Genomic DNA, 57,671 nt, shown 5'->3' with positions numbered 1-57,671 from the left:
CTTGCACTCGCTCTTTACATTTTGCGATGCAATTAAACGCCACTTTTACATGCGTAATGCCCGACCCTTCAAGGGCATAAATTTGGTTTGAACGGTACGCAACCACTAAACCTTGTTCAGTCATTTTGCCCGCTTTTACCAGCGGAACATGCACGTTTATATGCTCGGCAACAGAACGTGGCCAATTATGAGGCTCACCCTGATCGGAACTACTGATCGGGTATTCGAATGATAAATCGACTAGCTCTCCTTGCATGTCATAAAAGGTTACAATCACCCTATCTCCAACAAACAGTTGGGTATGATGATTTAAGCAACCAATCGGCAACCACTTCCCGGAGGCCATTGACGTATGCATAAACAAAATATCACCCTAAGAACAACTAATAGGCATTATCTAACAACCGAACAAAATAAATACTTTTAGTTTGAGGCAAGTGAACCAAAGCACTAGATTATGTGCTTATCAGCGGTCCCGCTATCATAGTTTAAAACCTTAGACCGGAAACTTTGCGTCCTAACCTTTCAGTTAGTTTGCCAAAAACAAGACTGAGTATAATCGTGACCGAATCACAAATCAAACAAAAGAATGTAACCAAACGTCTTATATAGCAAATAGTTACTAGCAAATGCGTTAGGTACAAAAAAGCCAACCTCTTGGTTGGCTTTTCGCGAATGGGTTATTAATCCCTTGCTAGCTTTCTTCTGGTCGCGACTCGGTGCCCTGCACGGAATACATTCAAGAAGCCATTACCCACATCACTCATTACAATATACAAACAAGGTACTAGTACTAAAGTGATTAGAGTTGCAAACATAACCGCAAAACCAAGTGCTACTGCCATTGGAATTACAAACTTAGCTTGCAAGCTGGTTTCGAACATAATCGGTAGTACACCGGCAAAGGTTGTAATTGATGTCAGGGTGATTGCTCTAAAGCGCGCACAACCTGCTTCAATAACCGCTTGGCGAGTTGAAATACCTTCGCGGCGTGCTTGGTTTACAAAGTCGGTCATAACTAACGAGTCATTAATTACAACACCCGCTGCAGCAATCAAGCCAAAGCCCGACATCAAGCTAATATCTAACCCAAACCAGAAGTGACCCCAAATTGCACCGGTTAAGCTAAATGGAATAACCGACATAACAATAAGAGGCTGCGAATAGCTCTTAAGCGGCACTGCAAGCAAGATATAAACTAAGATCATACCGCCGATAAAGAACATGATTTGCTCGTTAGCTTGCGCTTGTTGTTCTTCAATAGAACCACCTAGCTCAGTTTTAACTGAAGGGTATTCCTCTTTTAACTGCGGTAATAAGTTCTCGTCCACTTGCTTAACCACTTCACCCGGTTCAATCGCTTCTTCATCGATACTGCCGTAGATATAAACAGTACGATAGCCACCTTCACGGCGAATATAGCTAATACCTGGTTTTTCGTTCAGTTCAACAACATCACCCAGCATCACCTCTTGGCCTGCAGGCGTTGTGATAACAGCGTGCTTTAATGATGCAAACGCTTCACGTGTTAGTTTCGGGTAACGAACCATAACACGTACTTCTTCACCGCGACGAATAACACGCTGAGCTTCACCACCGTAGAAGCTTGCACCTACTTGGTTAGCAATGTTGGCAAGGTCTAAACCTAGATCATATGCCACAGGTTTTAAGCTTAATTGCACCTCTTTGCTCGCCGGATCGATAGTCGAACTAATATCAAATAAGCCTTTTTGCTGTTGTAATAGTTGGATAAAACGACGACCTGCCTCATTTAAGGTATCGATATCTGGGCCGTAAAGTAAGTAACCAAACTCACCATCCATACCACCGCCATTTACATCATCGTAAATTTGCAGTGATTTCACACCTGGGATGCTTGGCATTTGTTCACGCCAACGACGAGATAGTTCGAATGCGTTATACGGGCGAAGCTCTTCATCTACCAGCGGAGCAAGTAATTGTGCTTCAGTACGACCTTGGTTGAACACTAAGATATCGCGAATTAGCTTTTGACCAAATTCACGTTCGGTCTCTTGGTCTACCTTGTTAACCATGGCTTCGATTTCACGAATAGCATTAATTGTTTGCATATCCGAGGCATTTTCATTCATTTCTAAACGAATTTGCGGGAAGTCATGAGGTACTTTTGGTGTTGGTACCACACGCACTTGGTTTGATGAAATTAAGCCAAACGTCAAAATCAATAAACCGATAAACGCAAATAGCACAAACCAACGCCACTCCACACACAGCTCAATAAAACGCTTATATGGGCCATTTACAAAGTTAAAGAAACGTTTGTTAAAACGCGCTCGCCAGCTATTTGGGTTAATTGGCGGGAACTTAGTGTGGGCAATGTGTGCCGGTAAAATAAGTTTCGATTCAATCAAACTGAATATCAGACACAGAATAACCACCACGGCGATACCGAAGAAGAATGCGCTTTCTGGACCACTTGATAGTGTAAATGGTGCAAATACAGCAATTGTTGTTAAAACACCAAATGTTGCTGGGGTAGCAACGCGTTTTGCGCCATTTACCACGTTTACAACACCACCGCCTTTTTTCTCAATTTCGGTGTAGGCACTTTCCCCTATGACGATGGCATCATCGACCACGATCCCCAGCACCATAATAAAGGCAAATAACGACACGATATTAATACTGATACCAAATAATGGCATCATCATCATTGCACCTAAGAAACACACAGGTAAACCAATCATTACCCAAAGTGCCAACTTAAAGCGCAAGAAGATAGACAACATAATGGCAACCAAGATAGCCCCTTGGAATAAATTGCTTTTCATCATGTCTAAACGGGCATTTAGGTAGTAAGTCATGTCCATTAATGGCTCAAGACGCAAGCCCGCCGGTAGCTCTTTATTCTTTTGCTCAATAAACGCTTTAACTGAATCAGCAACCGGGATCATGTTTTGTTCTTTGGTTGCTTTTACTGATAAATAAACGGCATTTTCACCATTAAATTTAAAGTAGCGTTCACCTTCTGTGAATTGGTCTTTAATCACAGCGATGTCGTTTAGCAGCACTTTCGCGCCATTAGCACCAATTTTTACTGGGATCTGGCGGAACTCATCACCGCTGTAGTATTGATTTTCAACACGTACCGAGATAATACCTGCGTCAGTACGTAGTTGACCTGCCGAGATATTCGCAGAGTAACGACGTACTGCACTGGCCACCTCACTTAAAGTAAGGTTGTATTGACGTAGTGAATCAGGGTCAATTTCAATTGCAATTTCATCAAGTGGTACATCGTTTTGCACCAGTGACACATTAGATAACTGCAGCAATTCATCTTCAATTTTATTTGCAACTGGCTTTAACTCAGTAAGTGGAATATCACCTACTAGCGTCATACCAATCACATCTTGGCGAAACTCAACCTGACTAATCGTCACCGGCTCCATTCCCGCAGGGAAAGTCGCAATACTGTCTACCCGTAGCTTCACTTTATCGAGTACATCAGTGAGCTCTGCATCTGTGTTGATCTCTAAACTTGCACGGCCACTATTTCGAAATGAGCGATATACACCACGTTTAATCTCGGTTACATCTTTTAGTGACTCTTCAATCTTGATCAGAATACTTTCTTCAATTTCCTGTGGTGAGGCCCCCGGATAATTGGCTTGTACTTCAATATAGTTAATTTCAACATTTGGGAACATCTGGCGCTGAATAGTGAAATAACTAATGATCCCCATGATGATGATAAACACCATCATTAAGTTAGCAGCGACCGAGTTATTGGCAAAATAAGCAATAAGGCCAGACTGTTTTTCTGTGTTTGTATCAGTCATAGTGCTACCTTAAAGCTTTTCAACCGCTGCAGTTTCTGCATCGCTTGTCATTTCTTTCATTCCAGCAACCTTCACTTCCATACCCTCTTGCGGGTACTCAGGCAGCGTCAGAACCAACTGGTCATTCACTTCAAGGCCATCGCTAATGTAGAAATACTCACCCTCTTCACGCACTACAGTTACTTTACGTGGTTCAAGTTTATTCTCGTCGTTCACAATCCACACCGTCTGGTTATTCACTAAAGACTGCGGTAAACGGTAGATATTTTGTAATGTTGCACCGGCAAAGCTCACTTGTACGTAAGCACCAAATTTAATTGGTTGTACGTCATGCTTTAAGCCGTATGGGTCATCAACACGAACAACTAAGTTGCTCATACGCGTCGCGTTATCAACTACGCCTAGGTCACGGTCAATTTCGGCTTCACGAGTAAAGCTATTTAAGCCTTTATTGATGATGGTCGCTTTAACGCCTTTTAAGCGTTTTGGCAAAAATACACTATCGAAACCAGCAATTGGTACAATGATTTCTGCACTTTCAATATTGTTAATTTCAGCAACTTGGCTACCCACATTGATGTATTGGCCGACACCAATTTCACGGCTGATCACCAGCGCATCGTAAGGTGCTTTCACCTCACAACGAGCAAGGTCACGTTCGGCACGTTTTAATGCAGCTTGCGCTGATTTAACAGCGGCTTGCGCGCTTAAAACTTGAGGTTTACGTAGGAATAAGTCTGTGCGCTCACGTTCTGGGTAACGTCTTGCTTCATCCTCTGCCACTTTAGCTTGTGCTTGCTCTTCGATCAGTGCCGCTTGAGCACTAGCAAGTGACGCTTCAGCTTGTAGTACAGCTGCTTCGTAGTTATCTTTTTCGATGGTAAATAACACTTCACCACGCGCTACGATGCCACCAGCAACAAAATTTGGATGCCAGCTTGTAACTTCACCAGCCACTTGCGAGGCAAGTAAGGTACTTTCAAGCGGTTTCACTTCGCCGTAACTATTAATAATCACTTGATGATCATCACTTGCTACTGGCTCAACCTGTACTAAAGGACGCACATCAACTACATCCTTGTCTTTAGGCTCTTGAGCAATCGCGTTGATTGCTTTAAAACCAGCAACACCAACGATTAATGCAACAAACGGTAATATCCATTTTAATAAACTTGTGCGCATAACTTACACCTATAATATTTTCACTGGCCCTATCATACCAAAGCTGACAGAAACATTAATGTGACATTTGTAAGGAACTGTTACAAAAACAGATAAATTGGCAACACAAAAACCTAAACTTATCTAAGAACAATTTGTTACAAACAAAAGCCACATAATATCAACAGCTTACAAAACCACCTTCACACTTGTTAACAAACAGCCTTTTATCAAGAGGTTAATTCATTAAACTTGATTGAGAAATAATGAAAGGAACGAGTTAACAATGAAAATAACAAACATTGCGCTGGCACTAAGCTTAGCGTTTGCCATGAATGGCCACGCCGCCGAAACAAAAAAAGAAGAAAAGAAGCCAAAAACACTGGCTGAAATGATCAAAGATAAAAGCGAGTTTGCTGGTGTTTTCAGCATTTACCAAGATGCAAAAACCGGCGATAACTTAATGGTGATCGACCAATCTCAACTTGATACACCATTTGTGTACTTTGCTCACACCGTTGATGGTGTTACTGACGCAGGCCACTTCAGAGGGGCATACCGCGAGACAAAACTAATTGAGTTTCGTAAATATTTTGACCGCATTGATATTATTAGCAAAACACCACGCTATAAATTTGATGAAAACTCAGCCTTAGCACGCTCTGCCGATGCCAACATCAGCGAAGCTGTGCTTGCGAGTATTAAAATCGAAAAAGAAGAAGACGGTAAAATTGCTTTTAAAGTTGATAAGCTCTTTTTAAGTGAAGCACTGCATAAAGTGTCACCTTGGGCAAACCCAAAAGATAAAAATGCCAGCAAACGCTTTAAACTTGGTAAGTTAAACGACAAAAAGTCGCGTATTGTTAAACAGCGCCCTTACCCAAATAACCTAGATGTTGTGGTGGATTATGTATTTTCTAATGCTAACCCAACAGTACGAGGTTCAAAAGCCGTAAGCGATCCTCGTAACGTTTCAATTAAAGTACAGCATTCATTTGTCGCGCTACCGAAAAATGATTATCAAGCTCGCCAAGATGACGCGCGTATTGGTTATTTCACTAACGAATTCGACAATATGACATCAGCGGATTGGGCACCTTATGAAGATGTCATCAAGCGCTGGGACTTACAAAAGAAAGACCCGTCAGCGGCACTGTCTGAGCCAGTTAAACCGATTACTTGGTGGATTGAAAATACTACCCCGGTTGAGTGGCGAGACACTATTCGTGATGCCGTACTAGCATGGAATAGCTCATTTGAAAAAGCAGGCTTTAAAAATGCCATCGAAGTAAAAGTACAACCTGATGACGCCGATTGGGATGCAGGCGATATTAACTACAATGTATTGCGTTGGACTGCATCACCGCGCCCTCCATTTGGCGGTTATGGTCCTGCCCTTGCGAACCCATTAACCGGTGAAATCTTAGGCTCTGACATCATGTTAGAGTATGTTTTCATGAAAAACCGTTGGATGTACGACACCTTATACACTCAAGGTGCAGCCACGCTTGAAACTAGTCAAAGCAGCACAGATTTACATTGCTCACTGGGCCACAGCATTCAAGAAAACATGCTACTTGCTAAAGGCTTAGGCACAGGTGCGAGCATTGAAGACAAAGAGATTTTACGCCAAGGCTTAACTCAGCTAGTTTTACACGAAGTGGGGCATACCCTAGGTCTTAACCACAATATGAAATCATCTATTTTGTGGGATGAAAAAGAAGTTCACGATAAGAGTAAAACGCAAGGTATCGTAACGGGTTCAGTTATGGACTATGCACCAGCAAACATTGCCCCTATTGGCATGCAACAAGGTGATATTTTCCAAACAAAACCTGGCCCTTACGATGATTGGGCAATTGAATACGGCTACAGCCAAGCATTAGCTGATAAAGCCGCTGAGCAACAACGCCTTGAAAAAATTCTCGCTCGCTCATCTGAGCATGCTTTAGCGTTTGGTAATGATGCTGATGACATGCGTGCCCCAGGCCGCCATATCGACCCACGTGTAATGATTGGTGATATGTCATCTAACCCTGCCGCATATGCTGATGACCGTATGGAACTTATCAATAAGCTGTTTACTGAACTTAAAGACAATGCCACGGTTAATGGTGAGTCATACCAGCAGCTGGTTACCTCAGCGAACATTTTATTTAGAAGCTACAGAACACAAGCAGGCGTGGTATCTCGTCAAATTGGTGGTGTTTATGTAGAACGTAATGTGGTGGGCGATGACAAAAATGGTGCACCATTTACGCCAGTGCCACTTGAGCGCCAGCAACATGCAATGCAAGTGTTAGCCGACAAAGTATTCTCGCCAAATGTGCTTGCTAGTATGCAGCCACTGTATAACTACCTGCTACAGCAACGTCGTGGCTTTAATCATTATGGTAAGAACGAAGACCCTAAACCACATGGCATGATTTTAGGCATGCAAAAGCTGGTACTTGCTCAGTTGTTACACCCAGCGGTCATGCTGCGTATTTCAGACAGTGCAATGTATGGCAACGAGTATTCACTTAACCAATTTATGAATGACTTAACAGCAAGCATTTTTGTAGACAGCAAAAAAGCAAATACCCTAAGTCACAATCTACAAGTTGAATATGTGAATCAGCTAATCGCGATTGCTGGTTTAGGCAAAGCGAGCAAGCACGATAACTTAGCCAAAGCTGCCGCGCTTTATCAGTTAAATCAAATTGCTGATTTGAGCGTGCCATGGGGTGCAGACACCGCAGCTAAAGCACATAAGCAATATATCGATCGCTTAATTAGTAAAGCACTTGAAGCATAAGTAAAACTACACAAAAAAGGCTGCCACTTGGCAGCCTTTTGTTTTTAAGCCATTGCAGGGCGCGATTTATAATACTGAATACACCCTAGTTGTGCGGCATTAGTCAGTAGAATCATTACAAAGGTCAGTATGTGAGACACACTCGGTGTCGTCATAGCAAGCTCGGCAGCAAGGCCGCAGCTTCCAGCAACAAACTGTAGGCTAAAGTAGCGCGCACTTAAATTACTAATATCACCACTTTTAATGGTTTTATAAGTCTGCGGCATAACACGAATAGAGCTCATGACTAAACCTACATAGGTTAGCCAGTTAAGCACTGTTGCTGTTTCATAATGAGGGTTAAGCAACAAACCAAAAGGCACGACCGACATGGCTAATAACCCAGCTAGCTGCATGCGTTGCTTTCGCGCAGCGTTGTAACGAACAAAGTAGTAAAGAATCACACCACTTAGCATGCCGGTAACAACAAACGGCAAAACCATGTAAAAACGCTGAAAAAATAGGTTAAAGGTGATGAAATATAAACTTTGCGCAACACCAAAGCTCATCATTAACAGCGAAACGCCCGACACACTGCGATTTTTACGGATCTTATTTAAAAGCGGATAAAAGCTAAACGCTAAAATAAAGCATGAAATAATCGGCAAAAAGTGCGCCAAAACAGACCTCTCTCGTTACAATTTAGTTAATAAGTTAGCAGTTTATAAATCGCCCATGAAATTACAGTAAACAACTGTTTTTAAAGCAATTTAAAAGAGCGCGGCATTGTAATGAGGGCGTTTTAGAATGCAATAAAGAATAAAAAATAAACAACTGTCTATTGGCAAGATATCCGTACAAGCTGTTTACAGCTGATGACACTAACGACTAACTTGAATAATTAATGTGATCTGGGTACATTGATTAAATAGTGCTCAGGAGGGTTAAGCCATGAAGTCAATTTTATATGCGCTTGTTTTAAGTACTTTTTTAGTTGGATGCAAGAGTACAAAACAACAACCAACGCCACCACCAAGTGTGGCCAGCTTACTCAATGCAGCACACTTTAAACACGTTGAACTTAGCGACCCAGAGCTCTTTAAGCTCCCTGCAGATGAGAAGAAACGTTTTCTTGATTATTTTACCAAGCGTCAGGGTAGTGATTTAAGAGATGACCAAATCCTATATCGCTATTTAGAGAATAAGCTCACCAATTTTAATTACTTTAGCGCCACACTTAATGCCCAGCAGACTCTTCAAGGTCATCAAGGTAACTGTATTAGCTTAGCAATTTTAACCCATGCTTATGCTCAACTAGCAGGACTTCAAACAAGCTTTCAAGCGGTCTCCAGTGAGCCTGTTTATAGCAAACAAAATAACATAGTGTATGTATCGGGCCATTTTCGCACCAAAGTCTACGCCCCTTTAAATGAGGACGATAATTACTTGGTGCCGCCAGGCACAGTAATCGATTACTTTCCTGCTCGTGGTAGTTTTTACTCTGGCCGCGCTGAATTAAAAGACTTAATTAGCCGTTATTACAGTAATTTAGCTGCAAAAGCACTGGCCTTGAAACAATTCGACTTAAGCTATAGTTATATATTAAAAGCCAATGAATACACCCCAAATGCAGCAGCACTTTATAATCTAGCTGCCGTTTTACATCGCCAAGCGGGTGATTTAGCTGGAGCAAAACATATTTATCAAACAGCAATGCAGCATGGCTTTAGCGATACAAATTTACTACATAATTACGCAGTGCTGGCCGAGCAACTGAATGATCAAGTTTTGGCAGAGCAGCTCAATTCACAGTTAGCGATGCTAGAGCAGGATCCATTCGAGTTACTAGCAACGGCAATTAACGCCCGTAACAATGGCAAGCTTTACAAGGCAAAGCAACAACTTGAAGATGCTATTGCATTAGCCCCTTATTTATCTGAACCCTATATAGAATTAGCGATTATTAGTTTTCAGCAAGGTAATGAGCAAAGCAGTAAGGAATGGCTAGAAAAAGCCATTGAGATAGAAAATAAAGACGAAAAACTGGCGCTATATCACGCCAAGCTTTTCGCCTTAAAAGACCAACACTAGGCTATAACGAGTAATAAAAGCTTAGCCAAGCCCGTAAATCATTTTCAAAGTCGTCGCCTTCTACCCGGGCGACGCCAAAATCAAGGTTTACATCGTTCAAACCTGCGGGCCCCATACCAAAGCTAAAGTCTCCCCGCCATTTTAGCCCGTAACTTTGTGCATAAACTCGGTTATCGACCTGATGCTGTTGGTAATAAAGCCAAGGTAATGAATCTTTGTAACTAATGCCCCCGCCATAACCTTTATAGCGGTTACCTGATTGACTAATAAACGGCAACTCAGGGGCAACAACAAAGCCGCTTTGCGTGTCATTATTAATTAAGTTTGACTCATAACCGCCAAGTGCAAGAATACTGTCATCGCGATATTGCTGTGCAAAATTAACATAAACAGGAATATCAAAAGCATAACCGCTCAATACGGTGGCAAAGTTATAGCCCTGCCAATTATTCGAGTTAGCATCACCGGATAACCACTGAGCACTCACAGACTGAGCAAAACCGTATCGCTGTCTATCATGTTGCCATTTTTGTTTAAGTCCAAGGGTTAACCATTGATCATCCCCCTTACTAAAATCACTGTAGTTATAGCTCAAACTCGGTGTAATACTAAGCTGCTGAAACTGCAACGGGTAGCTCATGGCTAAATGCGCCCCAGTGTTACTTATCTTAACCGGTATTTGTGAATGGTACTGTTTTGCTGATTCAAGGTCGTAATCAAATAACAGCGCTTTAAATTTTAAATCAAACGCTGAGTACCTAGCGGCCGCGAACACCCCTTCCAATGCTTTGTCATGTAAATCAACACTGTAGCCTGCTTGTAAATCGAGCTGCTTTAAAAAGTCGTTACTTTTGACCCCAAGGGTAAGCAGCGAAGATGATGCCGAGTAATACTGAGATGCCAATGAAAAGGTGGGTTTTTGCTGCCAAATATCATAATCGGCTGGCTCAGTTGGGCTTTGCGGGTAGATTTTAGCCTCAGGTAATACTTCGCTCGTTACTTGCCCTCGTGGTGGCGCTGCACTTTTAGCAAATTCAACAACCTCTAACCCTTGTGGTTGCTCAGCAAAATGCTTGATATTCGGCCCTTCAGCAGTGATCGATAAATACAAAAGTTCACCATTATTCATTGCCATTGGGTGTGCAATAGCTTCTTGGCCTTGCGTTAATTGTCGTAGTGAATTGCTTTGTAGATCATAATGATATAAATCGAGAGCTTTATTTTTACCAGCGACAAAATAAAGCCCTGTGCCATCGGCTTGCCAATTAGGTTGTGACACATACTGATAACCATCAGGCATAGGCACTGCTATTGATTGCTGAGAGTTTACATCTTGTATATACAACTGCCAATTAGCATTCAATGTCGCTTTTAAATAGGCAAGTTGTGTTTTATTAGGGCTTAGTAATGGATAGTCATAAACCGTTTCTAGGCTTTTCTCAAATAAAGGCGTAGCGACACCCGTATTGAGGTCAAGGCGCACTAGCTCCGAGAAACCATGCTTCGTTTGCTCAGCATAAACCGTTTGCCCGTTATCACTGATACTAAAGCGGCGCAGCCCTGCATGATGGCTTAATGCAGTTACTTTACCTGTATCAATATCATAGCGGTATAGATCAGAAATACCTTGAATTGAGCCTTTACCTACGGTTGTTGTAGCAGTGAAAAATAGTGTACTTTCATCTAACCACTGCGGATTTTTTATACCCTGCCTATTAATTTGGTGAAGCACATGTTTTTGCTTACGCTTAAAAACACTGGGGGCTTTATCTGCAATATCAGCAGGGTCATCATCGAGTAACGCTTGTTGCTGCTTCGCAAAATCATCAGCAGCCTGTTGATTGTCATCAGTGCTATAAATGACTAAGCGGGTTTCGTCATCTTTGTTGCGCTCAACAATGGCAAGCTTACTGTTATCTAAACTTAAAACAGGGTTCGAGGCGTATAGATCAAGCTCCAACCAAAGCTTACCTGTAAGTGTTTGCTCACTTACCTCTTTAGCCATTGCTTTATAAGTATATTCTGCAATAAAACGGCGGTAGAGGCGTTCAGGTGAATCGCCAAATACGCCGCTAAAGGCCTCATTAAAATCACGCGCTTTAACCGCTTGCATGCGCGTCCAAACTGCATCAAGGGTTTGCGCTGAATAGTTCTCTTCGAGCCAAGCAAGAAAGCGAGATCCCATTAAATACGCCATTGAGCCAGCTAAATAGCCCCCTTCGGTACTACTTAATTGGCTATATTGTGGCAATGCACCTTGCTGGGCAAATTCAACCAGTATTGCCTCTGAAAGGTTATCGTATAAACGACCCCGCCCTGTCATTTTCGACTCCAGCAGCGTTGCATACCCTTCAGCAGCCCAGCGCGGCATTTCGCCTTCAACTAAGTCGTAAATATCCCAACTATTACGAATAGCTTGGCGCACGTCACTTCGAGTAGGCTGAGCAAGGTGCACCAAATGAATATATTCGTGCAAAATTAATAACTGCTGCCAACCATCGGTGTTAGAAATCACCGTGTCGGATTGTGGAGGCGTAGTAAACAAAGCCATTAAAGGCTTGTTAGTCACCGGTAAAGCAAAGCCATTGGAGGCGTTAAATGGGTCAAAAACCAGAACATCGACCACTTCATCAAGAGCACGATTTTGCTGTTTTAGTACCTTATCGCGAACAATTTCAAGCTCTGTTGCCGCTGAACGGGCCCATTGCTGATTCTCAGTACTAAAATGCACATTAAAGTGCTCGGTATGAATAGTTTGCCAAGTCTCTTGGCTTGAAGCGTGGCTAGCAGCAAGTAGTGCCACAGTTAACAGAGCTTTTTTCATCACAATCCTTGATTAGCAAGTTGCTTAATTTAAGGGCTAGTATGCGATGCTTTTTTAAAAGGCTGAAGTTAAAAAGTGTAAGAAATTACTCGATTTTAAGTGGGCGAACCAAGCCTAGTAATTGATAAATAATAAAAATAGTCACGGCAAACATCAGGCTACTTCTTAATGCACCGAGCCCCGCAATGACCAAAGCTGCGGTTACGAGTAAAGCAATTGCTGTAACGGCAACACTCACACATAAGCCCTTACACTCCTGCTGCGAACGTGCATAACAAAGTAAGGCAACAACACCTGAAATAGCTAAAATAGGTAGTAAATAAATCATTGCGCACCCGTGATTATTGACGTTGCGCTAGTATACCTCGATATTAAAATGAGTCAATGATATTGAGAACCATTTTCATTTAAAACCAATTCCGCTCAACGCCTTCTATTTCATATAGGGCGAAATCAGCAAACTGCTCAGCCAGCTCTGCTTTTAAGTAAGGCATTAATACAGAACCAGAAGCCAGTTGTATATACAAGCTTTTAAGCTGTGATCGGCGCATTAAATAAGTGCTTATTGTAGTGACGCTTTGCGCTTTATAGATTTCAAAAACACGATACTGCACACCCAGCATACCGGTTTTAAATACGGCAAAAAAACGACCGTCATGTTGATACATAGCCAAACCCGTTTTTTGATAATTTAAAAACACACCGATCATCAAAACTAAGCCTACGACACTGTTCCACAGCATCGTAACAGCATCAAATAAGGCATTGAAAATTAAAGCAGAAAATACAGTTGGCAGGATCACATAGAAAAACGTATTTTTATAAAGTAAAGCTCGCTCAGGCTTAATAAAGTTAAGCTCTGTTAAATCAACAAACCATGGAAATAACCAGCCACACACGGCTTGCACTTGCTCTTTAGTGATTACTGGCATCACTAACGTTTGTTTATTTTTATGTGCCGCAACCCCAGCTGCCATACCACCACTACTCACTTGTGGGCAAATTAAGGTATAGCGATTAAGGAGCCTAGCAATAATATTTTGTTTGATTTGCACACTTTGAATTTTCGACACGCTGATCGAGAGTTGCTGGCGCTCAAATAAACCTGCCACACGCTTAAACTTATCGTCCTGAAAATACAGCTGAAAGTTAAAAAAGCGCACTAAGGCCATGACAACAGAAAGTAATATGGCACATAAAACAATAACAACAACCATAATTAACACAGCGATTGCAGCAGCACTACCAACAAAAGCAGCTTGCTCATTCAGTATGGCCTCTAGGCGGTTTATGATGGTTTTTTCGAGGTACTCAAAAATCACATTCATAAATGGAGCAAGTGCGGCCAATGCTAAAATTGCCATGTTCGACATCAAACCAAACTTAGCAATTTCAGCATTGCTGATCGTTAAGGTTTTCGGTTTATCTGTTGCTTCGTTATGCTCAACAGGTAGCTGCTCTTGCTGTTGTAACTGAGCCTTAAATTCCATAACTTGTTCACGAACTTGCTCGGCATAACTAAGCTTAACTCCCGGGATCACAGCTTCTTGAGCACTACTACCGGCGGCATCGAAAATACAATTAACTAAATTAACTGGCTGAAAATAAAAAGGCTCGGCAATGTTTACGTTCTGTACTCGAGCAAATTTTAGGGTTAGCCGCTCTTTTTTAAATACCCCTTTATTGAGCAGTATTTCGTGACCATCTGTTATGCGGTATTTAAAATTACGATAATAAGCAAAGGCATACAGCACTAAAACTAAAGAGGCTACGGCAACAGCTATTTGCCCCCAAAACAGCTTTTGCTCAACTTGCGTAACAAATAACACCAAAATTGGCAGTAAATTAAGTAGCCCATCTTTTATGAAGCGCAGTGCAAAGTGAACAATAAAATACAGTAGCGCCCATGGCGACACGCGTTGCCATTGTTGATCACTCATCGGCAAGCTCATTTTCTTGAGTTGCTGCATTATCACCATAACTTTGCACGAACTGGCGAACATCATTGCATTGCTCGTCCGTTAACCCACTGATATGTAAATCAGCACTCATGCCACCCGCACTGTAAAGCCTGAGTGTTGCGAGTCCTAACTTTCGCTCAATTGGGCCGCGATGAATTTCGGTGTGTTGCACGCGAGATATAGGCAATAAAGTGATTTGTTGCCAAATTAAACCTCGCTTAAAGGCAATATCATGCTCTCTTACTGCCACCCCTTTAGCGCGAACGCTGTAAAGGTTGTAAACCATCGACAGTATTACCAACAATGGCAAAACCAAAAGCCAAGGTGTAGCAATAGCTTCGCTAACGGCAGGATTAAAGTGCCGTACTGCAATGATCACGGCCATCAGAGGCACATAAAACAACAACCAATTTAGTTGTACATGCCATATCGCATTATCTGCAAGTGGTTGGAATTGAATCGTTTGATGCTTTGGAAGGGTTTCTATTTGTTGATTACTAAACACGGTAATTCCTTGTAAAGGCCAGCTGTGCCGGCCTTACGTGCTAACACTGAGTCGTTATAAATTATACCCAGCGTAGTTTTGTTGCAAGTGTATGGCTTGCTCCTGGCGCAAGTTCAACACTATCATCAAGGACATTAGCCGCTTCTAAACACAGCATGACGTGGTATTCGTCATCAGCAAAATTAGAAAGACGTTTTGATTTATCTATCCATGGGTTCCAAAGTACACAGGATGTTGAATTTTCGCGGCCTACTTCAATAATGCCATCAGGTGTAATGATACGCTGAGTGTCTTTTGCTTCGGTGTAAACCATATCTGTTTCACGCGCGAACGACACTAATTCATTTTGCTCAAATGGACCTTCAGCAAATTCAATGTATTTCGCGCCTTGCAGACCATCTACTTTTGTTTCTTCAATTGCTGGTGTTGGGAAGTACGTGTGCAGTGCTTGAGTAAACTGTACTGTTTGGTTATCTAAGTTCGTGGTTGTTAAACGCATCTCTAAGCTAGAGGTTAAAATAAACTCAGCCAATAACTTAGTTTTATAAGGCCAATACTTTTCATCAACTTGCGTCATCGGCAATGACAAACTGATATAAATAGAATCGTCTTGTTCTTTTACTTCTTCTGCGCGCCATAAACTTGTGCGAGCAACACCATGAGCTGGCCAGCCTTCATGTTGGCTTACTCCGAACCATGGCCAACAAATCGGAATACCGCCTCGCACACCTTTGCCCTCTTGGTAATCTTCTAATTCTGAGACCCATAATAGTGGCTTTTTATCGGTTGGCGTGAACTCAGTGATCTGCGCACCTTGCAGAAAAATAGTTGCGCTACAAAACTCACTAGCAACTTTAATAAATTCAAGCCCGGTTTCACTTTGCTCAATCGTAACTGATGGCGATAACTTCATAATTCGTCCCATTTAATGAAAGAAAAATCCACCTTACCCAATGCAGTGGCTTTTAGTAAATAATATTTAGTTATTTGTATAAATTGTTTTACTACAAAGTGATGGTGTCACCTCGTAGTTGCATTTTAAGTGTTAACAACAATTACTCCATCTAAATTTTAACTTTTGCTTTTTAATTTCTGCTCTAATTATTTTAAAAGCACAAAAACAACCTTTATGGCCATAAATTATAAGCAATATAGTCATTATTTATTTGAACTCAATTTATTAGATGTGTAAAATTTTTTGATTGCGGTTGCTCCACGCCGCCTTATTTAAGAGACAGAAACATGCAAAAGTATGACGAGCTACTAGTGTCGCTGCGTAAAGTGATCAGAGCCATCGACCTTCATTCAAAACAGCTCAATAAAACCTCTGGCTTAACAGGCCCACAATTACTGATTATGAACGAGGTTGCACAAACCGATGGCATAACCGCTAGTCGCATTGCACAAAATGTAAATCTAAGCCCAGCGACGGTTACTAATATCTTAGACCGTATAGAAAACCGTAACCTGATCACCCGTGTACGTAGCCAATTAGATAAACGCCGAGTTAGTTTGCATCTCACAGAAGCGGGTAAACAGCTACTAGATCAAGCACCTCAGCCTCTGCAAGAACACTTCATTGAAAAGTTCTCAGCACTCGATGAGTGGGAGCAAAGCTTACTACTTTCATCAATGCAACGTATTGCCGCAATGATGGATGCAGATCAGCTTGATGCCTCACCTCTGCTTGAAGTTGGCGCAATCACCAAGACATTAGAACCACAGTAAAAATTAAAACTGATTGATTAATATTAATTTTCTGTGTCTAGTCTTGGGTTCAGCATGATTATCAACTATGCTTGGTAGTACCCATTCCAACACTAGCGAAAATTCATGCTTAAACTATCAAAGTTAGCCCTCGCAATAGCCTTGGGCACAACTTCAAGTCTTAGTCAGGCATCTGAAATTGATGACCTTCAAAAGCAGCTGCAATTGCTGAAACAGCAAATGCAACAACTGCAAAGCAAACTTGATGCTGCCGAAGAAAAGTCGCAGCAGCAAGCCGAAAAACAAGCGCAGATTGATGCACAAGTAGCAAAACAGCAAAAGCAACTTGAGCAACAAACAGCAGCTGTTGAAGCTCCTAAAAAAGAATCTGGCATTAAGGTCGGGGGTGCAGTACGTACCAACTTCAGCCATACATCTTATAACGATGGTAATAAAAACCGCGGTGGTGACTTCGATTTTGACATCTTCAGGCTAAATTTTGCAGGCGATGTCGGTGATGTGCAGCTTAACGCTGAGATCCGTTTTTTCGATTACATGACTGCAGTCAAGTATGCCTATGCAGCCTATGACTTTGCCGAAGACTGGCAGGTACAGGCAGGTATTACCAAAGTGCCCTTTGGTAACTGGCCTTATAACTCACACAACTACTTCTTTGGCACCACTTACTATATTGGTCTTGAAGATGACCACGATCTGGGTGTGCTATTCAAGCGCAAAATTGCTGACAACTGGCAAATTGATCTGGGCTTTTTCAAAAATGATGAGCTAGGTGGTGTTGATGGTTACGTAAGCGACAGAAGCGACCGCTACTCATATGATGTTGTTGGTTTCCGCTCAGCTGATGAAGGTGTATATGCCGAACCAACCAATGCGATTGGTGAGTACAACACCTTCTCTGGTCGTTATGGCTATCATTTTGAGCATGACGGCGGCACCACCGAGCTAGGTGTTTCTGCGTTATCGGGTGGCTTGCATGACGGTGAAGATAAAGCCGGCGATTACTACGCTTGGGCTGTGCACTTAAACAGTACTATTGGTCCATGGAATTTCCAGCTCCAGCATGGTGAGTATAACTACGATATCGACAACGTCGACCGTATGGCCGTGGGTGCTTATGCGTTTTACGATAGTATTGCCGCAGAAGCGACCATGACTAATGCTAATATCGCTTACAGCCTGCCTGTAGAGTGGGGGCCGGTAACAAACCTGCAGTTTTATAATGACTACGGCATCATTTATGACAAGTCAGATAACAGCGAAGATACATGGATGAATGTAACCGGTGTATCTGTTGCCGCAGGTGGCTTATTCACTTACTTTGATTTTGTACAAGCGAAAAACCAACCATTTGTTGGTGGTTCAATTGCTGGCGACAGCGACGAGACTGAAACCCGCTTCAATATCAATATAGGTTATTACTTTTAGTAACCCTATTGCTCCATACACCTATTTAGCCCAGCCTTGCGCTGGGCTATTTGTCACACCTCAAACCAGTTATAAATGCAAACGAAAACTATTGCCATTTAGTTGACTGACAGCTAGTATCCTTTTCCTTTTTAAATTACCTAAAAAGGTGACTTTTGGAACGCTATTACGCTGAAGTTTTAAATTACATTTCACGCTCCGTTGGCTGTAAAGAAAAGGCGCAAAACATTGTACAAGAAGCCTACTTAAGGATACTGAATCATAAGAAAAACAATCCAAATCATGATTCAACCCAGCAGCGTGCTCTATTTTTTACTACAGCAAAAAACATTCTTATTGATCAGTATCGTAAAAAGCGAAAAGTAACCGAAGAGGTTGAACTAGATCTTATTGCTCCCGCTGACTTTGAGCCAGAATCAAAACTCGCGGCACAGCAACAACTCAAGCAACTTTACCAATGCATTGAACAGCTGCCGCAAAAAACAAAACAAGCCTTTGTACTTTATAAGTTTAAAAATCTTAGCCAACATCAAATTGCATCGCAAATGAACATTTCTGTTAGTATGGTTGAAAAGCACCTAGCAACAGCCATGATGTTATGCCGTGAAACACTGAATAGAAAATAGGAAAGTATACAATGGACCGTCAGCAAACATTATTGCAAGAGCAAGCAAATAAGTGGCTAGAACAGCAAAAGTGTGGCTTTACTACAGAACAAGAAGAGCAATTTCAGTACTGGCTTTCACTAAACCCTGATCACAAGGCTATTTTCGAAGAAAGTAAACAAATAGACGGCTTGTTAGCACAGTTTTCAGAACAAGAAATCGAGAACCTATCTACATCAAAAGTCTTTCGTTTTTCACAAGCAAATGTATGGATGGCAACAGCAGCATGCTTAGCGATATTCATGATAAGCCTGATCAGTTTCACATTATTGCCCCAAACTGAAAGCAGCGATTACAGTGCTCAATATAGCTCAGCAATCGGTGAGCAGCTTAAAGTAAACCTACCAGAAGGCTCTAAGCTATATTTAGATGCACAAACAATCCTAAACGTTAATTTTAATGAGCACATTCGCTCTAATACCTTAGTAAAAGGGCGAGCCTTATTTGATGTCACGACAAACCCCAAGCGACCATTTATCGTCAATACAGATACCACTAAAATAACCGTGTTAGGTACTAAGTTTACAGTCGATAAAAAACCATTAAACACACGCATTCGCGTCTCGCATGGTAGAGTCAAGGTTCAAAGTAATCAGCATACTGTTGAACTAATACAAGGTCAGCAAGCCTATGTTAATGAGCAAGGTATCTCTGTTGAAAATATCAACCCAACTCTTATTGATGCATGGCAACATGGGCGACTAATTTTTGACAATACACCTCTCAATGAAGTTTTTGTAGAGTTCAACCGATACCATGACAGAGAATTTAAATTTGCCAGCAATGAATTGAGCCAACTACCTTTGTCTGGAACATTTAATGCCTCAGAATTGGATAATTTTTTAAAATTATTACCCCATGTAGTTCCTGTTGAAATAAAAACAGAAAAAGATCAGATAATTATAAACAAACTATAATTTATAAAGTTTTTATTGAGGGATTCTCATTCTCATTCGTTTTCATTTTAGTTAGTTAATTACTTGGATGTAAATGAATGAAAACCCCTTACTCTTTAACCACTAAATTATCACCTTTGGCATTTGCACTTGGGTTAGCCCTAAGCGCTCCCCTTGCCGCTCAAGATAGAGCGGTATTTACTTTTAACATTGCTGAGCAATCATTAAGTAACTCACTTAACCAGCTAGCACAGCAAGCGAACATGAACCTTATTGCTGATGCAAAAATATTAGAAGGTATTGTAGCTCCTTCAATACATGGCCAAAAATCAGTATATGATGCTTTAGAAGTCGCTCTTAAGAATACAGCTATTCGAGCAGAAGTAATCGATAATAGTATTGTTATAAAGTCGACCAATTCAAAAAACTCAACCTCTTCTACTACCGATAAAGACAGCGCTGTCTCTAATGATTTAACAGAAAAACAAAAAGATATAGAAGTTATCGTAGTAAAAGGTACGCAATTAAAAATAACTCGAGAAGAGATGGACCGCACAAGCGGCCTTTCAAACTCTGATATTTTTTCAACTTTTTCAGGAATTGAGGCGAATAATATTCGTAACGAAGCAGGTGCATTAGACGTGGGCATCCGAGGCGTACAGGGTGAAGGCCGAGTTCCCATTTTTATTGATGGTAGCTTACAGTCTACTCACACTAACCGCGGTTATATGGGCACCTCTGATCGCACTTACATTGACTCAGACCTGATCAGTACAGTGAATGTCGAAAAAGGCCCTACGGCAAAAGCCTCACCATTTAGCGCAGGCGCTATCGGTGGCACAGTCAGTATGAGCACTTTAAATCCTGCTGATATTTTAAAGGAAGGTCAAAATTTAGGCGCATTAGTAAAACTAAAAACATACAACAACAACTCCATGCCAAAAGTAAGTGATGACCCTGTAGAGCAAGAGTATTACCAAGTAGCGCCAAGCCATAACAGTACAGACTTTGAAAACGGGTCAATGGTTCTAGCTACAGCTTATAAAAATGATGACTTCAGCGCAGTATTTGCTTTTAGTGACAAAAAGGTCGGCAACTACTTTGCTGGTAGTAATGGTTATGAAGATTTTGTTGAAGTTGTTGAGGGTTGGCTGAGTACTTTTGAAATTCACCCTCCGGTATCACCTGGCGCAGAAGTCGTTAATACGAGCTTTGAAAGTGAATCTTACTTAGCTAAATTTAGTTATGAGTTTACCGATGAACACACTCTCGAAGTCAATACCCGCCATCATCAACAAGCCGCAGGGGAAATGCTCGCTTCTTATTGGCACAAATATGAAGAAGGTGATTACCGCCGCCTACCTGACGGCACATGGGAAGAAATTCCTGCAGGTGAAGAGGCAATGCCACAATGGCAACTTGGTACAGCACATGTAAATAGTATCAGTGCTATTTACCACTACTTACCAACGAACAACTCACTTATCGATTTGAAAGTGAACCTTTGGAACACGCATGCAAAATTAGATCAATACAATGCATTGGCAAGCAACCTAGGTTCAAACGCATTACAATATACCCACCAGTATGCAAATACTCGTTCAGGCTTTAGTGCTTATAATGTATCAAGCTTTAAAATTGCCAGCCAGATCCCTACAACCTTGACCACTGGCTACGCATGGCAGTCTGAAGAATTAAAACCAAAAGAAGGTTATGAAGATACCTTCTATACAAAATACCCTACATCACGTGATGGTAAGCGAACCTCAAATAGCTTTTTTGCTAATGCGCAATTAGATTTTAATGACTTAGAACTACTACTAAACATGAACCTTCATGATGTCAAAATTGAAGACCGCCAAGCTGAATTAGAGCATGACTTTGATGCTAAACTAGATTTAACCTTGCAAGCTTCATATCTTCTGATTGGCAACACATTTGTATCTGCTAAGTATAGTAAGGCATATCGAATGCCGAGTTTATACGAGGGAACCGTTTCTAATGAGGTGTTTTCTTTCTCACCCGGCTACCCAATTACTCCTGAGCGAACAAATTCATACGAATTGAATATTGAAAGTACATTTAGTGATATCATCGCAACCAATGATAACTTTACTTTCAATTTCAGCCTATTCCACACTGAAATAAAAGATATGCTTGCTACGGCGAACCTACCCAACAAGGATCCTGAAGCGTATTCTTGGCAACGCACCTATGCATTTACAAACTATGACTCATTCACCCTTCCCGGTATCGAGTTAAAACTAGATTATAAAAGTCAGTACCTCTATGCATCTGCATCAATGATCAATTACCAAGACGTAGAGATGTGTTCAAATGAATTGGCAGATATTGGCGGTGCTGAACGTTGTAATAGTGAAGGCTTTTTAGGCAGTTTAACCCCGTTGCGAATTCCTCCAGAAAAGAGTTACATCGTCAATATCGGTGCAACCTTGTTTGATGATTCATTAGATACAGGTTTTATTTATAAAAAGCATACCGATAAGCGCCACCCTGGCGGCTTCTTATCATCAACAGGTGTTGATGCACTTGAGTATATCCCATCTGGTTATCAATTAGATTTTTACCTTGATTACATGTTCAACGAAAGCCTGAGTGGCTATGCATCTGTAACTAATCTAACTGACCAATATAAAGTTTCAACGGGTTCTATTGTCGCCATGCCCGAGCCTGGAAAGACCATTACTCTTGGCCTAGAAATCAAACTTTAAGTTCTTATTTTACCTTATACATTGCAGCGATCATTTTTCACTGCAATGTGCTTTATCTATGGAGTAAACATGTCTCTTACCATTACTGAACATTCGCGATCTCAAGCACTAAAAACAGCAACGACTGATGTGCACAATAATGTCGATAAAAGCATCATGGCCCAAAACCCATTTGCCGATACAAGCAGCTATCTATTATTTTTAAGTTTACAGTACAACTTCTTGAAAGATGTCAGTGCATTATACGAACACCCAGAACTTGCTAAGCATATAAATGATCTAATCGCACGTCGTCGCTTGTCTTTATTAGAACAGGACTTTCAAGACCTGAAATACGCATTACCAGAAACCCCTTTAGAACCTTCTATCACCCATGAGACAGATTTTGCTACCGCTTTAGGTTGGCTCTATGTTGTTGAGGGCTCAAAAGTTGGAGCTGCTATGCTTGGTAAGCAAGTAGAGGCACAGCTAAACTTCGATGCTAACCATGGCGCTCGATATTTGAAAGGACCTGGAGCAGGTCGAGGAAGTGCATGGCGAGAACTCACACAACTAATAGACACGTTAGAGCTAACACAAGCCCAAGAAGCTGCTCTAATTGAAGGTGCTCGCCAAGCCTTTGCACGTTTTCAACAATTTCAAAGCCAAGTGTATTCATGAAATTTAACCTTCGACTAATAAGGTACAAACAAACCACACTAAAACTAAGTGGGTTTACTTTAGTAGCTCTAGGAGTTGTAGGTATGGCTTTGCCTATTATGCCAACAACGATTTTTTTTATACTTGCCCTAGTGTGCTTTAGTCATGCTTCACCAACACATGCAAAGCAGTTACTTAACCACCCTCGCTTTGGATTAACATTGCGTTTATGGCAAGAAAACAAGGTAATACCTGTCAAAGCAAAGCTCATGGCAGTAACGTGTATATGTTTTAGTTTCTCATTATTAGCCTTAGTAGAACCCGCTCTATGGCTGGTTTTCATGATTGGTTTTATAAAGATTCTTATTGTGACATATATCCTTACACGACCATCAAGCATCGCTTAGTACATACTATAAAGCATGTTGGAAATAAACTTCACAGTCAAACACCTCCATGCTTTTTTACTTTTTAACAATGTAGCTTTGGAATATTGATAAAACGTTACAAACACAAAACAAAGAATATTCAGGTCCGCTCTGTACCTTTAGTAAAAACATTTTCTGGATATACAAATGAAAATCATTATTATATAACATCATTCTAAGCCCGATTTATTGTTAAAAGCTGTATAGCAGCTTTGTCTGATTATCACTTAGAAATTATGGGTATAACCCTATGACAACATCAACTACTCCGTGCATTTACTCTATAGACGTTGCAGAGGAACATATTCATGCCAATACTCGAGCTACTTTCTCGAGCTGAAAAGCTAAAACAAGCGATAAGCATCATAACCGATGATATTGATCATCATTTATTAGCGTTAGCGCCTAGTGCTGATTTAGATAACTATAAAAAGTTTTTAACCTTACAGTATGTCTACCAGTTAGAATTAAAAGGCCTCTACGAGCATGCTGATTTACATCAATATATAGATAACTTACATGATCGTACGCGATTATCTTTAATCAAGCAGGACTTAGACGATTTAAAGCACCCATTACCAAATCATCAACAGTACCCCTGCCGCTTTCAAAATGCCGACTTTGCCTATGTACTTGGTTGGCTGTATGTAATTGAAGGAGCGCAATTTTCTGCAGCTACATTAGGCAAACAGGTAGAAGCTGAGCTAAAGTTAAATAATCAACGTGGTGCACGCTACCTTGCTAAAGCAAGTGAATACTCTAAAGACTGTCAACTAAATCATCTTATTGATAACCTTGAGCTCTGTGAACAGCAACAAGCCACCTTGATAGAGGGTGCCGAGCAAGCACTGCAACGATTTAAGTTTTATCAGGCCCAGCTTTATTGATGAATGTGAGAGCGGCGTTTACCGCCTATAAAAATGGCTGCTATCAATTACTCGGGTTATTGATGGTGGGTTTAGGTATCATAGGTATTGCATTACCTGTGATGCCGACGACTATCTTTTTTATACTAGCATTGGCGTGCTTTACCCGCTCATCACCCAAGCTTTCTGCCTGGCTGCTAAACCACCCCAGATACGGCCAACCGTTAAGGTTTTGGCAAGAGCATAAGGTTGTCCCTACCCGTGCTAAGTTATTAGCAGGTTTTGGTATGGCTATCGGATATGCTTTTTTACTACTAAGTGCCGCGCCAATTTGGGTGATGTATTTAGTAGCAGTGATTGAATTGAGCGTATTAGCCTATTTAATTAACCGCCCATCTGAGCCAAATAAACCAACCCTAATTCAAGTTAATATAACCACACAGATGCGCTTGATGTTGCTTGCTTGTTTTCTCAGTTCGCAACTAGCTGTTATGGCTTACCTCGCTATTCATTTCTAGCACAAAGAAATGTAAAGAACGTAAACCTGCTTGTTATCAGTAATACAAATCATTATCATATTTGTATCTTTAACGAATAAACCGCATTATGTTCTCATTTAACAAACGCAGCTTTTATAGCGTTAGCCGCGCCTTACACATATACCTTTCAACGGCCTTATTCTTTTTGCTTATTTTATTTTGTGTCAGTGGCATCATTCTTAACCACGTTAGTTGGCTCGAAAATGATAAACATAATGGTCAGAACCAACTACTTGTTTCTGCAGAGCTATTCGAAAAAGCACAAGCAAACCTCGACACATTACCAAGCCTTTACCCTGAAATAGAGCAATACATGCAACAGCAGTTTTCACTCAGCAATGTAAAAAGTATTGAGTGGGAAAAAGAAGATGCCTTGGTAATGCTCGACTACCCGCTTCCGGCTGGCTTTGCCTATGCCGAAATCGATTTTCAAACCGGTGAACTTAATATTGATTATCAAACTGGTGGCTTTATGAGTCTGATTGGTGACTTACACAAGGGCCGCCATACAGGCGAAGCATGGAGCTGGGTGATTGATATCTCAGCTGTTTTGATGATTCTGTTTGCTATTACCGGATTATTTATTCTCTTTCAAAACCGTAAAAAACGTGCCGCAGGCCTTTGGTTAACGCTGCTTGGTGTTGCCACGCCTTTGGTTATTTATCTAGTTTGGGTGCCTCAACTTAAAGGAGTATCTTAATGAAAAAAGCCCACTTACTCGTTGCTCTACTAATTGGCTGTTTGTTCAGCCCTCTGAGCTTTGCAAAAGATCCCAACCTAACCGTTGAATTTACCTTACCTGAGCTAGATGTTTCCCCATATCATCGCCCTTACGTGGCGTTATGGCTAGAAACACCTGAACGTAAACACGTTACCACTATTGCACTTTGGGTCGAAAAAGCTGAATGGTTTAAAGACTTACGTCAGTGGTGGCGAAAAGCAGGTCGTAGCAACGACAGCTTTGATGGTGTAACAGGTGCAACAAAACGCCCAGGCACTTACACCATTGAGTGGCAAGGTAAAGATTTAAAAGGTAATCCAGTTAAACCTGGTAGCTACCTACTAAATGTTGAAGTTGTACGTGAAGAAGGTGGCCGAGATTACACCCGCGTTGAAATCGACTTAACGAAAGACGGCAAAGTCACAATTAAAGGCGAAAAAGAGTTCGCGACTAGCTTTGTTACCATTACCAGTAATTAAGGACAAACAATGAAATTAAAATTATTAAAAACGGCGCTGATCGGCGCCGTGACCTTCACAGCAATTGCATCTGGCTATGCACAAGCACATGCCCGTTGGTTAATGCCATCTCACACTTCTTTATCTGGTGAGAAAACTCACTATGTGATGATCGATGCCAGTATTTCTAATGAGTTGTTTAGCCCAGATAAAGCATACCGCCCAAAACAAAAAGGCGCAGAGTATGACGACAACTTATTAATTGCCCTTGCTCCAAACGGTAAACCGGTTGAAGAAACGATTCGCGCATACTATTTAAAACGCAAAAACTCAGCGGCAGTGAGCTTAACGCAAGACGGTACTTACCATATTGCTATGCAGCAAAAGCCAATGCTAATGACTTTCTATAAAGATAAAGACGGCAATCGCGGCCGTGTTTTCGCAGGTAAAAAAGAAGCAGACCTACCAGCAGGCGCAACCGACGTGCGCACTGTAAAATCAATCGCAACTGTTGATACTTTTGTTAGCCGTAATGGTACTTCTAAGCCAACATTGCTTGGTCAGGGCTTAGAAATTTCAGGCCCTACTCACCCGAACGACCTGTTTGCTGGTGAAGAAGCTAAGTTCCAATTGCTAATGGATGGCAAACCAGCTGCTGACGTTGAGCTTGCTATTGTTCGTGGTAGTGCTCGCTACCGTAATGAGCGTGACGAAGTTAAAGTAACAACCGATAAAGAAGGTTTCTTTACTGTGACATTCGCTCACGCCGATATGTATTTGATTGAAGCATCTGTTGATCAAAAACCAGCAGAAGCAGATATCGATAACGTTCGTTACTCATTATTCACAACGCTTGAAGTAGCGCCTGAATAATATGCTGATTAGGCCTTAGCAAAGGCCTAATTCGACTTTCGAGGAAGGCTGTAGTCAACCGTGTGATCGCAGCTACCGTCTTTCTCGCAATCATTTACCCCATCACCATCGACATCCCAGCTTGGATGCATGCCTTTTAATGTACTTTTTACGACGCTAATATCTGCTGTAAATTCACTTTGTTCATCACGTCGCGCAGCATTGCGCATCAAAAACACCCGAATCACATAATCGCCATTATCAGGAATTTTAACCTCGGCATGATCACCTTTTGCCGGGCCAACAAACAAAGCAGTTGGGTTGCCTTTTGGTAAAATATTAAAGTAGTTGCTTAAATTTGATGGAGAAAAATCAACCTTTAAAGTAGTGCCTTTATTAAGGTTAATTTGATATTCCAGCATCTCATAACCTTTAATTGTGTCTTTAACTTGCCAGCTTTGCTGCACCGCAATATCAGAAGCTAGCAACTCATAATGACGACTATTTGGTAAATTTTGTTCGGCAAACACTAAGCTACTTGTAGTCACCGAAAAACAAAACCCTATTAATAACAACAACTTCATATTCAACCTCCTTTTAAATTCTTTTTTAAAGAATGATAAACACTAATTTTACAATTTTTAATTCTTTTAAAGTGAACTTATAGTTACTCCATCGCAGACACACTGCTTAACTAAACAGGATACCTACTATGAAACTTTTTACTTTAATCTCAGCTCAACCACACTTACAAAATATTAGCACTTTATTGGCACGTATTGGTTTATCGGCCATCTTTTTACTAACCGGCTTTAGCAAAATAGAATTCTTTGATGCAACTGCACAGTACATGGCATCAGTAGGCTTACCAGAGTTCTTACTGCCGTTTGTAATTGCCTTTGAAATTGTTGGCGGATTATTTATTTTACTGGGCTTTTTAACACAACTAACCGCTGTCGCTTTTGCTGGTTTCAGCCTAGTTAGTGCTTTGTTATTCCACTTTCAGCTTGATGATCAAATGCAATTTTTAATGTTCTACAAAAACATTGCAATGGCAGGCGGCTTTTTAGCATTAGCCAGTGTTGGTGCAGGCAAAATCAGCCTAGATCAACTAGTGTTAAAACGTAGTCAGGCATAACATTTATCCCAGCCAATAACCTAGGTTATTGGCTGAATTTGTTTTTAAGAGGGCGCGAATATGGCAACGTTATTAACAGCAACCAGCCATGATATTGGTGGGCTCGATGTAAAACGCATCTTGCCTCATTTTGACAAAAAAATGGTTGGCCCATTTATCTTTTTTGACCACATGGGGCCAAATCACTTTCCTCGCGGTGAAGGCATAAATGTGAAGCCTCACCCTCATATTGGCCTATCAACGCTCACTTATTTATTTACTGGCAATATTTACCATCGCGATTCGCTAGGTAATAGCCTGCAAATAGAACCCGGCGATGTTAACTGGATGACCGCAGGTCGCGGTATAGTGCACTCAGAAAGAGAAAGCCTTGAAGTGCGGGCGAGCGAGCACGACATTAATGGTCTGCAATGCTGGGTTGCTTTACCTGAGAGTATGACCGAAATAGCACCGCGTTTTGAACATATCAAAAAACAGCAATTGCCTGAGAAAATCGAAAAAGGCGTGCTGATGCGACTCATTGTCGGTGATGCCTATGGCTTAAGCTCCCCTGTGAAAAGCTACTCACCGATGTTTTATGTCGATACGGTAGCAGAGCAAGGTAGCCATATAACTAAGCCGTATCCTCACCATGAAACCGCTGTATATGTTATTTATGGTGAAATTAGTGTGGGTGATACTCGCTATACCCAAGGCGACTTTGTGCTACTTGATGACAGCGAACACGAAATAACGACACTGGTGCACAGCCGCTTTATTTTACTCGGTGGCAGTAAATTCAATAAAGTCCCGTATTTACACTGGAATTTTGTTGCTTACAGCAAAGAGCGCATCGAGCAAGCAAAACAAGATTGGCAAGCACAGCGTTTTGCTAAAATTCCCGGTGATGAGCTTGAGTATATTGAGTTGCCCTCACCTAAAAAGTAAACTTTTTCAGCATTTACAGGTACTATTAGGTAGTTAAGTAAGCAAAGGAACATCATGCTAAGAATTACGCTAGAACAGTGGCGCATGTTTCGTGCTGTTGTTGAATTTGGAGGCTTTAACCAAGCCTCACAAGGTATTCATAAAAGCCAGTCGAGTATTCATAATGCAGTTGGCAAAATTGAATCTGCACTCGATGTAAAGTTATTCAGCATTCAAGGCCGTAAAACCGTGCTCACTGAAGCCGGCGAAATGATGCTGCGCCGTGCTAATTACTTACTTGATGAGGCAGCTAAAGTTGAGGCCATTGGGCAAACCTTGGGTGAAGGTATCGAAAGTAAGTTACGCATTGCTGTTGATGCTATTTTCCCACAACAACTGCTTTATAAAGTACTTAACGACACGTCATCGCAATACCCGCAACTGCGTATTGAGCTGCATGAATCTGTGCTAATGGGGGGCAATGAGCTGCTCGAAAACGATCAGGTTGATATTGCCATTACCGGCTTTCCAATTGCAGCAAACTTTCACGAAGAGTTATGTGATATCGAGTTTATTGCTGTAGCACATCCAGATCACCCCTTGCATGAGATAGAGCGTGAAATCACACTCGAAGATTTAAAATCACACCGCCAAATTGTAGTTCGCGATTCAGCGAATAAACACAAACAAGATGGTGGCTGGTTAGGTGCCGATCAACGCTGGACTGTTACTCATTTACGCACTTCAATTGATATGATCAGTAATGGACTGGGCTTTGCGTGGTTACCAAAAGTCGCGATAGAAAAACAACTTGCGGCAGGGCAAATGAAAGCACTTAATTTAACCCATAACAGCAGTCGCAGCGCTAAGTTACATTTACTCTTTAAAGACGGTGACAAACTGGGTCCTGCAGCACGCTCGTTTATTGGCGAGTTGCGTTATCAAGTAATGGAAAACCTATAGCTTCAAGGGCGTTTCAGCAATACCTTTAACGCCCGGCTCGAGAATAAACACGCCACCACTGTGAGGGTAATCAGCGAGCACTGAGTCTTCTAGCCCTACTGCCGCAGTTGTCACTGCCAGATGCGTGAGCTCTTCACCTACAAATGCGACACTCGTAACACGCGGTGCGGGTAAGCGAATAAACTGTACTTGCTCACCGTTTGGGGCAAAACGATACACGCCATAACCATTCCATGCAGCAACCCACAGATGATCTTCGCTATCAACGGTCATGCCATCAGGAAAACCCATATTGTCAGTAAAGCGAATAAACTCTTGTTTATCAGCAAGCTCGCCATGCTCATTCAGAGTGAAGCGGTAGATTGTTTGTTTATCTGAGTCTGTAGAATATAGAAACTGGCCATTTTTACTTACCGCAGGCCCATTGCTAATGGTGTAGTCATGATCAACTGCTGTCGGAGCCTGACCATGACCAAAACGGTATAACTTGCCACTATTGGTTTGCTCTTGAGAGTCCATTGAGCCAAAAAAACCAAAGCCTTGGCGAGACGTTTTACCATCGTTTAAGCGGTTTTGTGAGGGTTCGTGATCGATTGAGTAAAGAAGTTCGCGGCTAAAGTCTTCACTATTAAGCTTATAAACGCCTTTAGCAAAGCCTGCAACTAACTCTGCTTGCTCGGTTTCCATCACCCAACAAATTGGTTCTGGCATGGTAAACTGGCTGACGCGCATTGATTGGCAATGCAAACGAAACAAACGCTGCCCTAAAATATCGACCCAAAATAAACAGTTATGCGCCTTTGCAAAATAGGCACCTTCACCTAATTGGCATTGGCTAGAAATGATTACTTTAATGGTGTCATCGAGCATAGGCTTCATTACACAAACTGCTGAACTATTCTCATTCTATCTGTGTATGAAAATAAGTGCTAGACCAGATAAGCCAGCAACCAGCAAGATGATGCCGCGAATGGCCTTTTCATTGAGGTTATTGTTGATCACAAACGACAAGCCCCAGCCAATTAAAATAGCGGGTAAGCAGAAAAAGAACAGCTTTACATCAGCCATATCGGCAGAGCCTGTCAGCATCAATACAATAATGCCAAACAAGTTTATAAATACAAAAAAGGCACTCAGGTTTGCTTTAATTTTATCTTTATCTTCAGCTTGATAGAGTAGCCCCATTGGCGCGCCACCGGCTGACGTTGTGGTACCTAAAAAGCCCGACGACATTGACGCGAGTAAGCTTGTAATGGTGGAAATTTTTGGTTTCATACCTATGATAGACAATGCCACCACTACCAAAATACTCACTCCTAGCAAGAGTTGATACTGCTTCGCATTGACATACCACATCACCACAGCAGCAAAGATAACTCCCACTGCACCACCAATAATGGAAATGCCTGTTTGTTTCATGTCTATCGCGCCGCGGTGTTTAATCATTAACACCGACGTTAAAAACAGCGCATTCAGAATCATTGGCCCAGGCACCAGCTCTGGCATCAGCCAGTAAAGTACAGGCACACATAGCATGCCTAAACCAAAGCCAATAACACTTTGCAGGCAAGCGCCAATAATCAGAATTAAATAAACAAGTACAAAGTCGGTCAAACTTTCTTACCACCTTCCTAAGTATGAGCTCTGTTGATTCTATAACCCATATTTTATTATTATAGTATCATTTGAATTATGTAAAAATTTTTATTGCAAGCTAGTTGTTTTGCGATTGTTTCGCAAAATTATGTCCAACCTGCATCCACTATCAATGATTGTGCTGTCATCATTCGGCTGTCATCAGCGGCCAAAAACAATGCCGCATTTACCACATGGTCTGGTTGAATTGTTTCGTTAATACACTGACTTAAACGAACATCTTCAATCATTTCTGGGGTTAGCCAATGAGTGATTTGGCGCTCTGTCATCACCCAACCCGGAACCAGTGAATTCACACGAATATTGTCTTTACCATATGAAGCAGCTAATGAACGGGTTAAACCTTCAATCCCCGCTTTGGCAGTTGTGTAGGCAGGCATACCTGTTTGCTTAATACGCCAACTAACCGACCCCATATTAATAATGCTACCACCACCTAAACGCTGCATCTGTTCAACCACAGCTTGCGATGAAAAGAAACACGGGCGCAAGTTAACTGCAAACTTGTCTTCCCAATATTTCACATCCATATTTTCAGCGGCATGACGGGTGTCATCGGCTGCGTTATTAATTAACACACCTATGTCACCCTGTTGCTGACGAGTTTGCTCAATGGCCGCTTTTAAGGCTTCAACATCACGAATATCGCAATGGATAAACTGCGGATCAAACTCATATTTACCAGCTAATTTTGCGCATAACGCATCGCTTTGCTCAGTTGCAATATCAACAAAGGTGACTTTCGCGCCCTGCTCGCAGAACCGCGTTACCATTACTTCACCAATTCCCGATGCACCACCAGTAATAAACACACTCTTACCAGCAAGGCTTGGGTAAACTGTTTTTAGCTCGTTCGAATTTGGCATGATAACCTTTTGTTTTAAAGTAATTACAACGTCAAAAAGTGATACTTATTGAGCCGCTTCTTTTTCGGCGATTTCTTTTTCAATAAACGCCATTGCTTCATCAATCATGTACGTCATCATGTTTTTAGCACGCTCAGGGTCGCCGCTCGCAATCGCGTTATACACTTTAAAGTGCTCTTCAGCGATTGCCTTTTTATTGCCCTTAGCAGGTGTAGTATGCTGAATACTTACATGCAGAGCCGTGCTAATAAAATCACGTAATTGATAGAAAAAACGGTTACCACTGGCATGCAAAATAGCCGTATGGAAAGCAAGGTCTGGCTCATGCATTACGCCTTCAGGCTCTTCTGCTGCCGCTTGCATTTTATCTAGTGCCATTTTAATTTCTGCAATGGCTGCTTGGTCGCCTTTTCTTGCTGCAAGTGCTGCTGCTTGTGGCTCAATCGCCAATCGCACTTGTAGAAATTCTTTAAGTACGTAAAGTGATGGGCTGCTTTCTAACAACCATTTTAATACGCTTGTGTCGTATAAGTTCCAGTTCTCCGCCGACTCAACACGAATACCTTGTCGTGGACGAGAAGAAATCAGTCCTTTTGCAGCAAGCATTTTCACTGCTTCACGAACAGCTGTGCGGCTAATACCATACACTTCACAAAGTTGTGCTTCGGTTGGTAGCCCCGTTTCAGTGTTATAATCACCAACAATAATTGCTTTACCAAGCTCATTGGTAACTTGTTGTGATAGGTTTAAATTTTCTAAACGCGCCATGTGTGTTCCTCAAAAGATCTGAGTAATATGATACATCTATAAAGCTATTCCGTCATCCTGGAAATAATTGATTAAAATCAATAACAAGCAAAAAACAACCTAATACAAGTGTCTATATTTCGAACAACATAGTCGCTATTTCACCTACAGACTGTCACCTTATTTTAACAAATCTCTTTCACTTAACCTATTTATAATATAATATTTTTATTCAACAACTAAAAAAGCAAAATTCTCTTTCAAAATTAGGTGGAACACACGATGGTCGAACTAAGTACCTTAGACTGGGCAGTGCTAGCAGGATTTTTTGTCCTGTTACTAGGCGTTGTCGTGATGTCTATGCGACAAAAAGAAGAAGACACCGCTGATTACTTTTTAGCGGGTCGTAATGCAAGTTGGTTAGTGATTGGTGCCTCTATTTTCGCATCGAACATTGGCTCGGAACATTTAGTGGGCCTTTCAGGTTCAGGTGCACAATCGGGTATGGCACTGGCTCACTGGGAGATGCAATCGTGGATCATTCTACTGCTCGGTTGGATTTTCGTACCTTTCTATTGGAGTAGTAAAGTCTACACCATGCCTGAATTCTTAGAGCGCCGCTTTAACTCTAAATCACGTACCTTCTTATCTGTTATCTCATTGATTAGTTATGTACTAACCAAAGTTGCGGTAACGGTTTATGCCGGCGGTATCGCATTTAAAACAATCTTAGGTATTGAGAGCATTTGGGGCATCGACTTCTTCTGGATTTCAGCTATTGGCCTAGTGGTTATCACCGGTATTTATACGGTACTTGGCGGTATGAAAGCCATTATGTGGACCTCGGTGTTGCAGACCCCTGTACTCATTATTGGCTCCTTAGTCATATTAGTTGTTGGTCTAGATAAAGTAGGTGGCTGGGCAGAAGTTGAGCGTATCAACGATGCTAATATGCACCTTATTCGCAGTGCTTCAGATGCTGAGTTCCCATGGCCTGGCATTGTATTTGGTTCATTCATTATTGGTTTTTGGTATTGGTGTACCGACCAATACATCGTACAACGTGTTTTATCTGCAAAAGGCATTAAAGAAGCGCGTCGCGGTACCATGTTTGCTGGTTACCTAAAATTACTTCCTGTATTTATCTTCTTAGTACCAGGCATGATTGCATACGCATTGAATGTTAAAGGTATTATTAGCTATGAAAGTGCTGACCAAGCTTTCCCAACTTTAGTTGCTGAGCTATTACCAGCCGGCGTTAAGGGGATTGTAATTGGTGGTTTAGTAGCAGCTCTTATGAGCTCTTTAGCATCATTATTTAACTCATCAGCAACCTTATTTACCATTGATTTCTATAAGAAATTCAAACCAGAATCATCTGAGAAGCACCTTCTGAAAGTAGGCCGTATTGCCACTATCGTGATTGTTGTATTAGGTCTTCTGTGGATACCCGTCATGAGCTTAATTGCCGATGTGCTTTATGAATATCTGCAAAGTGTGCAGTCTCTTATTGCACCAGGTATTGCTGCGGTATTTTTACTAGGTTTATGTAGTAAACGCATCACTCCAACAGCGGGTTTTGTGGGCTTAGTATCAGGTTTTGTGCTTGGTATGATCCGCTTAGTGTTACTGCCATTTAAAGATGATTTAACAGGTTCATCATTTGCGTGGATCACCACAATGAACTGGTTATATTATTGTATTCTGCTATTTGTCGTGGTCGTTGCGATTATGATTGTGGTAAGTATTTTCACCAAACAAGCAGACGAAGAACAATTGAAAGGTCTTACTTTCTCAAGCCTAGATAAAGCAACTATGAAAGAAGTAGCTGCCGGCTTAGATAAGTGGGATTACATTCATACCGCGGGTATTATTGGTATTACTGCCTTTATTTACTACCGCTTCTGGTAATCGTTCGTTCCCAAAGTTGTAGGGCGCCAATTGGCGCCCTTTTTTAATCAGCGAGTTCTGGTGAAAACACAGGAAAACCGTTTTTATCCCACGTAATAATGCGTGCTCGCGCATGGCGATTTGGGTCTGTAAGCGGTGTGCCTTTCAGCTCTTTATAGTCACGACTGTGATAAATCATTAAATCGGTTACACCATCTTCAGCTTTTACAAAACTATTGTGCCCAGGGCCAAAACGACCTAGCTCAGCATTGGTGGTGAACACCGGCTCAGCCTTTTTATGCCAGCTAGCAGGATCAAGTAAATCAGCATTCACATCTGCCCATAGCAAGCCCATCGCATATCGATGATCGGTGGCACTGGCTGAATAAGTGACAAATATTTTATCGCCATGGGTGATTACTGCAGCACCTTCGTTCACCTTATAGCCTTGCACTTCCCAATCAAGGGTTGGCTCAGTAATCGCGATAATGGGTTCTTTAATTGATGTTGGAGAGTCCATTTCAGCTAACCATAAAGCTGAGTTATAAGTTGCAGGCTGGTTCTGCTGCGCCCAAATCATGTAACGCTTACCATTGTGCGTAAAACTTGTGGCATCAAGCGAAAAACTATCAAGGTGGCTAGTTACTTGCCCCATTTCTTGCCACTCACCTTGCATCGGATTAGCACTGTCGTTTTTAAGTGCATACATGCGAATACTGAACGGCTTTTCGATATCACCTGCGGCGAAGTAGATATACCAACTGCCATCTATCTGATGTAGCTCAGGGGCCCAAATATTGACACTCATTGGGCCTTTATCACGCTTTTGCCAAATAACCTTCGGCTCAGCTAATTTTAAATCGTTTAAACGACAAGCTTGGCGCAGCTCAATTTCATCAAATTTCGGCGAACTACCTATAAACGTGTAACAGCCACTTTTATCATCGCGAACTAACCAAGGGTCAGCACGTTTGAGTACAATGGGGTTATCAATTGGCGCTAAAGTCTTGCTACTATTAGCATCAGCAAGGGCTGACAATGGCGAGGCACTTAACGCACTAAGAAGCGTTAGCCGAGATAATTTTTTGAGCATAATGTGTCCTGTATTTCGTCTCGATTTTATTGTTAATATTGTATTACATATTATATAGTAGCTGAATGAACACAAGAGTTAAAACAACAAAAGGTATTCAAGCATGAGACCCGTAAGTAAGGTGACACACGCAATGAAGTGGCTTTCAACAGGGCTACTTTTTTCTGCCGCAGCCGTTTCTGCAAAGCAAGTTGAAGTACACGATCCGGTGATGACCAAAGAAGGCGACACGTACTATGTATTTAGCACAGGCCCGGGCATTACCTATTATGAATCGAAAGATTTAACCAACTGGAAACTCACAGGCCGCGTCTTTAAAGATGAGCCGAGTTGGGCAAAGCGTATTTCACCAAGCTTTGATGGCCACTTATGGGCACCTGATGTGTATGAGAAAAATGGTAAGTTTTACCTTTATTACTCAGTCTCTGCATTTGGCAAAAACACTTCGGCAATTGGTGTAACGGTTAATGAAACCCTTGACCCATCATCACCTGATTACAAGTGGATTGACTACGGCATAGTGGTTGAATCAGTGCCTGAACGTGACGATTGGAACGCTATCGACCCTGCAATAATCGAAGATGAGAATGGTACACCGTGGATGAGCTTTGGTTCGTTCTGGGGCGGCCTTAAACTAGTAAAACTTGATGATGACATGGTGCGCTTAGCAAAACCTGAAAAATGGCATCACATTGCGAGTCGTCCAAACACGGAACATGGCCCAATTGAAGCACCTTATATCTTTAAAAAGAACGGCTATTACTACCTATTTGTTTCGTTTGACAAATGCTGCCGTGGCGTAGAGAGTACTTACAACGTACGCGTAGGTCGCAGCAAAAATATCGAAGGCCCATATTTAGATCAACAAGGTCGCTCTATGGTTGATGGCGGTGGCAGTTTAGTTATTGAAGGTAATAAAGACTGGGCTGCTCTTGGTCATAATGCTGCGTACACCTTTGATGGTAAAGACTATTTAGTATTACACGCCTACGAAACAGCCGATAACGGCGTGCAAAAGCTACGTATTTTACCTATGAGTTGGAAAAACGATTGGCCGGTTGTTAACCCAGCCGACCTAAATAAGCTTAAAACCAAGCTTAAAAAGTAATTATTCAACACACAAAAAACCTGCAAAATTGCAGGTTTTTTATTTGCTTTAATGACCTCGTTTGAGGTTGAAAGTAGGTGTTATCAACTAAAATCAATCAAAGTAATATCAACGAGCATGGGGCTTTGGCAGCCTTGCTGATGCTTTTCTTCAATAAATGCGCTGTACACATCACGCGCCAAATGCGCAGGTATTAGCACCTCAAAGCGGCTGCCTTTATTCATTATTTGCAACGCTTCTTGCAAGCCCACTATCGCCTCTGCAATTTCGTACTCTACAGCGGCGCCTTGCTTGCGAGTATCAAATAACACCCGACCATTTGTAAGGGTAACGCGTTGATGCACAGTCACTGTAGCATCCCAACAAGGTTTATCCCCCTGACCTTGCTCAATTACTCTATAACCAAGCCCTGTGGGTGTTTGGTAAAAGCTGTGTTGCTCAGCGCTGTTATCTAAAAGCGACGGTAAAACATGCTCTTTAGCCGTCGCAAACACATTGTTGCTTAACATAGCCAACTCTTTATTGTGCGTTGATTAAACGAATACCATAGATACCACCGGCAACAGAATCTTTGTCGGCAGCAAAACGTAAGGTAAGCGTTTTCGACTTTTTCATTGCCTCTGTTAATGGGTAATCAATGGTGTAGAACTCATCAGTCGGCTTGCCTACAGGCAAACTAACCGCAGCTAATTGCTCGCCATTTAATTTAATTGAGAAATGACGATCTACATCGCCAATAAAATAGCGAACACGCAAAGCAACCGCTTTTTGTTCTGGGTTGCTAAGCTGATACTCAAACCAACCTGTCGCATCGCGCCAATGATGACCATTATTAACACCTGCGCGGGTTCCCTCACCTTTAAAGTCGTGTTCGACTTCAGGTTGTTGTTCACCCGGCGTAATTTGATCAACGGTTAATAAACGAAGCTGTTCTTTCGCTTGCTCAGCCGCTTTTGCATCGGCAACAAATTGCGTGAACTCTGCTTCGCTTTGCTGAGGCCAATACACTTGATAGCGACTATCGTGTAAGCGAAAGAACGGAATTAGCTCTGTGCTCTTAGTGTTATCGATACCTTGCTTGGCAATCGCCACATTTTTATCGGCGATAAATGCAAGCTCTTGGCCCGGTTTACGAGTAAGATCGGCAATAAATTTCTCTGGCTCACTCAGCATGATTGGTAGAGCTTCTGGCGGACAAGTCGGCCCCGCGGCGATGTGGCCCATGCGGCTATTATCGGCAACAAAGTTAAGCTGCTCATTTGCAAATGCTTGTACTTTGGTAGCCATTACAACAGGCCCATACATCACAGAGTAATAATGCTGGCCATCAGGTAGCTGCTCAGTATAAAGCTTAGGACTAAGCTCAAAGGCAAGCTTATCACCGCTTTGCCATGCATGGCTGATACTGTAATAACCGTCTTTTTCGGTTGCGCTTACAGCTTGTCCATTTAAAGTAAAGCTCAGCTCACCTTGCTGCCAAGACGGTTTACGGATATGAATTACCGACTCAGTGCTTTGCCCCTCAGACAAACGATTCACGGTCAGTGAAACCTTGTTACCATCTGGAAATTGGCTGTCTTGCGTGATCTGCAAACCCTGCTGTTGCCAATTTAACGTGCTTGGAATAAACAAGTTCACCCATAGCTCTTTACCGGTATTGCTATAAATCAGCTCACCATATTTGCTGTGATTCTCAATACCTGAGCCTACGCAGCACCACATTGAATCTTGCACTGACGAATACATGCGGTAATGCCCAGGGCGCATTGAGGTAAAGTAAACAAGACCGCCATGCTCTGGGTGTTGTGACGATAAAATATGGTTATATGTGGCGCGCTCATAATAGTCTAAATAACGCGTATCACCGGTTTTTAAGAATAATAACTTACTCAGTTTCATCATGTTGTAAGTGTTGCAGGTTTCTGGACCTTCAACATCTTCAACCATCGGCGTGAAGTCACTTTTATCATGAAAATGCTCACGTACTGAGTTACCGCCAATTGATACTGAGCGCTCTTGGCTGACTGTTTTCCAGAAAAAGTCAGCACCTTGCTGCCATGCTTTGTCATCGCTGGCATTTGCTACTTTCAACATACCAATAATTTTTGGAATTTGCGTATTGGCATGTAGGCCAGTTAACTTATCTTCTTTGTGTAATAAGGGTTCAATGATGATGTTATGAGAGAACTGACGGGCTAGCTTTAAGTAGCGCTCATCATCACTGATAAAGTACATATCAGCAAACACATCATTTAAGCCACCATGCTCTGAATACAACATTTGTTGAACTTGTTCATCAGTTAGCTTGGCAGTGGTCGCTAAGAACCATTCGCCTAACTTAAATAGCATTTGTTTGGCTTTATCACTGCCTGCTACGTCGTATGCATCACGCAAGCCATGGAAAATTTTATCTATGTTATAAAGCGGTACCCAGCGGTCATTTAAGCTGAATAAATCGGCTTTGATTTCACCTTTTTCAATCTGCTGCCACATTTCATCGCCATTTGGGATACCGCCTAAGTAACCACCAGTGGCTTGCTGGGCGCGATCTAGCTCGCTTAGCATATAATCTAAACGCTGCTTTAATTCTTCGTCACCTGTGGCTGCCCACGCAAGGCTTAAGGCTGAAAGATAATGACCGCCAATATGGCCATCAAGGCCAGTACTTTCCCAGTTGCCATAGTTAGGCGCTTTTGGTTCAAGGCCGGCTTCACGCAGATAAGGAGCAAGCAGCTGATCTGGATGAAGTGCTAATAAATAACGCACATTAGTTTGCTGTGCATGTAAAAACGGGCTGGCGCTTAAACTTACTTGATTTAGGGCAAATAAATGTTGTTCGCTGGTATGTTCAGCATGCTCCACTGAAGCGGCTTGTTTACTGTCTGTTGGCAGCTCACTGCAACCGCTCACAGTTAATATTGCAGCGCAAACGCTTGCTAAATAGCTAACCTTGAATGTGTTCATACTGTTGTCTCCCAGCGAATTGTTATTTTAAAGAGCAAAGCGCACACACTTATTTAGTGTGTGCGTTTAAAGAGTGGTTATTTTGGTAGGCGCTTATGAATAACCATATCCGTATAGTACTCATCGGTAATTTTGTATTTTTTCAAAATCAGACCTAGTAAGGCGTGGAATACACCCGGAATGATAGTTAGCATCAGCGCTAGGCCCATTAGGGTAAATTCGGTTTGATCAACGTTAGGCTTGTACTCAAAAAATGCCAGTAATAAACCACCCGCTAAGCCCGCTAAACCGCCCCCGGCTTTTTGGCAGAATGAAATACCACCAAACGATAGGCCCGATGCACGAACGCCGTCTTTAATTTCACCGTAATCAACGGCTTCAGCAATTGCAGACCAGAACACTGGCGCATGTAAATCAACCACAAATGACAAGATGATATAAAGCACAAACGCCATCATCACATCACCTGGTTGCACCACAAAGTACATTAGTAATGAAATAAATAGCACGGCAATTTGTGATTGACGGAATAGCTTCATTTTACAGTAACGCTGGGTGATCCACGTACTTGCCACCATTGAGACAATAGATGCTGCAATACCTGCACTAGTAAAAGCACCTGCTAAATCTGGTACACCTAAGTAATAGGTTGCGTAATACATAGCAACACTGCCACGAATCGCATAACCAAGCGTACCAAGTACACATGCTGCACACAGTAGTAACCATTGGTCGTTTTTAATAAGTACTTTTAATTGCGTAAGTACGCCTTCGGTTTGTGGCTCATGCGTAATACGTTCGCGAGTAGTAAAGAAGCAAAACAAAAATAGTGCTACGGCACATGCCGATACCAATGCCATTGCCAGTTTATAACCATACGACAAGCTGCCATCTCCCCAATATGAGGCAAGTAGCGGCACTGAAAATACGATCACTACATTGGCAATCTTAGCGAAGAACATACGGTAACCATTAGCTGACAAACGCTCTTTAGGATCGGCAGTTAATACACCAATGTAAGAGATATAAGGAATAGCAACACCGGTAAACATCAAGGTCGCAAACAAGTACGTGGCATAAGCCCACGCTAACTTCATGTTGTAGTCGAAATCAGGCGTGGTAAATAACAGTACGACCGATAAACCATAAGGCACAGATAAAAATAAGAACCAGTGACGGAACTGACCCCAACGGGTTTTCACTTTGTCGGTGATCACCCCCATTAATGGATCGGTAAAGGCATCAACAAAACGCGCCACTAAGAACAACACACCCATATCAACCGGATCAAGTCCGTAGATATCGGTGTAAAAGAAAGACATAAAATAGAATAACGCTGCAACCATGACATTCACTGCCATGTCACCGGCACCAAAGCCGACCTTTTCTACAACGGATAACTTTTGAGATTCCATACAACAACACCCTAATTGGTCAATAATGAGCCGCCGCTCACTATTTCAAGCAATGCTAAAAAGCTTTCAACATTGCGTATCAAATAAATTTATAGCCCTAGATATTACACAGCTTGGCCATTGCGTTCGTTATTTTTGTAAATTTAATGCTAATCCAATTAATAGTATTATCATACTTATTAAATCGCAACTCTTTTCGACCGATGGTTTGGTTTATAAAAACCAATAAAAAACCCCAGCAAAGCCGGGGTTTTTAGGTCTATAAAAGAAATTTAGAAAGAATAACGTGCGCCTAGTGCGAATGTACGTGAGTAGATACCGTTACCAAAGTTAAATAGGTTGTCGTTACCTTCACCGTAGTAGCTCTGATATACGTCATCTAGGATGTTCGTTGCATCAAAGGTTACAACAAAGTCATCATTCACATTGTAGCTAAATTGGAAATCTAAGCTTTGCTCAGGACGATTCCAGAACTGAATTGGGTTAGCAAAGATTGCTGCTTCGTTCCCTGTGTAGAACTCAGAACGCCATACATAAGATAAGCGCATGTCGAATGTATCACGCTCGTAGATACCTACGATGCTGTAAGATTCATCAGAAACACCTGTCATTTGCGAATCTACATAACCAGAAATTTCACCTAGCTCATTGAATTCTGGTGTATCTTGTTCTGAATCAAGCATCGTGTAGCTTGCTTGCACACCAAAGCCGTTTAAGTACTCTGGTAGATTTTCAGGGAAGTAAACTAAACCAACTTCTAAACCAGACAGTTCACCGTTTGAAGCATTCACTGGTGCACTCAATACGTATGGACGTGTTACGCCATCATCGCCCTCGCGCACAACTTGCTTACGACCTGCAACAACTAAGCCTTCGATTTCACGGTAAAAGTAAGCCGCGTAAAGTGAGCTTGTATCTGCGAAGTACCATTCAAGTGATACGTCATAGTTCTTTGACTCTGTTGGTTTAAGCTCTGGGTTACCACCATTACCTGTACCGTATGTAGCACCTTCTGTTAATGGATCGTACCAGTATTGCAGCGCGTTCAAGTCAGCAAAGTTAGGCATACGTAATGTTTCTGTGTACGCAACACGACCCACTACATCATCAGTGATGTTCCAGTTAAGTACTAAGCTTGGTAGTAATGCGCTGCTATCTGCACTTGCTGAGCTTTCTTCAAATACATTTGAGTTCATGCCACCAGACTCAGCAACAAAGTCCATGTCTTGCTCGTAGCTTACATAGCGTAAACCAAACTCACCGCTAATATCTTCCGTTAAGAAGAAGTTCGTTGTTGCATACAGCGCGTATGAGTTTTCTTCGATATCAAATGTTTTGTATACGTCTTCAGCTTCAAGGCCGTATACGCTACGAACAGCATCACCGTTATCTAGCATGTAACCACCGTCAGCAGTTACAAAGCTGTCAAAGACGTCAGCACGGCCATCGAAATAATCATCAACTTGGAACACAATACCAGAACCATCACCAGATGCCCCAGCTGCAGCTAATTGCTCAATTAAGCTAGCTACAGATGTGTTTGCAATGCCAGTATCTTGACCACGAGTGTACTCTTGCGCAGTTCGTTTTTCGTAACGGCCACCGAATTTCACTTTATCAAAATAAGTACCACCAATTAGGTATTCAGCATCAAATGTGAAAGTTAATGCATCACCCGCGTTACCGCCACCATTGTCATAAATAGTGCCAGCATTCCAGTTTTCGATAGCAGCCATATCAGCTTCGTTTACCGCTGTGTTTGGATCATCCCAAAACGCGATGCCTGGTACGCCGTCTTTATCATTAAAATCAACGTCAAGACCCGTCGCTACACGATCAAAACGCATTGCGAAGAAATCTGTTTCGAACTCACTGTCTTGGTAAACAACTTCAGTGTTGATAGTTAGGTAATCGCTTGCTAGCCACTCTGCACCTAGCGCATATAAGTAGCTATCTGTTTTACCATATGAAAAGTCACCACTTTGGAAACCGCCAGCGCCAATCGCTTGCTTTTCTTTAATTACATTAGTGCCATCAAACACAGTTGGTGTTTCAATAAAGCCGTTACCATTTTCAAACGTATTTGAGAACCACATAGCGTTTTGCGATTCGTTTTCGTAACCTGTGTAGAAACCTTCAGCTGTGATTTCTAGGGTTTCATCTGGTGCCCACTGTAAAGATACAGACGCAGCCGGGCGCTTACGAAGACCTGTATATGAAGTACCAAAAATAGCATCACGTGCAAGTAGGTATTCTGTTGGCTCGCCATTTACGTCTAAAGTAGAACCAGCCGCAGTAGGTAGACCTAACTCAGTACCTTGAGTCCAGAATTCATTTGGAACACGTGAATACGGTGAGTAGTTGTATTGTGGCTTATCAGTAAAGAATGGGAATGCAGCACCCGCTGTGATGGTGTCATCGCGGTAATGTGTTTCAGCGTATGAAAGATTAACTAATGCACCAAACTCACCTGCGCCGTCGATTTCCCAGCGGTTAGAGAGTAATGCACTGATATTTGGATCAACTTCATCTGGTTGATCTGAGTAAATCGCACGTGCCGCTAAAACAACTTTTTCACCTTCGAAGTTGAAAGGGCGGTGAGTTTTAATATCAATCGCACCTGCGATACCGCGTTCGATTTGGTCCGCCGAACGGGTTTTATAAACTGTTACGCCTGAAAGTAAACTTGCAGGAATGTCTTGCAGCGCCACATCACGACCCGCACCTGTAAAGATAGCGCGACCATTAACTGTGGTATTAACATCAGTAAGACCACGGATTGAAACCGCGCTTACTTCACCAGCACCACGGCCAGTTGTTTGTACACCCGTTACACGTTGTAATGCTTCAACTACGTTATTATCAGGGAATTTACCAATATCTTCAGCAACAATTGCATCCACGATTTGAACGCTTGCACGTTTTTCATCTAACGCTTTGTTTAAACTGCCGCGAATACCTGATACTTGAATAACTTCCATCTCATCGACGTTATTCTCAGGAGTGTTTGGTGCTTCCTCCTGTGCAAAAGCAAATTGACAGGTAAATGCCATAACTACAGCACTGGCTATGTGTGTTCTTTTAAACATAAGCGGTGTTCTCCAAATTATAGTTATATCGGTCCGCTGAACTTTCCCCATTCAGTTACCGAAGAGTGACCACTGCATTGTGCATCGTGTGTTGTCAAAACGGTGCGCGAGTGTGTCTATATTTTTATGTTAATACATTGCTGCCTGAACTTTAATCATATTGTATGATTATTTAACAGTCAACTCAAAAAGCCAAATTAAAATAACTGCCATTATGTTTACAAAAAACGTTGCAATTATAGCATGTTACAAACTCAAAGCATGCTGCGTTTTTGTTTTGGGAATTTATTAAGACCCATTATTATCAGCCACTTAGCGATTGTTCGTTTGCTTATTTAATTTGTCTTTCACTCATCCAGAGCAACAAAAAAGGGCTAACAAGTTATTTACCCAGCGTATTTTGATGCTACTATGATTAAAATACAATAATACAATATAGAGTTATTTTTTGCTGCACTTTTACTAGTTTGTTTCGATGTAAACAATCAGTTACTCAGTATAATCAGGCGTACACAGTGTATTATCTGGTCACTTAGAGAGAGCTCTGGGTCGAAAAAGCTGCAGTTCAAACAACAATTATTAGTTACTAAGGACACTCATGAAGAAATTGAAAGCGTTAGCGCTACCATTACTTTTTTCTAGCAGCTTAGCTGTTGCACAAAACCCATTATTTACCGATGTATTTACTGCAGACCCTGCTGCACTTGTTCACAATGACACCGTATACCTTTATACAGGCCATGATGAAGCACCTAATAATGACGTGTTTTTTGAAATGCATGACTGGTTAGCCTTTTCATCAACAGATATGGTGAACTGGAAAAAACACGGCCCAATCATGAAAGCAACAGACTTTAAATGGGCTAAAGGTGAAGCATGGGCTTCACACATGATTGAGCGTGATGGCACTTTCTACTTCTTTACAACCGTTCGTCACAACGACACAAAACCAGGTTTTGCAATTGGTGTTGCAACTTCTAAGTCACCAACAGGTCCATTCAAAGATGCAATTGGTCACGCACTGGTTACCGATGACATGACCAAGCATACGCCAAATGATTGGGACGACATCGACCCTGCTATTTATACAGAAGAAAACGGCGATACTTACATGTTCTTTGGTAACTTAATGCCAAAATACGTAAAGCTAAGCGACGACTTGCTGTCTCTTGATGGTGAAATTAAAACGCTAGACTTACCTAACTTTACCGAAGCGTTATGGGTTCATAAGAAAAACGACAACTACTATGTATCGTACGCATGTGAGTTCCCTGAGAAGATCTGTTATGCCATGAGCAAAAGCATTCATGGCCCGTGGGAATATAAAGGTATCTTGAATGAGATCGCAGGTAACAGCGAAACCAACCACCAATCAATTATCGAATACAAAGGTAAAGACTACTTTATTTACCATACTGGTGCCGTACCACCAATTGATGGCAAACCAAGTGGCGGGCGTTTTCGCCGTTCAGTGGCGATTGAGCCGCTTTATTACAACGAAGATGGCACACTTAAACGTATTATCATGACCACTGAAGGTCTAAGTAAACAAGACAAGTAATATTAAAAAGGGCTCTTTAAGAGCCCTTTTTAGTGCTCAAATGTAATACAAATAAACAAATTTACCGGAAAATCCTCACTTGCAGATCAGCAAAAAACTTCCCTAATAGAGCAAAAATAGCGAAAAAAACGCTAAAACTGGCAACTTGAAAAAATTAAAATCACGCTGTACATATTGTAAACACTGACACTTCGTGTTTACATATCAATTACCTTTGCAAAAGTATTTGCACATTTTAAATCGTACTATAAAATTACAATACTACGTTCTTATTAGTTTGATATAGGCGCGCGGCAATTTTATTGACAACAATCGAATAAAAAAATGAATCCCAGTTTCAAGAGGACACATAAAATGAAATTAAATAAATTAGCCATGGTCATAGCCTGCTCTTTGGCTGTTACAGGTTGTGGCAAAGAAGATGGTACTAAGCTTGACACAGCACCAGCGGTTGCCGACCCGCAAAGTGCGAAACCGACAGTAAGCAGCAGTGTTGAATACACTGAATCAGGTAGCGTAATGGTTACCAATGTAAGCGTGCACGATCCTTCTGTCGTTAAAGTTGACGACACTTATTATATTTTTGGTTCACACCTTGCTGCCGCTAAATCAACTGATCTCTTGAACTGGGAAATGATTTCTAGCCTTTCAGCTAACGCAGCCGTTAATGAAAGCCCATTATTTGATTACAACTACACAGGTGAAATTGCCGAAGGTATTGAATGGACAGACGGTTTTACAGGAAACTGGGCTGCCGATGTAATCAAAGCGCCAAATGGTAAATTTTGGTTCTACTATAACCACTGTGCACAAGATAACCCAGATACACCAGATGTTGTTGATGAAGTATGCTGGAACCGCTCTTATCTTGGTTTAGCTGAAGCTGACAATATTGAAGGTCCTTATACAAACAAAGGTATTTTCTTACGCAGCGGTTATCGCACAGAAGCTGAGTTTGCAGCTTACCCACTTGATAATGGCCAAACAACATGGAATGGTGCCGTTGATCCTAACGCCATTGACCCTGCAGCCTTCTATGATGCTGATGGCAAACTTTGGATGGTTTACGGCTCATACTCTGGCGGTATTTTCGTGCTAGCAATGGACGAAGAAACAGGTATGCCAGAAGCAGGTCAAGGCTATGGTAAAAAGCTAGTAGGCGGTGACTTCCGTGCAATGGAAGGTGCATTTGTAATGTACAGCCCAGAAAGTGAATACTACTACCTATTCTTCTCTGTTGCTGGTTTTGATCTTAATGGTGGCTACAACATTCGTGTTGCTCGCTCAAAAACACCGGATGGCCCTTATCTAGATAACGCAGGTAATGACATTGCAGCTATCGGCGGCCTGGAGGTCGGCGAAAAACTAATGGGCGGCTTTGAGTACACGCAAGAACTTGGCGAAACAGCACCAGCATGGGGCTACCAATCACCGGGCCATAACTCTGCTTACTACGATGAAGCAACAGGTCGTCATATCTTAGTTACGCACACGCGTTTCCCGCAAACATCGACTGAGTTCCCAACCATTTCAGAAGCGCACCAAGTTCGCGTACATGAAATGTTTATAAACTCATTAGGCTGGCCTATGGCTTCACCGCAACGTTATGTGCCGCTTGAAGGCGACAACATGGTTGTGGCAGATGAACTTTATGGTTATTACAAATTTATCAACCATGGCAATGATGTAAATACAGATGCTATTCGCTCAATGCATATTGCTTTAAACGAAGATCACTCAGTAACCGGTGATGATCCAGGTATCTGGTACATGATTGATGACTCAAATATTAAACTTGAGTTAGATTCAGGTACTTACTTTGGCGTGGCTAAATGGCAATGGGATGATGCAACTAAAGCAATGGCTGTAACTGTATCAGCTACATCAAGCGAAGGCGCTACCATTTGGGCAAGTAAACGTGATGAAATCACAGACACGGCTAACGTGCTAGGCACTGTTCAAGAAGCGCTAGATATTAAAACTGAATTATCAATCGCTGACGAAGGCTACTCATTACCAACCAAAGGTAAAGATGGTGCTGCAATTAACTGGGAAAGCAGTGATGAATACTACATCACCAGTGAAGGCTCAGTATTCATTCCAACGCCAGATCGCGGTGATAAAGCGGTTACTTTAACGGCTAATATCTCTTTAAACGGCGAGAGCACAACCAAGACATTTAATGTAAATCTAGAAGCGCGACCAGAGTTTAAAAATGCGATTGCACACTATGCATTTGAAGATTCACTCAGTGATGGTTTAGGTAACCTAGATGATGCGGGTGTAACAGATAACAACATGTTAAATGTGGGTGCTGGTACAGCTGCATACGCAGAAGGTCAAACAGGTAAAGCATTTAACTTTGACGGTGCAACGGGTGTACGTTTACCTGATGAGTTAGTAACAGGCGATGAGTACACTATTTCGTATTGGTTTAAGCCAACAGTACTAACTAACTTTACGCCTACATTCTTCGCATCAACGTCTGATGCACGTTGGATGAGCTTGATCCCAGGTAGTACACACTTTACGTCAACACCAATGCTATGGAGCCGTTATTTAGCTGATGATGGCACTGATATGTGGAACCAAATCATTTCTGACTCTCCAGCGGTAATGGATTGGAATCATATTGCAATCACTTATGCTAATGGCACTGCAACACTTTATCGTGATGGTGTACGTGCAGGTTCGATGCCTCGCCCTGACTTCTTTAGCGAACAAACAGGTAACTTTGCCCTTGGTGTGAACTACGGTTGGGACTTACCTTTCCAAGGTCAAATTGATGAATTCATCGTTTATGACTACGCGCTAAACGGCCTAGATATTAATGGTGCGGCTATCAATAACCTGACAGATCCGACTAAATTTGAGAGCTTCATTACTGATGCGCTTGATTTAGGTGATGTATCGGCAGTACGTGAAAGCTTTGAGTTACCGCGTGTAGGTCCATTTGTATCTGGTATTAGCTGGACGTCAAACAACGAAGAGTACTTAAAACCGGTTAATGGCACAGCTGTTGTTACTCAACCTAGCGCCTCTGCTGGCGACCAAGTAGTGACATTAACTGCAACTATTAAGTACAAAGACTTTACTGATACTAAGTCATTCGATGTAACCTTAAAATCACTTGCACCTGCTGAATACAGCTTCGAAGGTGACCTAAGTGCATTAAACGGTGCGTATGCAGCGGGTAAACCAACGGGTGGTTTCATCAACAATACTGGTGGTAACGTAACTTTTGTTGACGGTATCATGGGTCAAGCAGTATTCCTTGAAGGTTCAGGTGTTCGTCTACCGGATAACTTAATCACGACCAATGATTACTCAGTATCTATGTGGTTAAAACCTGAAACCTTCACTGATTACACTACAGCGTTCTTCGCAGGTGCAAGTGCAGGCTCTTGGTTAAGTTATGTGCCATCTATGGCAGGTACAGGCCTAACTCGTTTATGGGCAAATAACGGTGCCTTCTTCGATAATGCAGAACTAGATAGCCGTATTCCAGCAAAAGAATGGACACATGTTGCATTCACTGTTGATGGTACGAATGGTGATGTGTTGAAGATGTATGTTAACGGCGAATTACAGCTAGAAACCGATGGCTTCCCGCGTGTATTCACGGTTCCTGGTGAAACAAATGAGTTTGCACTCGGTGTTAACTACTGGGATACACCTTATAACGGTGCTATCGATGAACTGAAAATTTTCAACGGTGCGATTAGCGCTGAAGAAATAAAAGCACTCTTTGATGCAGCTGCTGCACAAGAGTAACAAAGTGAGGTGAGCTGCCTCACCTCAACTATTTGTTGTCTGGAAAGGCCGGGTGAAAACCCGGCTTTTTTCTAAAGCTTTAGTACCCCTTGCCGATACATACATATCATTCACTTTCATCGCTCTCATTATGGCTATTAACTCATTAGCAAGTGCGTTAAATATCTCAAACGCAGATACAGCAGTCAGTAATACCAACTCAAAAGTAGGCTACAAACTCAGCAGCCAAGAGATGAACAAACTCTCTGGTCGTGAAGTAGAGCCCGCCCAAAAAGAAGAAGTATCTAGCGAACTCCCCGCACATATTCGCAAAATGGTTGAGCAACTCGAAAAGCTCAAAGAACAACTCGAACTTGCCAAAGAGCAATTAGCCAAACTGCAAGCAATCAAAAACCAAGAAGATGAAGCTGTAAAAGTGCAAGTTGAAACACAGACCAAGATGGTTATGGAAATCCAAACGCAAGTAATGACTCTTAGCCAATCAATTAGCGATGCGCTAAAAGAAGCTGGTATTAGCGACCCTGGAGTGCTAATGAGTGTATTGGTGTGATGGAAGCTGTAAGTTTTGAGCTATAAGCTTTAAGTCTCAGGCTTTACTCTTGTCGCTTTCATCTTGCTAACTCCCTTTCATGCTCACTTTACTCTTGCAACTTTACCCTCGCTAACTTCTCTCAAAAACCCAAAAAAGGGTCAAAAACCTAGTAACTATGCGGGCTCTGAAATATCGAGCACGCAAATACGAAACTTCCTTAGCAGTAAAAATAAGTGCTATTTAGGGTCATTGTCGTTACATTTAGCAGCTGTTAAAACGAATTAATTTGCTCAATAAATCAACAGTATAAACTTAACAATTTAATCTACATCGCCACTTTACGAACTCAGTTGCAAAGATCGCTCAAATAAAAGACAGCACTTAAATCCCGCTAAAAAGCCTTCCCTAGCACTTTTTCAGTATAGAAATCAACCAACTCATTCGTATTATGAATTCACCCTATGAACGAAGTGAGGGCGTCTTATGCGTCAAATTTTATTACTTTCTGTAAATGGATTTACGCTACAAAAACTGTTTTTACTGGCATCATTATTGGTGTGCTTTTTCACCTCAGCTGAAGAAACAAGCCCTATTTCAACAGCGAGAGCATGGTTAACCTTGGTCGATTCAGGAGAGTACCACGAGAGCTGGCAGCAAGCTGATCAGGTCTTTCAAAACACCACGCCAAAAGCTCGCTGGCAAACAGCCTTAGATCAAATACGCGTTCCTTTAGGCCGAGTTATGTCTCGCACCTATTTTGGCACAGCAGAATATAACTCATTACCCGGCCTGCCAAATGGTGAGTATTTAGTGGTCAAGTTTCAAACCGAGTTTATGAATAAAGAGGCTGTAGTTGAAACGCTCAGCCTTAGCAAAGCCGCCGATGGCTGGCACCCATTAGGTTATCTTATCGATTAATTTAGAGCAGCACAAAGCGCCTTGAGCTATGTGCTGTAAAACTTATCGGCAGTCAAAATGCTTATCTGCGGGAAAATAAACCGCACAATTGATGAATAGTATTTATTGTTCGTCGCCGTAACATAAAAACACTTCAAGACGAATTCAATAAACAACTAGTAAATGGAATTGCTATGAGAAAAACGCTTTTACTAATCATTTTTTTAAGCTGCTTTTGTGCAAATGCTGAAGAGCTCGAAGTTATTCATCGCGCTAAAAGCTGGCTTACGTTAATCGACAACGGTCAGTATCAGCAAAGTTGGCAGCAAGCAGACTCATTATTTAAACTAAAAATGCCTCAAAGCCACTGGAGCAAAGCGTTAAAACAAGTTCGAGTACCACTTGGCAAGGTGATTTTACGTAAGAATTTAAGCCTGATGAATTATGACTCTTTACCCGGAACACCTGATGGTGAATACGTGATCATTCAGTTTCAAAGCCAATTTATGAATAAAGAGCAGGCCATTGAAACAATTAGCCTCAGTAAAAGTAGTGGCCAGTGGCAACCTATCGGTTATTTTATTAATTAGGGGATTTGCAGAGGCTTAGATGGATTATGTTGGGTTTCGCTTCGCTCAAACCAACCTACCCGAAGAATGAGAAGGGCAAGTAATGTGGTAGGCGTCACGCTTGCTTGGCGCGTCATGAAATCAACACCCAAAGAGCAGACATACACATCACCAACATACCCCACCTCTCAGCTAAAAACTGACAGCTGAAGGCTGACAGCTCCTAAACAACGCTCGAAATAAATTTCACGCCTACAACAACACGTGTGTTTTATATGCAATGCAGAGGCATGAAAAGGTTTTGATAGATTATGTTGGGTTTCGCTTCGCTCAAAACAACCTACCCGAAGACTGAGTAGGGCAAGTAATGTCGTAGGCGTCACGCTTGCTTAGCGCGTCATGAAATCAACACCCAAAGAGCAGACATACACATCACCAACATACCCCACCGCTCAGCTAAAAACTGACAGCTGAAGGCTGACAGCTCCTAAACAACGCGCGAAATAAATTTCACGCCTACAACAACACGTGGGGTTTTATATGCAATGCAGAGGCATGAGAAGGTTTTGATGGATTATGTTGGGTTTCGCTTCGCTCAAACCAACCTACCCGAAGAATGAACAGGTAAGTAATGCGGTAGGTGTCACGCTTGCTTGCCGCGTCATGAAATCAACACCCTACGAGCAGACTGACATATCACCAACATACTCCACCGCTCATCTAAAAAATGACAGCACCTACACAACGCGCGAAATAAATTTCACGCCTACAACAACACGTGGGGTTTTATATGCAATGCAGAGGCATGAGAAGGTTTTGATGGATTATGTTGGGTTTCGCTTCGCTCAAACCAACCTACCCGAAGACTGAGTAGGGCAAGTAATGTCGTAGGCGTCACGCTTGCTTGGCGCGTCATGAAATCAACACCCTACGAGCAGACTGACATATCACCAACATACTCCACCGCTCATCTAAAAAATGACAGCTGAAGGCTGAAGGCTATAAAAAAAGCCACTCATAAATGAAGTGGCTTTGGTTGAGTCGATTTTTTACTTATAACTTAATTTGGTTCACGCAGATGGAACACTTGGCACTTGTTACCTAAATCAGGTTGTTGTGCGAAGTTAGTGTTTTCAGCTAAACCACAGTTACTTAAACCAAGCGCTTGTTTTGTGTAGCGGTTGATCAGCATAACACCACCGCCTTCTACCGGAGCAATACGCCACTGTGCTGTTTTCGCTGCACAAGACGCCATTTCTACGTTGGCACCTGGTACTAAGGCGTTATCAGCTACCGCAGCACAGAACTCGCTATCAGCGCTTTGTTTAAGGCTTACATAGCCTGTATCTGTTGGTGTGAAGAACCATTGCTGTGCATCTTTATGCGTGTAAGCTTGTTGCTCAACATTGGTGCCTGCTTTAACTGTATCTGCCACGCTAAGTGCTTTACCACTTTGTTGGCTTAATACGACAACACTGCCCATAGGGCGTAATTGCCAGTCGCCACACGCTGTTGCGTCGCTTTGCTGTAAAACCGCTTGGTTTTGTGCCGCAGAACAACCAGCAACCGCTAACGGCTTGCCTGTGTAACGGTTAGTAATAGATACATTACCATCTGTGCTTGGTGCTACTTTCCATTGCTGACAGAAGTTATTACGCCATGCTGCAGATTGTACTTTAGCGTTATCTGCGTCATTACAGCTTTCGAGCTCTAAGAACTTGCTGTCTTCACGGTTAGCTAAACGAACAAAACCATCTGTTGTTGCATCAATAACCCATTGACCATTGGTGCTTGCACACTGACGTTGAACTGCACGTGCATCTTGTGGATCAGCTGCGATGTCTAAACATAAGCCACTTGTTGCATTCACTAATTGATAGCGCTGACCTTGTACTCGCGTTACCAGTGGACCGTATTCACCTGATGGTGGAGCTACTTCAACGCCTGGTGTTAATGGTTTACCAAAGCTTGGTGTGCCATCGTCGTTCCAAGTGAATTTTTGCGCACGTAATGAACGAGTCGCACTACAACCGTGCTCTACCGAATCATTACCGTGATAAACTAACCAATCTTCTGTGCCGTCTGGCGATGTGAAAAAGCCGTTGTGACCTGGGCCAAACACTTCTTCTGTACGCTCAAATACTGGCTTGTCGTATTTTTTCCAGCTGCTCGCTTTAAGCGGATCGTCACCAACAAGTTCAAGCATACCTAGTTTGTAATCTGGGGTATTACAGAAGCTTGCTGAGTACGTCATAAACGTACGACCATTGTGCTGTAAAATTTCAGCACCTTCAGTTACTTTACGACCACTGATTTCCCAATCTAGCTCAGGACGCGTGATCACCGTATGCGGTGAGTTCTCTTTCAGTGTCCACGGATCTTCCATTTCTGCAATAATGTTTAATTGCTGATCGCCTTGCCATTGTGAGTAGATCACATATAGCTTGTCTTTGTATGTTAGGTAGTTACCGTCGATGTTCCATACGTTAGGCATTAATGCGCCCTTGTATTCGTATGGACCCATAGGATCGTCACCAGCACTTTCTAGTACGTTTAAGTGTTGGTTATCTAAAGTGCCATCAGTACCAGCTGTATACATCATGTACCAACGGTAGCCGTTTGGTCCTTTTAGGCGGTGGAACTCAAACGCCCAGAAGTTACAACAGCGCTCAGGATTTGAATCAGACCAAACATTGACTGGTGTTGCATCAGCAAGGCCAGCTAGTGTTGGTGATTTACGCATCACTAACTCAGATGTCCATGTTGTTGTGGTTAGGTAATAGTTACCATCCCAGTACTTAAGCCATGGATCGGCGCCATTAGGAAAAAGTGGGTTGGTAAAAATACCATTATCTTGGATTGGCGCTTTTTCTGTGGCTGCCACGTCAGCTTTCTTAGCTGTGTTGTCTTCAGCTGTAGTCTGACAACCAGTCAGTGCACCAAACGACAAGGCAAATACGCTGGCTAAGCCAGCCTTTTGCATTGCGCTTTTAAGCTTTGTTGTTTTCACGATTGTGTTCCTTTATTTTGTACCAAATTCGTACACGATGCGTGTTGAATACACGTCACCCGGTAATAATGTTGTGCTTGGGAACGTTGGCTGATTTGGTGCATCAGGGAAATGCTGTGGCTCTAAACAAAAACCACTTCTGAAATTATGCACTAAGCCAGACGCTTGCTGAGTACTACCGTCTAAGAAGTTACCTGAATAAAACTGTACAGCAGGCTCTTCTGTGTAAACTGTCAACGTACGGCCAGAATTTGCTTCGTAAACCGTCGCCGCTTCCATAAGTTCATTGCTTGGCGTGTCTTTAAGCACAAAGTTATGGTCATAACCTTTACCAAGTTTCAGTTGTTCGTTGCTAGCTTTGATGTCTTGACCAATTGCTTTCGCTGTGCGGAAGTCAAACGGTGTGCCTGCAACATCCATCAACTCACCCGTTGGGATCAAGCCGCCATCCACAGGGGTAATTGCTTTTGAGTTAATTTGCATTTGGTGATCAAGAATGTCGCCTTTACCCGCTAGGTTAAAGTAGCTGTGTTGCGTCATATTGATGATGGTAGGCTTGCTTGTTGTAGCAATAAACTGCATATCTAACGTGTTGTTGTTCGTTAGCGTGTAAGTTACTTCAGTCGTCACTTCACCCGGGTAGCCTTGGTCGCCATCAGGGCTCACTAAGCTTAAGGTAACACCGGCACTGTTTTGCGTCGTGAACGGTGTCATGTTCCATACTTTCTTATCGAAACCTTGCACACCACCATGTAAGTGGTTGTCACCATCGTTAGTTGCTAATTGGTATTCAGTGCCATTTAACGTGAATTTACCGTTTGCGATACGGTTACCAAAACGACCGATGATTGCACCGTAGTAAGTTGTCGCTTTTGTGTATGCTTCTAGGTTATCTAAACCCAGTACAATATTACCCATTTCGCCTTTTGCATCAGGTGTTTCAATACGCGTGATTATGCCGCCGTAGTTGATTACATCAACGCTAATACCATTGCTGTTAGTCAGCGTTACTTGATTAACTGGCGTTTGATCAGCAAGTACGCCATAGGCCGTCATTGATGCTGAAGGGGAAGTAGTCATATTGTCTCCTTGATGAGCACAAGCTGGTGTAAGGGCAATCCCACATGTCACCAACAATGCATAAAGCCCGCGCGACTTTTTCGTGTTCGAACTGGCTGTTTGATGAGTTGTTTTTAAACCTTGGAAAACACATTGCAATGACATACGAATAACCTTTTTGTAATTGTATTTATAGTTTTATAATACAAATAAGGGTGTCATTGCAACTTTAATCGCTAAAGTTGGATTTTTCCGTCTTTCACCATGATGCAATCCATTCCCGCACTTTTGGCAGCTTGATAACCAATTTGCGTGTCTTCAAATACCACACATTGGCTTGGCTCAACACCTAATTGCTCTGCTACTTTTAAGAATGTTTCTGGGTTTGGCTTGCCTTTACTTACATCACTGGCAGTCACTAACGCACCAATTTTATTTATTAAATTGGTATCAGTTAGATGATCAATTGCATGCTCGCGGTCAGCGCCTGTGCCAACGCCCATAGGCAATACACCATGGTACTTTTCAAGTACTGCGACGGTTTCGTCAATTACTAGCGGTTGGTGCTGTAAATCAACCCAAAACTGGTGTTTATCTTTTGCCACAACTAGAGGGTCGTGTTCTAAACCAAATTTTTCGTTAAGCATTTCAATTGTTTTAACGGTCGGAATGCCACCTAAGCTGTACATGTAGTCGTAATCGAATGGGTAGCCATAGGCTTCGCAAGCTTTTTGCCATGCCTGTAAGTGACTGCCCATTGAGTCAATTAAGGTGCCATCCATATCAAAAATAATGCCTTGGTAGGCGCTTAAATCGATCATATCTACTCCTAAAATGTTTCGCTTCACAATAGCATAAGCCAGCGAAGAGCGAGGCTCATCACTGGCTTAATCGACAACAAAATTTGGGGTGAACGTGCTCACACACAGCACGTTCTAGTACATAAAGTACTAATTCTTACAGGCCACGTTTTAGCATGTAGTAAGCTGCGTTATGACGAAGCTCTGTTTTGAAACCACGGATCGTCGTATCGTTATCGATGATCATAGTTTCAACGCCAGCCATTTCAGCAAAATCGATAATCATATCGGTTGTTACTGCTTGGCTGTATGCAGTGTGGTGTGCACCACCGGCGTGGATCCATGCAGCTGATGCTACAGATAGATTTGGTTTTGGTTCCCAAAGCGCTGAAGCAACCGGTAAGTGAGGTAAATCAGCTGGCGGAGCCACTGTATCTACTTCGTTGATTAGAATACGGAAACGGTTCCCCATATCAATTGGTGATACGTTGATTGCAGCACCCGGTTTTGCAGTAAACAATAAACGACCTACATCACATTTAACAC

General features: G+C 42.0%; 47 protein-coding genes, 1 pseudogene and 1 riboswitch (2 of these 49 cut by a window edge). Of the genes and pseudogenes, 24 read left to right on the top strand and 24 right to left on the bottom strand.

Annotated features, from left to right (window positions below; genetic code table 11):
- From EXT43_RS15220 to EXT43_RS15210, 3 genes are all read right to left on the bottom strand, one after another.
- On the bottom strand, positions 1-358 hold the 5' portion of the coding sequence (locus EXT43_RS15220; RefSeq protein ID WP_062566323.1) for a hypothetical protein. It extends 212 nt beyond the left edge of the window; only the first 358 of its 570 coding nucleotides appear in the window; it begins with the start codon at positions 356-358; its stop codon lies beyond the left edge, outside the window.
- A gap of 107 nt (positions 359-465) precedes the next feature.
- A riboswitch (cyclic di-GMP riboswitch) is annotated at positions 466-549 on the bottom strand.
- 134 nt (positions 550-683) lie between these two features.
- Entirely contained in the window at positions 684-3,821 is a 3,138-nt protein-coding gene (locus tag EXT43_RS15215; RefSeq protein ID WP_054562956.1) for an efflux RND transporter permease subunit, read from the bottom strand.
- Between the two features lie 9 nt (positions 3,822-3,830).
- Positions 3,831-5,003, bottom strand: a complete 1,173-nt coding sequence (locus EXT43_RS15210) for an efflux RND transporter periplasmic adaptor subunit (RefSeq protein WP_054562957.1) — start codon at positions 5,001-5,003, stop codon at positions 3,831-3,833.
- Positions 5,004-5,268: 265 nt separating this feature from the next.
- Between EXT43_RS15210 and EXT43_RS15205 the strand changes: the two genes are divergently transcribed.
- Positions 5,269-7,779 carry a zinc-dependent metalloprotease gene (locus tag EXT43_RS15205; protein ID WP_130167356.1) on the top strand — a complete coding sequence of 837 codons (2,511 nt, stop codon included), beginning with the start codon at positions 5,269-5,271 and terminating at the stop codon, positions 7,777-7,779.
- Between the two features lie 44 nt (positions 7,780-7,823).
- Here the strand turns inward: EXT43_RS15205 and EXT43_RS15200 are convergent, their stop codons facing one another.
- Positions 7,824-8,438, bottom strand: coding sequence for a PQ-loop domain-containing transporter (locus EXT43_RS15200; RefSeq protein WP_130167355.1), 615 nt, complete (start codon positions 8,436-8,438; stop codon positions 7,824-7,826).
- A gap of 271 nt (positions 8,439-8,709) precedes the next feature.
- On the opposite strand from EXT43_RS15200, the gene EXT43_RS15195 reads away from it, so the two are divergent.
- Complete coding sequence (locus EXT43_RS15195) at positions 8,710-9,849, top strand: hypothetical protein (RefSeq protein WP_130167354.1); 1,140 nt, start codon at positions 8,710-8,712, stop codon at positions 9,847-9,849.
- A 1-nt stretch (position 9,850) separates the two neighbouring features.
- On the opposite strand, the gene EXT43_RS15190 is transcribed toward EXT43_RS15195, so the two are convergent.
- From EXT43_RS15190 to EXT43_RS15170, 5 genes are all read right to left on the bottom strand, one after another.
- Positions 9,851-12,673, bottom strand: a complete 2,823-nt coding sequence (locus tag EXT43_RS15190) for a hypothetical protein (RefSeq protein ID WP_130167353.1) — start codon at positions 12,671-12,673, stop codon at positions 9,851-9,853.
- Between the two features lie 85 nt (positions 12,674-12,758).
- Complete coding sequence (locus tag EXT43_RS15185; RefSeq protein WP_054562962.1) at positions 12,759-13,001, bottom strand: hypothetical protein; 243 nt, start codon at positions 12,999-13,001, stop codon at positions 12,759-12,761.
- Between the two features lie 79 nt (positions 13,002-13,080).
- Positions 13,081-14,613: a PH domain-containing protein gene (locus tag EXT43_RS15180; RefSeq protein WP_130167352.1), complete on the bottom strand. Its 1,533-nt coding sequence runs from the start codon at positions 14,611-14,613 to the stop codon at positions 13,081-13,083.
- Entirely contained in the window at positions 14,606-15,139 is a 534-nt protein-coding gene (locus tag EXT43_RS15175; protein ID WP_054562964.1) for a PH domain-containing protein, read from the bottom strand. Before EXT43_RS15175 ends, EXT43_RS15180 begins: the two co-directional genes overlap by 8 nt.
- Before the next feature lie 61 nt (positions 15,140-15,200).
- A complete protein-coding gene (locus EXT43_RS15170) occupies positions 15,201-16,052 on the bottom strand; it encodes a D-hexose-6-phosphate mutarotase (protein ID WP_130167351.1) in 852 nt (283 codons plus the stop codon).
- Between the two features lie 329 nt (positions 16,053-16,381).
- On the opposite strand from EXT43_RS15170, the gene EXT43_RS15165 reads away from it, so the two are divergent.
- The 12 genes and pseudogenes from EXT43_RS15165 to EXT43_RS15110 all read left to right on the top strand — a co-directional run bounded on the left by EXT43_RS15165 (position 16,382) and on the right by EXT43_RS15110 (position 27,109).
- Entirely contained in the window at positions 16,382-16,867 is a 486-nt protein-coding gene (locus EXT43_RS15165; protein WP_054562966.1) for a MarR family transcriptional regulator, read from the top strand.
- 105 nt (positions 16,868-16,972) lie between these two features.
- A complete protein-coding gene (locus EXT43_RS15160) occupies positions 16,973-18,292 on the top strand; it encodes a porin (protein WP_062566332.1) in 1,320 nt (439 codons plus the stop codon).
- A 155-nt stretch (positions 18,293-18,447) separates the two neighbouring features.
- A complete protein-coding gene (locus EXT43_RS15155; RefSeq protein WP_130167350.1) occupies positions 18,448-18,918 on the top strand; it encodes a sigma-70 family RNA polymerase sigma factor in 471 nt (156 codons plus the stop codon).
- Between the two features lie 11 nt (positions 18,919-18,929).
- On the top strand, positions 18,930-19,874 hold the full coding sequence (locus EXT43_RS15150; protein WP_130167349.1) for a FecR domain-containing protein: 945 nt from the start codon (positions 18,930-18,932) through the stop codon (positions 19,872-19,874).
- A 77-nt stretch (positions 19,875-19,951) separates the two neighbouring features.
- The gene (locus tag EXT43_RS15145; protein ID WP_130167348.1) at positions 19,952-22,585 is read left to right on the top strand and encodes a TonB-dependent receptor plug domain-containing protein; all 2,634 of its coding nucleotides are present in this window, start codon (positions 19,952-19,954) and stop codon (positions 22,583-22,585) included.
- A 69-nt stretch (positions 22,586-22,654) separates the two neighbouring features.
- Positions 22,655-23,245 (top strand): biliverdin-producing heme oxygenase, encoded by a 591-nt coding sequence (locus EXT43_RS15140; protein WP_130167347.1) that lies wholly within the window; start codon positions 22,655-22,657, stop codon positions 23,243-23,245.
- Entirely contained in the window at positions 23,242-23,631 is a 390-nt protein-coding gene (locus EXT43_RS15135; protein WP_130167346.1) for a YbaN family protein, read from the top strand. Before EXT43_RS15140 ends, EXT43_RS15135 begins: the two co-directional genes overlap by 4 nt.
- Positions 23,632-23,960: 329 nt before the next feature.
- The gene (locus EXT43_RS15130; protein ID WP_130167345.1) at positions 23,961-24,539 is read left to right on the top strand and encodes a biliverdin-producing heme oxygenase; all 579 of its coding nucleotides are present in this window, start codon (positions 23,961-23,963) and stop codon (positions 24,537-24,539) included.
- Positions 24,539-24,928: pseudogene (locus EXT43_RS15125) on the top strand (YbaN family protein); the annotation flags it as partial. The gene EXT43_RS15130 and the pseudogene EXT43_RS15125, both read left to right, overlap by 1 nt.
- A gap of 196 nt (positions 24,929-25,124) precedes the next feature.
- On the top strand, positions 25,125-25,757 hold the full coding sequence (locus tag EXT43_RS15120; protein ID WP_058586042.1) for a PepSY-associated TM helix domain-containing protein: 633 nt from the start codon (positions 25,125-25,127) through the stop codon (positions 25,755-25,757).
- Positions 25,757-26,257 (top strand): DUF2271 domain-containing protein, encoded by a 501-nt coding sequence (locus EXT43_RS15115; RefSeq protein ID WP_055198551.1) that lies wholly within the window; start codon positions 25,757-25,759, stop codon positions 26,255-26,257. Before EXT43_RS15120 ends, EXT43_RS15115 begins: the two co-directional genes overlap by 1 nt.
- A 9-nt stretch (positions 26,258-26,266) precedes the next feature.
- Positions 26,267-27,109, top strand: coding sequence for a DUF4198 domain-containing protein (locus EXT43_RS15110; RefSeq protein WP_130167344.1), 843 nt, complete (start codon positions 26,267-26,269; stop codon positions 27,107-27,109).
- Between the two features lie 26 nt (positions 27,110-27,135).
- Here EXT43_RS15110 and EXT43_RS15105 read toward each other — a convergent pair whose 3' ends face one another.
- The gene (locus tag EXT43_RS15105; protein ID WP_130167343.1) at positions 27,136-27,672 is read right to left on the bottom strand and encodes a hypothetical protein; all 537 of its coding nucleotides are present in this window, start codon (positions 27,670-27,672) and stop codon (positions 27,136-27,138) included.
- 128 nt (positions 27,673-27,800) lie between these two features.
- Here EXT43_RS15105 and EXT43_RS15100 point away from each other — a divergent pair, with 128 nt between their 5' ends.
- Genes EXT43_RS15100 through EXT43_RS15090 form a run of 3 tightly spaced genes read left to right on the top strand, consistent with a single transcriptional unit; the run spans position 27,801 to position 30,095 of the window.
- Positions 27,801-28,226: a DoxX family protein gene (locus EXT43_RS15100; RefSeq protein WP_054562973.1), complete on the top strand. Its 426-nt coding sequence runs from the start codon at positions 27,801-27,803 to the stop codon at positions 28,224-28,226.
- A gap of 60 nt (positions 28,227-28,286) precedes the next feature.
- Positions 28,287-29,153, top strand: coding sequence for a pirin family protein (locus EXT43_RS15095; RefSeq protein ID WP_062566341.1), 867 nt, complete (start codon positions 28,287-28,289; stop codon positions 29,151-29,153).
- A 54-nt stretch (positions 29,154-29,207) separates the two neighbouring features.
- Positions 29,208-30,095 carry a LysR family transcriptional regulator gene (locus EXT43_RS15090; protein ID WP_054562975.1) on the top strand — a complete coding sequence of 296 codons (888 nt, stop codon included), beginning with the start codon at positions 29,208-29,210 and terminating at the stop codon, positions 30,093-30,095.
- On the opposite strand, the gene EXT43_RS15085 is transcribed toward EXT43_RS15090, so the two are convergent.
- The 4 genes from EXT43_RS15085 to EXT43_RS15070 all read right to left on the bottom strand — a co-directional run bounded on the left by EXT43_RS15085 (position 30,090) and on the right by EXT43_RS15070 (position 33,385).
- Positions 30,090-30,974, bottom strand: coding sequence for an SMP-30/gluconolactonase/LRE family protein (locus EXT43_RS15085; RefSeq protein WP_240701514.1), 885 nt, complete (start codon positions 30,972-30,974; stop codon positions 30,090-30,092). The genes EXT43_RS15090 and EXT43_RS15085 overlap by 6 nt on opposite strands.
- A gap of 27 nt (positions 30,975-31,001) precedes the next feature.
- Positions 31,002-31,709: a sulfite exporter TauE/SafE family protein gene (locus EXT43_RS15080; protein WP_062566342.1), complete on the bottom strand. Its 708-nt coding sequence runs from the start codon at positions 31,707-31,709 to the stop codon at positions 31,002-31,004.
- 128 nt (positions 31,710-31,837) lie between these two features.
- Positions 31,838-32,617, bottom strand: a complete 780-nt coding sequence (locus EXT43_RS15075; protein ID WP_054562977.1) for an SDR family oxidoreductase — start codon at positions 32,615-32,617, stop codon at positions 31,838-31,840.
- 45 nt (positions 32,618-32,662) lie between these two features.
- Positions 32,663-33,385, bottom strand: coding sequence for a FadR/GntR family transcriptional regulator (locus tag EXT43_RS15070; RefSeq protein ID WP_063527568.1), 723 nt, complete (start codon positions 33,383-33,385; stop codon positions 32,663-32,665).
- A 261-nt stretch (positions 33,386-33,646) separates the two neighbouring features.
- Between EXT43_RS15070 and EXT43_RS15065 the strand changes: the two genes are divergently transcribed.
- Entirely contained in the window at positions 33,647-35,275 is a 1,629-nt protein-coding gene (locus EXT43_RS15065) for a sodium:solute symporter (RefSeq protein ID WP_055020596.1), read from the top strand.
- Positions 35,276-35,318: 43 nt separating this feature from the next.
- Here EXT43_RS15065 and EXT43_RS15060 read toward each other — a convergent pair whose 3' ends face one another.
- Complete coding sequence (locus EXT43_RS15060; protein WP_130167342.1) at positions 35,319-36,347, bottom strand: family 43 glycosylhydrolase; 1,029 nt, start codon at positions 36,345-36,347, stop codon at positions 35,319-35,321.
- A 133-nt stretch (positions 36,348-36,480) separates the two neighbouring features.
- On the opposite strand from EXT43_RS15060, the gene EXT43_RS15055 reads away from it, so the two are divergent.
- Positions 36,481-37,455 carry an arabinan endo-1,5-alpha-L-arabinosidase gene (locus EXT43_RS15055; RefSeq protein ID WP_058586036.1) on the top strand — a complete coding sequence of 325 codons (975 nt, stop codon included), beginning with the start codon at positions 36,481-36,483 and terminating at the stop codon, positions 37,453-37,455.
- Between the two features lie 83 nt (positions 37,456-37,538).
- On the opposite strand, the gene EXT43_RS15050 is transcribed toward EXT43_RS15055, so the two are convergent.
- The 4 genes from EXT43_RS15050 to EXT43_RS15035 all read right to left on the bottom strand — a co-directional run bounded on the left by EXT43_RS15050 (position 37,539) and on the right by EXT43_RS15035 (position 44,923).
- On the bottom strand, positions 37,539-37,964 hold the full coding sequence (locus EXT43_RS15050) for an FKBP-type peptidyl-prolyl cis-trans isomerase (protein ID WP_130167341.1): 426 nt from the start codon (positions 37,962-37,964) through the stop codon (positions 37,539-37,541).
- A 10-nt stretch (positions 37,965-37,974) separates the two neighbouring features.
- On the bottom strand, positions 37,975-40,419 hold the full coding sequence (locus EXT43_RS15045; RefSeq protein WP_130167340.1) for a glycoside hydrolase family 127 protein: 2,445 nt from the start codon (positions 40,417-40,419) through the stop codon (positions 37,975-37,977).
- Between the two features lie 77 nt (positions 40,420-40,496).
- Positions 40,497-41,834: an MFS transporter gene (locus tag EXT43_RS15040; RefSeq protein ID WP_130167339.1), complete on the bottom strand. Its 1,338-nt coding sequence runs from the start codon at positions 41,832-41,834 to the stop codon at positions 40,497-40,499.
- Positions 41,835-42,106: 272 nt separating this feature from the next.
- Positions 42,107-44,923, bottom strand: a complete 2,817-nt coding sequence (locus EXT43_RS15035) for a TonB-dependent receptor (protein WP_130167338.1) — start codon at positions 44,921-44,923, stop codon at positions 42,107-42,109.
- 598 nt (positions 44,924-45,521) lie between these two features.
- On the opposite strand from EXT43_RS15035, the gene EXT43_RS15030 reads away from it, so the two are divergent.
- The 5 genes from EXT43_RS15030 (at position 45,522) to EXT43_RS15010 (ending at position 52,277) form a co-directional block, all read left to right on the top strand.
- Positions 45,522-46,484 (top strand): glycoside hydrolase family 43 protein, encoded by a 963-nt coding sequence (locus EXT43_RS15030; protein WP_054562986.1) that lies wholly within the window; start codon positions 45,522-45,524, stop codon positions 46,482-46,484.
- Positions 46,485-46,838: 354 nt separating this feature from the next.
- Positions 46,839-50,258 (top strand): LamG-like jellyroll fold domain-containing protein, encoded by a 3,420-nt coding sequence (locus EXT43_RS15025; protein ID WP_062566349.1) that lies wholly within the window; start codon positions 46,839-46,841, stop codon positions 50,256-50,258.
- Between the two features lie 52 nt (positions 50,259-50,310).
- Positions 50,311-50,808 (top strand): hypothetical protein, encoded by a 498-nt coding sequence (locus EXT43_RS15020; RefSeq protein ID WP_240701513.1) that lies wholly within the window; start codon positions 50,311-50,313, stop codon positions 50,806-50,808.
- Positions 50,809-51,273: 465 nt separating this feature from the next.
- A complete protein-coding gene (locus EXT43_RS15015) occupies positions 51,274-51,708 on the top strand; it encodes a DUF4019 domain-containing protein (RefSeq protein ID WP_062566350.1) in 435 nt (144 codons plus the stop codon).
- Between the two features lie 173 nt (positions 51,709-51,881).
- On the top strand, positions 51,882-52,277 hold the full coding sequence (locus EXT43_RS15010; RefSeq protein ID WP_130167337.1) for a DUF4019 domain-containing protein: 396 nt from the start codon (positions 51,882-51,884) through the stop codon (positions 52,275-52,277).
- 745 nt (positions 52,278-53,022) lie between these two features.
- Here the strand turns inward: EXT43_RS15010 and EXT43_RS20710 are convergent.
- From EXT43_RS20710 to araA, 5 genes are all read right to left on the bottom strand, one after another.
- Complete coding sequence (locus EXT43_RS20710; protein WP_165385112.1) at positions 53,023-53,172, bottom strand: hypothetical protein; 150 nt, start codon at positions 53,170-53,172, stop codon at positions 53,023-53,025.
- A gap of 144 nt (positions 53,173-53,316) precedes the next feature.
- Complete coding sequence (locus EXT43_RS15005; RefSeq protein ID WP_240701512.1) at positions 53,317-55,266, bottom strand: family 43 glycosylhydrolase; 1,950 nt, start codon at positions 55,264-55,266, stop codon at positions 53,317-53,319.
- 12 nt (positions 55,267-55,278) lie between these two features.
- Positions 55,279-56,346 (bottom strand): aldose epimerase family protein, encoded by a 1,068-nt coding sequence (locus EXT43_RS15000; protein ID WP_240701511.1) that lies wholly within the window; start codon positions 56,344-56,346, stop codon positions 55,279-55,281.
- A 215-nt stretch (positions 56,347-56,561) separates the two neighbouring features.
- Entirely contained in the window at positions 56,562-57,146 is a 585-nt protein-coding gene (locus EXT43_RS14995) for a beta-phosphoglucomutase family hydrolase (RefSeq protein WP_130167336.1), read from the bottom strand.
- A 136-nt stretch (positions 57,147-57,282) separates the two neighbouring features.
- On the bottom strand, positions 57,283-57,671 hold the 3' portion of the coding sequence (araA, locus tag EXT43_RS14990) for an L-arabinose isomerase (RefSeq protein ID WP_062566354.1). The gene runs 1,111 nt beyond the window's last position; the window shows 389 of its 1,500 coding nt (coding positions 1,112-1,500); its start codon lies beyond the right edge, outside the window; it ends in the stop codon at positions 57,283-57,285.

This window comes from Pseudoalteromonas sp. CO109Y (assembly GCF_004208935.1).
Classification (GTDB): Bacteria; Pseudomonadota; Gammaproteobacteria; order Enterobacterales; family Alteromonadaceae; genus Pseudoalteromonas; species Pseudoalteromonas shioyasakiensis.
Note: the sequence above shows the minus strand (reverse complement) of the source record. Positions and strands in the feature narration are given on the sequence as shown.

What these genes read in the sequence shown, in the direction of transcription:
- EXT43_RS15215 (WP_054562956.1), bottom strand. Translation starts at nt 3,821, where the DNA reads ATGACTGATACAAACACAGAAAAACAGTCTGGCCTTATTGCTTATTTT.
- EXT43_RS15210 (WP_054562957.1), bottom strand. Translation starts at nt 5,003, where the DNA reads ATGCGCACAAGTTTATTAAAATGGATATTACCGTTTGTTGCATTAATC.
- EXT43_RS15205 (WP_130167356.1), top strand. Translation starts at nt 5,269, where the DNA reads ATGAAAATAACAAACATTGCGCTGGCACTAAGCTTAGCGTTTGCCATG.
- EXT43_RS15195 (WP_130167354.1), top strand. Translation starts at nt 8,710, where the DNA reads ATGAAGTCAATTTTATATGCGCTTGTTTTAAGTACTTTTTTAGTTGGA.
- EXT43_RS15190 (WP_130167353.1), bottom strand. Translation starts at nt 12,673, where the DNA reads ATGAAAAAAGCTCTGTTAACTGTGGCACTACTTGCTGCTAGCCACGCT.
- EXT43_RS15185 (WP_054562962.1), bottom strand. Translation starts at nt 13,001, where the DNA reads ATGATTTATTTACTACCTATTTTAGCTATTTCAGGTGTTGTTGCCTTA.
- EXT43_RS15180 (WP_130167352.1), bottom strand. Translation starts at nt 14,613, where the DNA reads ATGAGTGATCAACAATGGCAACGCGTGTCGCCATGGGCGCTACTGTAT.
- EXT43_RS15170 (WP_130167351.1), bottom strand. Translation starts at nt 16,052, where the DNA reads ATGAAGTTATCGCCATCAGTTACGATTGAGCAAAGTGAAACCGGGCTT.
- EXT43_RS15165 (WP_054562966.1), top strand. Translation starts at nt 16,382, where the DNA reads ATGCAAAAGTATGACGAGCTACTAGTGTCGCTGCGTAAAGTGATCAGA.
- EXT43_RS15160 (WP_062566332.1), top strand. Translation starts at nt 16,973, where the DNA reads ATGCTTAAACTATCAAAGTTAGCCCTCGCAATAGCCTTGGGCACAACT.
- EXT43_RS15150 (WP_130167349.1), top strand. Translation starts at nt 18,930, where the DNA reads ATGGACCGTCAGCAAACATTATTGCAAGAGCAAGCAAATAAGTGGCTA.
- EXT43_RS15145 (WP_130167348.1), top strand. Translation starts at nt 19,952, where the DNA reads ATGAAAACCCCTTACTCTTTAACCACTAAATTATCACCTTTGGCATTT.
- EXT43_RS15140 (WP_130167347.1), top strand. Translation starts at nt 22,655, where the DNA reads ATGTCTCTTACCATTACTGAACATTCGCGATCTCAAGCACTAAAAACA.
- EXT43_RS15135 (WP_130167346.1), top strand. Translation starts at nt 23,242, where the DNA reads ATGAAATTTAACCTTCGACTAATAAGGTACAAACAAACCACACTAAAA.
- EXT43_RS15130 (WP_130167345.1), top strand. Translation starts at nt 23,961, where the DNA reads ATGCCAATACTCGAGCTACTTTCTCGAGCTGAAAAGCTAAAACAAGCG.
- EXT43_RS15120 (WP_058586042.1), top strand. Translation starts at nt 25,125, where the DNA reads ATGTTCTCATTTAACAAACGCAGCTTTTATAGCGTTAGCCGCGCCTTA.
- EXT43_RS15115 (WP_055198551.1), top strand. Translation starts at nt 25,757, where the DNA reads ATGAAAAAAGCCCACTTACTCGTTGCTCTACTAATTGGCTGTTTGTTC.
- EXT43_RS15110 (WP_130167344.1), top strand. Translation starts at nt 26,267, where the DNA reads ATGAAATTAAAATTATTAAAAACGGCGCTGATCGGCGCCGTGACCTTC.
- EXT43_RS15105 (WP_130167343.1), bottom strand. Translation starts at nt 27,672, where the DNA reads ATGAAGTTGTTGTTATTAATAGGGTTTTGTTTTTCGGTGACTACAAGT.
- EXT43_RS15100 (WP_054562973.1), top strand. Translation starts at nt 27,801, where the DNA reads ATGAAACTTTTTACTTTAATCTCAGCTCAACCACACTTACAAAATATT.
- EXT43_RS15095 (WP_062566341.1), top strand. Translation starts at nt 28,287, where the DNA reads ATGGCAACGTTATTAACAGCAACCAGCCATGATATTGGTGGGCTCGAT.
- EXT43_RS15090 (WP_054562975.1), top strand. Translation starts at nt 29,208, where the DNA reads ATGCTAAGAATTACGCTAGAACAGTGGCGCATGTTTCGTGCTGTTGTT.
- EXT43_RS15085 (WP_240701514.1), bottom strand. Translation starts at nt 30,974, where the DNA reads ATGAAGCCTATGCTCGATGACACCATTAAAGTAATCATTTCTAGCCAA.
- EXT43_RS15075 (WP_054562977.1), bottom strand. Translation starts at nt 32,617, where the DNA reads ATGCCAAATTCGAACGAGCTAAAAACAGTTTACCCAAGCCTTGCTGGT.
- EXT43_RS15070 (WP_063527568.1), bottom strand. Translation starts at nt 33,385, where the DNA reads ATGGCGCGTTTAGAAAATTTAAACCTATCACAACAAGTTACCAATGAG.
- EXT43_RS15065 (WP_055020596.1), top strand. Translation starts at nt 33,647, where the DNA reads ATGGTCGAACTAAGTACCTTAGACTGGGCAGTGCTAGCAGGATTTTTT.
- EXT43_RS15060 (WP_130167342.1), bottom strand. Translation starts at nt 36,347, where the DNA reads ATGCTCAAAAAATTATCTCGGCTAACGCTTCTTAGTGCGTTAAGTGCC.
- EXT43_RS15055 (WP_058586036.1), top strand. Translation starts at nt 36,481, where the DNA reads ATGAAGTGGCTTTCAACAGGGCTACTTTTTTCTGCCGCAGCCGTTTCT.
- EXT43_RS15050 (WP_130167341.1), bottom strand. Translation starts at nt 37,964, where the DNA reads ATGTTAAGCAACAATGTGTTTGCGACGGCTAAAGAGCATGTTTTACCG.
- EXT43_RS15045 (WP_130167340.1), bottom strand. Translation starts at nt 40,419, where the DNA reads ATGAACACATTCAAGGTTAGCTATTTAGCAAGCGTTTGCGCTGCAATA.
- EXT43_RS15040 (WP_130167339.1), bottom strand. Translation starts at nt 41,834, where the DNA reads ATGGAATCTCAAAAGTTATCCGTTGTAGAAAAGGTCGGCTTTGGTGCC.
- EXT43_RS15035 (WP_130167338.1), bottom strand. Translation starts at nt 44,923, where the DNA reads ATGTTTAAAAGAACACACATAGCCAGTGCTGTAGTTATGGCATTTACC.
- EXT43_RS15030 (WP_054562986.1), top strand. Translation starts at nt 45,522, where the DNA reads ATGAAGAAATTGAAAGCGTTAGCGCTACCATTACTTTTTTCTAGCAGC.
- EXT43_RS15025 (WP_062566349.1), top strand. Translation starts at nt 46,839, where the DNA reads ATGAAATTAAATAAATTAGCCATGGTCATAGCCTGCTCTTTGGCTGTT.
- EXT43_RS15015 (WP_062566350.1), top strand. Translation starts at nt 51,274, where the DNA reads ATGCGTCAAATTTTATTACTTTCTGTAAATGGATTTACGCTACAAAAA.
- EXT43_RS15010 (WP_130167337.1), top strand. Translation starts at nt 51,882, where the DNA reads ATGAGAAAAACGCTTTTACTAATCATTTTTTTAAGCTGCTTTTGTGCA.
- EXT43_RS20710 (WP_165385112.1), bottom strand. Translation starts at nt 53,172, where the DNA reads ATGACGCGCCAAGCAAGCGTGACGCCTACGACATTACTTGCCCTACTC.
- EXT43_RS15000 (WP_240701511.1), bottom strand. Translation starts at nt 56,346, where the DNA reads ATGACTACTTCCCCTTCAGCATCAATGACGGCCTATGGCGTACTTGCT.
- EXT43_RS14995 (WP_130167336.1), bottom strand. Translation starts at nt 57,146, where the DNA reads ATGATCGATTTAAGCGCCTACCAAGGCATTATTTTTGATATGGATGGC.